Here is a 57,671-nt window from a genome sequence, read left to right as displayed (position 1 = left end):
TGATCAGTTAGATTTAGCAGCGAAAAATGCACCAAATTAGCGATAATAGGGTTAATTAACACAAATTAACTGGTGAAGTTGCTGGCGTTGGCTATGATGTCATCCGCATTTCATAGTTAGGCTTTACGCTTAAAGTCAAAGTGTTAGCGATTAACTCAGGCTACAGGTGTAAGTCGTTTTGGCTTGCTGCTATAATACGGCCACCGATTTCACAGGAGTATGTTGTGCTATTAATTCTCAGATCTCTGATCTTAGCTATTATGCTAGTACTGGCATTTGTGTTTGGTTGCTTGTTCTGTTTAATCAGACCACGCCACCGTAATAACGTACATATGTTCGCCAAAATATTTTCATGGGCCGCGCCAGTTTTAGGGATTAAAGTCATTGTTAGACGCCCTAAGCAAGAAACCAAAGAACCGTGTATTTTTCTGGCAAATCATCAAAATAACTTTGATATGTTTACCCATACCGCTGCAGTACCTAAAGGTACGGTGAGTTTAGGTAAGAAGAGCTTAGCTTGGATACCGTTTTTTGGGCAGATGTATTGGTTATCAGGCAATATCTTAATTGACCGTAAGAACCGTAGTCGTGCATTTGAGACAATGGCGAATACTGCGCGGAAAATTAAAGATAAATGTTTGTCTATCTGGATATTTCCAGAGGGAACACGTTCTCGTGGCAAAGGTTTATTGCCCTTTAAGTCCGGTGCTTTTCATACGGCCATAGAAGCGGGTGTGGCGATGGTGCCAGTTTTGGCATCTAACCAAGAACACATTCGCCTTAACCGTTGGAATAACGGTGTGGTCATCATTGAAATGATGGAGCCGATTGAAACTAAAGGCTTAGCTAAGTCACAGGTTAAAGAGCTGTCGACACGTATTCATGGTTTAATGGCCGATAAATTGGCACAATTAAACCAAGAGGCCCAAGCTTTGATGGCCAAACCGGCGGTTTAATTTACACCTTTTTGTGGAGCAAGTATGTCCGTAGCGCATCTGTTGCAACAGCAACAGCAAGAAAATAAAGAGATTGTTGAAGCGGTATTGGCTGATGGGTCAAACCCTGAAGCGGAGTACACCATTGAACATCACTTTTCTTCAGCGAAATTCGATGCCCTTGAGAAAGCGGCTGTTGAGTTGTTTAAACTGGGTTTCGAAGTCAATGACGCCGAAGAGCTGGAACTTGAAGATGGTAAAGTGATTTATTGCTTTGATGCGATTGCTTATCACAACCTTGAAGTGGCTTTACTTGATAAGGCCTGCGAGGAGCTCATCAATCTAGCGGCTAAATTAAAGGTCGATTACGATGGCTGGGGAACTTATTTCATCGATGAAAATGGTGAAGAGTATCGTGAAGATGAAGACGATGATGACGAGCAAAATCAGTTTCATTAATCGTTAAAAAAGCCCCGTAAGGGGCTTTTTTTATGGCTATTTTTGTTGGTATATCATGCAGCAGTTACGGCCAGCTTCTTTGGCATCATATAAAGCTTGGTCAGCCCGAGATAGCCATTCACCACTGTTATTTAAGCTAGTGCTGAGATCGCAAATCCCCATACTGACGGTGATTTTTATAACGGCGCTTTCATAGCGCATTTCCGACTCGGCAATTTTCTCTCTTAAGCGGTTAGCAAAGGTCAGTGCATCTTTAGCTGAAGTGTTGGCCAGTACCACCGAGAACTCCTCACCGCCATAACGTCCAGCACAATCGGTCTCACGCAGCGACTGTTTGAGGATATGGCTGATATGTTGAATTACTTTATCCCCCGCGATATGACCAAAGGTGTCGTTGATACGTTTAAAATGGTCAATATCAAACATCACCAAGCTGGTATCATCTCCGTAACGGCTATGGCGTTCAAATTCTCGCTGCATGCATAGCTGCCAATAACGGCGGTTATGCAATTGAGTTAGGCCATCGGTTTGGCTGAGGTGTTCTAAGCGCTCGTTGGCTGATTTTAATTGCAGTTTATTGATGGCAACGTCGGTGACATCGTAGACAATCATACTGATGTGAGTGATCTGCCCAGTGAGCGATGACAGCGGCAAAAGAGTGACATTTTGGTACATAAAGTCGGCTCGACCAGTAATGGGTCGATAGTTACCAAACTTAAATACGTAGGGTCGTTGCTCCCAACTAATAAAGGCCCGGTTTTTTAATAGAAAAACCGATTCCATTTTCTGTTTAAGCCATTCATCTGGCAGGTAGTCGAACTGTTCAAACAGGTTTTTACCCTTAATTGAATTAGGTGAAACACCGCTGTGGTTTTCCATAAAACCATTCCACAACTGGATATTATAATTACGATCTAACACCACTAAGCCAACCTCAATGGTTTGCACCATATCGATGAGCCAGTGCAGTTCGTTCATTGCGCTTTGATCATGAGCCATGCGGATATCCAGCCTAATCTAACAAGTAACCTAGCTTAAAGTTCAGCGTAGGTAATGAGTCTTCAGTAAATAGTAGCAACAGGTCGCATTGCACATCATGGTCTTCGATTCGGTAGTTGATCTCCATGGCTAAGGTACGCGCCCATTTTTCCGAATTATCATGAATGAGATCGTTCACAGTGCAATGTCTGCCAATCACTACTGGGTGGCTTTGACTAAATTTCATATGCAACTGTTCAGAAATACCACTGAGAAACGCGCCAATCAGCACATTGCCAGTATCTATCATCACTTCAGTTTCAGTATTGGTATCTTCCGGGTTAGCGAGGCCCATGAGTTTAGCCATATCTTGAAATGATGAATCATGAAATAGCAGTAAGGCTTCGCCAGCAACACCAGCGCCGATAAAGCCCTGACATAGCGCTGATACCGTGCCGCTCTCTTCAGTGGCTTTTAACGTCATTGTTAGCTCACTGACTTCCAATACGTTAACGTTAGGGATGGGCAAGAGCACAAAGACATCAAGTAGTTTTGCGAGTAAGTCGGCAGCCCGTCCCATGGCAACATTGGCAACCTCTTGGCAAGCGTCACGAAGATCGACTTCGATCATTGGGCTTTCGTTGCTGTCTTCGCCTAATGCGATGGTTAATATGCCGTACTCTTGGAGGATATTGCTAATGGCATCGGCACTGACTGGTTTTTGGATGAAATCGAGTGCGCCCATTGCTTTGACGCGCTCATGGGCTTTGATTTGAATATCGCCAGACACCACGATTACCAGTGCAGGCAGATCTTCTTTTTGAATCGTTTCAAGTACTTCGTAGCCGTCCATTACCGGCATATTAAGGTCGAGAAACACCACTTCACCTTTACCAGCGCGGATCGCATCAATCCCTTCTGCACCGTTATTGGCAAAGGTAATATCCACGTCCCACTCTTTAGGCAGGGTTCTGGCCATCTGCTTTCTTGCTAGCGCAGAATCATCACAAATTAGCACTGGGATCGACATTTTCTTATCAACATCCTAATTTACCCATATATTGAAGATAACACTTAAATCAACATTTCGTATGTCGATTTGCTGTGATGGGCAAATATTTTATTTGTTTAACTTTACGACCTAATGCCCGTCAATGGCGCATTGAGGCTCCCTTTTTTGTGCTATATGTTGTCGATTTTTATATCGTAAAGTGTATCGATATAGCGTGAACATAATGTTAATCGCCTGACTATCAGATTGAAACCTCTGCACAAATCCTAGAGACGATATTTTGACGTCAGTCAAATTTATTACGCAATGTTATAACTTTTAGCCAATGAAGCCAAATATGTTAACCTCAAAGAGTGGACAGACCAGTTAAAGGGAAAACAATGACGCAAACACTCGTAACCTTAGATATCCATCAGGGCCTAGCCATGGTGGGGCTTAATCGTACTGACAAATACAACGCGCTGAGCTTTGAAATGTTTACTAGCATAGATCAAACGATCAAGCAGATCAGTCAGCGGCGCGATGTGCAGGCGGTGGTGTTATTTGGCCATGGTGACAACTTTTGCTCCGGTCTGGATGTAAAAAGCGTAATGTCATCGGCGATGCAGGCAGTTAAATTGCTATTTAAATGGTTGCCTGGCAACGCCAATCTAGCGCAACGAGTATCCATTGGTTGGCGCCGTTTACCGGTGCCGGTGATTTGTGCGATTGACGGCATCTGTTACGGCGGCGGGATGCAGATTGCGCTGGGATGTGACTACCGTATTGCCAGCCCTGATAGCCAACTATCGGTTATGGAAGCTAAGTGGGGCTTAGTGCCTGATATGGCGGGGCTAGTTGGTTTGCGCGAGCTGGTTGGTAAAGATCAGGCCATGCTGATGACGATGACAGCTGCAATATACTCTGGCAATGAGGCCAAGGCATTAGGCTTAGTGACTCGAGTAGAAGCGGCACCCATTGAAGCGGCCAAGCAACTGGCGACAGAGTTAATGCGTACTTCACCTGATGCCAATGCGGCGATTAAGCACAGTATTAATCGCAATTGGACTAACAGTATCCGCCGTTTATTAAGCCGTGAGTCACGGTTTCAGATTGGTTTACTTGCAGGCAAAAATCGCGTGGTGGCCGCTCAGCGGCAGGGTAAACATCCCGATAAACCCTATAAGCAGCGCCAGTCTTGGTGGTAAGTCTCAGAGTGCGGCCAAGCGATGTGGCTAAAATTTTGGCTTTGTTGGTTTAGCGCTTAAGCTAAAGTCAAAAATGACGTTGTCACAAGGGATTGCTATTATGCAGCTTAATGTTGAATATCAAGGACTTTAGATAATGCAAAATTTGTTTGAACGGTTTTTATGGGGTAGCCGTTTATCCGTAATGTTAGGGGTATTTGCCTGTATTGCTGGCGCGTTTGTGGTGTTTATCATGGGCGTTAAAGATGTGGTGCACATGGTTGAGCTGCTATGGCACTATCTCATGTCAGGCAGTCATGATGTGCGCAATGAGTTAGTGATGGTGGTGGTAGAGATCCTCGATACTTTCCTATTAGGTTCTGTGTTACTGATATTTGCCTTTGGTTTGTATGAGCTGTTTATCAGTAAGCTCAATGCCGCAGAAGAAAGTGAGACCGGCGGTAAAATATTGCAAATTAGCAGCATTGATTCACTTAAGAGCAAATTAGGCAAAGTGATTTTGATGATGTTAATCATCAAAGTGTTCTCCTACTTTACTGAAATGAAGCCAGAGTCGATGCTAGAGTTACTTTATATGGGCATCATTGTGGTGCTGGTAGCATTAGCACTGATGCTCAGTAAAGATAAGCCGAGCTAACGCACAAAGCCAACAACATTGAAGCTTATGGGTAGGCTTTGTCGATACGACGACCAAAGCCTGCTATCAACCTCATCACATCTGGCCAACTGGCACTTTGATTAATATTTAACGACAAATATTGCTGCTCATAGCGCAGTGGTGCTGCCATCGGCGCTAATGCTTTGCGCTGGGTGGCAGTGGCTTGTGAGGCGCTGTGGCCGTCGTTAGATTGAATGTCTAAAATAGGGATCTCGAGCTGAGCGAGTTGCTCAGGGATGAGCTGGTTTTCCTGATCGCGAAATCGGTAAGGATTTATCACTACTAAGATATCTGGCTTAGGCAACTTGCTCTCGCTGAGCAAGCTAATTACCACTCCTGCGCTGCGATCTAAGGTGATCAGCATGCGCTTGCCCGGATAAGCTGCCCCGACACTGTCGAGCTGATCTAACGTGGCTGTTAGTTGGTTAACTTGGGTGTCGGTGAGTTTTTGCCATTGCTCGTCAGAATATTTTTTTAGTGGTTTATTATTTTGTTCACTGAGCTGCTTTTCGCCAGCTTTGGCGACTTCACTTGCCTCAGTGGCATAGTTTGCCGGCGAAATTGCCGCAGGTGGTGTGATAGCAATGCTGGCCCACCCCTGAGGATTAATGTGGCGACGTATATACTGCACCACACCAGCTTCATCAGCATGGGCGCCAAAATCAGCCACTAGAATTGCCGCGCCAAATTGATGCTTACCACGCCACGACCTCACCAATGCTTGGCCGCTGTCATCATTGCCTAGGCTCACCACTTCTTTGGCATCAAGATAATCATACCGTGAAGATTCAGCGTTTAATGAGTGGCTGAACAGCAAACTGAGCAGCACAAGCGTAGCGGTCAAGAGATGTGGCATAGTCGACAATACTGAATGAATATAGAGCAAGTATAATAGCAATCAACGCCGTTTAGTTGTAGCGCAAAAAATAAAAAGCCCCAGTAGAAACTGAGGCTTAATTGGTTATCAAGCTAGCTAAGGTTAAGCGTGGCTAACCAGTACAAGTCGAATGGCATCAAGTTGCAGTTGGCAGTTATCAATATAGCCGTTTAGCTCAGCCATCTGCTCGGTTAAATGGCTCAACTCTTCATCACGAATATTGGGGTTCACAGCTTTTAATGCTTCCAGTCGCTCCAATTCACCGGTTAACTGCTCGGTCATTTTAGCTCGTGCCCCTTCTGCAAGTAGGGTTAGCTCTTTATCTGCAAACTCGGCCGCGGTGCTGAGCAGTGGATGCAATAAGGCTTGTGAAGCATTGACTAGTTTGCTGGCAATATGACGATTGACCGCACTAAGCTGCTTATCAAAACTGTCATAGCTGACATTGTCCGATAGGTTATTGCCGTTTTTGTCCAGCAAGATACGTACTGGTGTAGGCGGCAAGTAACGATACAGCTGGCTCGATTTAGGTGCAGAGGCATCGGCCATGTAGATCAACTCTAGAAATATGGTGCCTGCGGGTAGCGCTTTGTTTTTCAGCACTGCCACACTCGTGGTGCCGGTTTCAGAAGAAGTAATTAAATCCAGGCCGGTTTGTACTAGCGGATGCTCTTGGGTGATCAAAGCGATATCGTCTCGAGATAGCGCCACATTACGATCGAAAGTCACCGTGATGCCATCTTCTGGCAACCCTGGGTAGGTTGGGAACATCATATGTTCGCTAGGGTGCAGAACGATGGCATTTTCACCGCTATCTTCTTGCTCTACACCAATAATATCCCATAGCCGGATCACTGAGCCAATTAAGTGAGTATCTTCATCTTTAGCTGCTAACTCATTAACCAGTTTATTGGCGCGCTCACCACCGTGAGAATTAATCTCTAGCAGTTTATCGCGGCCTTGTTCCATGGCGAGCTTTAGCTCTTTGTAGCGCGTCTGAGTATGGTTGAGTAGCAAAGTCATATTGTCGCTATCTGGCGCTACGAGTTGACTTAATAGCTCTTCAGCAAACTCACTAAATAAGATGTGGCCACTGGGGCAGGTTTGCTCAAAGGCGTTAAGGCCTTGGTGATACCACTGCATCAATGACTCTTGCGCAGTACCCGCGAGGTAAGGCAAATGAATTTCAACGTCGTTGTTTTGCCCAATTCGGTCTAAGCGACCAATACGCTGCTCAAGCAAATCAGGGTTCAGTGGTAGATCGAACAATACCAAGTGACTGGCAAACTGGAAGTTACGACCTTCAGAGCCAATTTCACTACAGATAAGGGCTTGAGCACCACCAGATTCTTGTGCAAAGTAGGCGCCGGCTTTATCTCGCTCAATAATCGACATGCCTTCGTGGAATACCGTGGTTTGAATCCCTTCACGGGTACGCAGGGCTTCTTCTAAGCTCAATGCTGTTTCTGCTTGGCTAGCGATAATCAGCACTTTCTTGCTGCGATGGTTTTTAAGGAAATCAATCAACCAATCAACTCGCGGATCGAACTTCCACCAACTGGCGCTAGAACTTTCAAATTCTTGGTAAATTTTCTCAGGGCTAAGGGCCTGCTTAACTTTGCCTTGGGTATCTAAGTGGCCATTCATCATTGCGCCGACTTTCGCCGCAGTCACATATTGCTGCGGCATAGCCTGAGGGTGTGGATGGAAATGGCGAACCGGGAAGCCTTTTACTGACGCACGGCTATTACGGAACAACACGCGGCCGGTACCGTGGCGGTCGAGCAATTCTTGTAGCAACTCATCACGGGCGCTGTTGCGCAGGTCGATATCTAAGCTGTCATCTTCAATCAGGCGCAGCGTTGGTGTGATGTCTTTTTCACTCAGTAGTTCTGTGAGGCTGTTGACGGCTTCGTCACTGAGTTGCTTACCGCTGCTGAGCGCATCGGCCGCACTGGCTACTTCTTTGTAGCTTTGCTCTTCATTTAAAAACGCTTGGTAGTCGTAGAAGCGATCAGGATCGAGCAAGCGTAAGCGCGCAAAGTGGCTTTGATGGCCCAATTGATCCGGTGTTGCGGTAAGCAGTAATACTCCAGGTACCACTTCACTTAAGGCTTCAACAACACGATAGGCACGACTTGGTGCCTCTTCGGTCCACTCTAAATGGTGGGCTTCATCAACCACCATTAAGTCCCAGTCTGCATCGAGTGCTTGATCGAGGCGCTTTTTCTTACGCAGCAGCTCAAGTGAGCAGATGACCAGTTGTTCGGTGTAAAATGGGTTGTCGTTATCGGCATAGGCTTCAACGCAGCGATCTTCATCAAACACGGAAAAACGTAAATTGAAGCGGCGAAGCATTTCTACTAGCCATTGATGACGCAAAGTGTCTGGCACAATCACTAAGATGCGTTCAGCACGGCCGGTGAGTAGCTGCTGATGAATAATTAAACCGGCTTCAATGGTTTTACCTAGACCAACTTCATCGGCCAGTAACACCCGCGGAGCAAATCGCTGTCCAACTTCATGGGCAATCCATTGTTGGTGTGGGATCAGTCCAACTCGTGGGCCCTGTAAGCCAAGTAAGTCTGATGTTGCCAATTTATGGCGCAGTAACTGGCATTGGTAACGCACACCGAAACGGTCAAGACGATCGATCTGCCCAGCAAACAGACGGTCTTGCGGCTTATTAAAACGGATGTTGTGGTTAAGCAAGGTCTCTCGCAGACTCACAGCCTCGCCGGTGTCATTGTGGCTACCGTGGTAAATGATTAATTGATCTTTTTCTTCAACTTCACTGACAGTTAAGCTCCAACCTTCGTGGCTCTCAATACTGTCTCCCGGATTGTAGATAACACGGGTTAATGGGGCATCGTTACGTGAGAACATGCGGTTCTCATCCGTGGCAGGAAACATAAGTGTGACCATACGGCCTTCAATTCCAACTACCGTACCTAAACCAAGCTCTGATTCGGTGTCACTTATCCAACGTTGACCTAAAGAAAAGGGCATTAATATTTCTCATTTACTGGGTGAATCACAAGGGGGCGCGTATGTTATACCAATCGCGAGCATTTTGAAAATTGAACCCGCTAATATTAGCGTAATGGCCAACACGATAGATTACAAATTCAGCAATTGATATTTATTGGCTTGCTGCTTTGTCGCTGGCAGGTTTTGGCACTACCTTGGGTGACAGATATTGTGCAACTTGTTGGTTATTTGAGCGGGCATAAGCCCATCAGGGCCGTAGTCATCTGTTTGTCATCTAGGCAGGCTATTTATGATTTGCCTACGAGTGAAAAACTTAATTGGAGCATTGATGAGTTGGAAATATGCTGGCAGTATGAGATTAGGCATAAGTCATTTCCACTTTTCAAAATAGGAGTTCGTTTTATTTCGTTAATTTAAAAATATTGCACAATTTGGAGGCGCCATGGAACAAGACGACAGAAAGTTGTTTGTACTGGATACCAACGTGCTACTGCATGAACCTTTAGCGATTTATTCTTTTAAGGAACATGATGTAGTCGTGCCAATGACGGTTCTAGAAGAACTGGATGTAATTAAAGATAGAAAACGAGATGTAAGCCGAGATGCCCGGGTCGCCATCCGTGCATTAGAAGATATTTTAGGGGGCAAGACCACACCAGAACAAATTGTTCAGGGCGTACCGCTGCCACGCCGTGAAGACCACAGTGATGCCAACGGCACACTTTCTATTTTCCCCGATCACCAAATCGATAATACGCAAGCATCGCTACCCGGTGACAATAACGATAACTGCATCATCAACACAGCCTTACATTTGCAGCTTCAGCACCAACCTCGCAAAGTCGTACTCGTCACTAAAGATATCAACATGCGCCTCAAAGCCAAAGGGGCAGGTATCCAACATGTAGAGGACTACCGAACCGATCAGTTAATTGACGATATTCGTTTTTTAACCAAAGGTTTTCATCAATTTGAAGGCGACTTTTGGGCACGTAAAGAGCATGTATCGACCGAAAGTCATGGCAGACAAACCATTCATACGGTGCCCACTGACGAGGTGGGAGAAGAGCACTTTTATACCAATCAGTATTTAATTGACGAAGAATCTAATTTTTGTGGTCGAGTGATGGCACCGCCGACCGAAGATGTCAAAATTCTCGATTTAGGCAAAGATAGATTGCTTAACCTCGATGCGTGGGGAATTAGGCCAAAAAATATCTACCAAGGCATGGCGCTGCAAGCCTTACTGGATCCAGATATTGATTTGGTCATTTTAACCGGCCCAGCAGGCTGTGGTAAAACCCTGTTAGCGATGGCTGCGGCGTTGGAAATGGTGGTGGAGAGAGGCCTGTATGACAAAGTGATTGTCACTCGAAACACCCCCGAGATTGCAGAGTCGATTGGTTTCTTACCGGGCACCGAAGAGGAGAAAATGGCGCCTTGGTTAGCGGCGATCACCGATACCCTTGAGGTTCTGCATAAAAATGATGTTAACCCGAGTGGCAGTATGAATTACATCATGGATAAGGCCAATATTCAGTTTAAGTCGATTAACTTTATGCGCGGCCGCTCGATTCAAAATTCGGTGGTGATTCTAGATGAGTGTCAAAACCTGACCGCATCGCAAATCAAAACCATGATCACCCGCATGGGCGAGGGCACTAAGCTGATATGCGGCGGTAACTTGGCGCAAATCGATTCTAATTACTTGACGCCAGTGACCTCGGGATTGACCTATATTGTCGAGCGATTTAAAGACTTTGAAGGCAGTGCCAACGTTTACCTAAACGGGGTTGTGCGCTCACGCTTGGCAGAGTTTGCCGAGGAAAACTTATAGCTTTATCCCGCCGTTATTTGAAGCATCTCGCAAAAGACCACATTAATTGTGGTCTTTTTGTATCAATTGTCATCTGCTTGTTATTGTTGATTATTTTCAATGATATACTGAATTTAGTTCACCAGTCAGTCGTTTTTTATTTGCTGTATCTGGTGGTTTTAGCCCGTTTCGTAATCAATAATCAAACATCAAGTCATTATTGAAGTATCGCTATACCGGTGTAATGAGTTGTGAGGGACCAAGTAATGTTTGACAGTTTAAGTATCAAAATAAAATACTCCATTCCATTGTTTATTGCCTTGCTGGCTCTGATTACGGTGATGTTTGCCAATCAGCTTCTGACCAATAAGTTGGAGCAAAGTGCCGAAGTTTTTCCCGACAGCTTTATTCCGGCAATCAGTGCAGTACTCAATGCTGACCGGGATCTATACCAAGCGCGCGTTGCAGAAGTTGAATTGGTCAATAGTGCCGCTAATGCAGGGGACTTAGTGGCTACAATTGAAGAAAATGCTCAGCAGGCGAAACAACGCTTTAATCAGTATCGTGACTTAATGGCCGCCTATCCAGATGTACTAGCTTCGCTACAAGGGTTTGAGCGGGCCTATGATGTTTGGGAACGTAATGTACAGCAAGTTATTTCCTTAGCGGCGAGCGACCGATTACAAGAGGCAAGGTCATTGGCCCAAGGCGCGTCGGTAGAGAGCTTTGCAGAGCTTCGAGATCTTTATGATTTGGCCGGTGAAAGTGCTTTTACCAAAGCTGAGCTGTTAAAAAAACAGATCCGTGATTCGAATGCAGGTTATAAAACGGTGGCACTAATTGTGACCATATCCGTGTTGCTGCTGTCAATAATAACGGCAGTGTACAGTCAGAAACTGTTGTTGCAGCGGCTGCAGGAAATAAAAAATGGTATAAACGAGATCACCTCAGGTGGCGGCGATCTGACCCAAAAAATTGCCATCAAGCAACGGGATGAGATTGGTGAGTTAGGCCAAGCGTTTAATGAATTTATCGAAAGTTTGCACGGGCTTATCTCACAGGTTCGCCAAGAGGTTGTTCAATTATCTTCGAGTCGAGAACAGCTGATGTTATCTGCCAACAGTGGATTGGCAGTCGCCGACAAGCAAAGCAGTGCATCGGATATGATAGTGAGTGCAGTGCATCAAATGAGCATGTCCACCAAAGAGTTGGCCGATATCGCCTCAACCACTGCGGATGAAACCAAAAGTGCTATGGTGAAAGCGCAGCAAGGCAGTGAAAAAATCAAGGAATCGGTATTAGAGATAGATCATTTGTATGGCAGCATAGAAAACGCCGCACAGGGGAGTAAAAAGCTCTCGGAGGATTCAAACAATATATCCGGGGTGTTAGATGTGATTCGTGGCGTGGCCGAGCAAACTAATTTGTTGGCGCTCAACGCTGCCATAGAAGCTGCACGAGCCGGCGAACAGGGCCGCGGTTTTGCGGTAGTGGCTGATGAAGTCAGATCATTAGCGCAGAAAACCCAAGAGAGTACAGATAGCATTCAAGTTATGATTGAGGCATTGCAAGCGGGCGTGGGTGATGTGGTCAATCAGATTGAAGATGGTTTTAATAAAGTCTCTAGTACCGTTAACTTGATTAGAGAAACGGAGCAGTCTTTGGAGCGCATTTTAGCCAGCATCTCAACGGTGAGTGATATGACAACTCAAACTGCTGCCGCGACTGAAGAGCAGACAGCTGTCACCGATGACATTAATAAGAATCTACACAGCCTCAATGAGCAAATTTATCGAACTAAAGAAATCGCTACTGACACCAGTGATGCTTCAACTCAAGTGCACCAGCTTGCCAATGAAATTGAACTGGCTGTGGGGCGCTTTAAAGTAGAAACCAGCTAACTCGCATTTGTTTGATCGCGATTTGCAACAAGGCCACGTTATTCGTGGCCTTTTATTTCCGGTTTTTCAGTTTTTTATACTAATATCTGTCAGGCAGATATTGAACTAATCCCACAGTTTACGTGTCTTTGATATTACAGATTGTCAGTTCCGCTTCGCTAAGTTGATTTTGCTAAGCTGCAATTTTGGCTTGGTGTGCTTGTTTTTGCGGCCTTTGTCGTAGATTGATAATTGTTGTTGTGGGGTAATATAGAGTATTCCATTGATCTATGTTCCTGATACTATATGAGGAATTGATTAAGACATGGCATGGACCAGCCGTGTATTCATAGCTGTTCTCAAGGGTAATTGATGAAATCAACTGAGCCGGATCTTCAACTGAAGTCGCCGATACAGAAAAACTACAATCGCGCCGTGTTCTACACCTATATAGGTGTGATCATTATGGCATTGCTAACCGCATGGTTTTTCTTTGAACGCCAAAAGACCACCATGATGGAGCAGCGTGAGGAGTTGGTCGAGCGCCATGTATTGCAGATCGATCTGTTATTAGAATCCAGCATTCGAGCGGTAAAAAGTCTACGTAATGTGGCGGTAGATCATCTTCGTCTTGGGGAGCTGGTTCGTAGTGAGCGGTTACCGCAATATGAAAAGTTTAATGAAAGCGGCCAGTTTTTTACCCTAGAACCGAGTTATGCCCAAAGTGGTGAGCCGTTTACCAATATGGGACGCATCACAGGCTCAGGATCGCTTAATGGTCGCAGTGATAAGTTTTATCAAGAATTAGAGATGCTATTTGAGTTGTCGCTATCGTTTCCGGTCGCGACCGAAGCCGCACCGAAAGCCTCATCGATCTACTATATCTCTAAGCGCCGCATCATGTCCTATTACCCTTGGCCCTCAGATGAGCAGCGATTTAGAGAAGAATTACTGAATAAAAACCAGTTCCAACTGGCTACCCCAGCAATGAATCCACAGCGCACAGTTTTTTGGAGCCCAGCATATGTGGAGCCAACTGACAAAGGTCTATTAACCACGCTTGGTGTGCCTATTTATCTTGAAGATGAGTTTATCGGCTCTATCAATTTGGATATGACGTTAGCCTCGCTGGCCAAGCAGATGCGCTTGTACTTTAAAATGCCCGGCACGGTTATTTTGCTTGATCAGCGCAACAATATTCTGTCGCACAGCGGCACAGATACCGATGACATTAATCGGGTATATCACATCAGCCAAAAGATCCCATCGGAGCTGCACTCAGTGCCTGAATCTGAGCTGTATTCAGCCCATGAAGGCATTATTCGCAACGGTTACTACATTCACTCAGTGGCGCTACAAAATGCCCCGTGGCGCTTATTGTATCTGCAAAAAGAGAGCGATCTTTTTAGTGAGTCTTGGGACAAGTTGGAGCTGACCTTTATCTTAGTGGTGATTGCCTTATCGGTATTGGTGACCATTGTGCATTGGCAAACTCGCCGCTCTTTTGTAAGCCCGGCATCGAGGTTGCTGACGCACCTAGAAAGTTGCTCACAAACGCCGCGTAAACCACCGGAGAAGATCACTCCAGGTTGGGAGCCGTGGTTCCAGTTGGTGAGTCGGATTTTTGAAGAGAACCAGCAATATACCCGACACCTTGCAGAGCAAAATAGGCGCTTGGATAAGCTGGTTGCCCGCCGTACCGAGCGGCTAAAAGAGACCACGGAACGCCGTGAGCGAGAATACGCTTTGCTGCGATCGTTACTTGACTCTATTCCCGAAGCGATTGTGTTTAAGGACAAAGAAGGTAAGTACTTAGGTTGCAACAAGTCGGCTGAACGTATGCTGGGTTACAGCGAAAGCGAGATGATTGGCCAAGACTCAATCAAGCTGACCAGTGATGAGCAATCGGCACGAATTCGTGCGGAAGATGAACGGGTATTGTTAGAGCGTACGCCGCTGCGCTATCAAGAAAAAGTCGAGCTGGCCGGTAAGCCGGTGTTGCTCGATATTCTCAAGCTGCCATTCTACAACCGTCGTGGTGAGTTGTTGGGTTTGATTGCCGTATGGCGTGATGTCACCCGAGAATATGAGTCGGCTGAGCAGCTGCGTCTTTCAGAAGAGCGCTACCATTTAGCGATGGATGCGGTAGAAGATGGTCTGTGGGATTGGTACTTGGATTCAGAGCAGATCATCTGTAATCCAGCTTATTACTCAATGTTGGGCTATAAGAGCAATGAGTTCCCCGCTTTGGTCTCCACCTTGGACGATCTGATTCACCCAGATGATCGGATTCGTGTTGAAGAGTACCGTGAAGCGTATCTTGCCGACCCCATTGGCGCTTACGATATTGAATTTAGAATGCGCGGCAAAACCGGCCAATACCATTGGTTGCTTTCCCGTGGTCGTGTGGTTGAGTTTACCGCGGAAAAACAACCTAAGCGTATGGTTGGTACCCATAAAGATATTACCCGCCATAAGAGTAACGAGGTGGCGCTGTTAGAAGCTAAGCAAGATGCTGAATCGGCTAACTTATATAAAAGTGAATTCTTGGCTAACATGAGTCATGAAATTCGCACCCCAATGAACGCCATCATTGGGATGTTGCAGCTGGCTCAGCGCACATCGCTGACCCAACAACAGCAAGACTACCTTGATAAAGCCGGTTTCTCGGCGCAGTCACTGCTGCGGATCATTAACGATATTCTCGACTTCTCTAAAATTGAAGCCGGTAAGCTTGAGCTAGAGCGGGTGTCATTCCCGCTGGACAAAGTGCTTGATCATGCGCTCGATCTCAACGCGCTGAAGGCGCAAGAGAAAGGCGTTGAACTGTTATTGTATGCTCCGGTTACCGCGGGTTTGATCCTAGAAGGCGATCCACTGCGTTTAGGGCAAGTCCTGATTAACATGCTGTCTAATGCGGTCAAGTTCACCCAAACCGGTGAGATTGAACTGGGTTGTGAAGATGTCGGTGAGCGCGATCACCGCATTACCTTGAAGTTCTGGGTGCGTGATACCGGTATTGGTATCAGTAAAGAACAGCAAATGAACCTGTTTGATGCCTTTGCCCAGGCCGATGGTTCAACCACACGTAAGTACGGCGGTACAGGGTTAGGCTTGTCGATTAGTAAGCACTTAGTGTCCATGATGGGCGGCACCATGCAGGTGCAAAGTGAGATTGGCGTCGGCAGTACCTTTAGCTTTACCATCAGCTTTGAGATTGCAGAAGAAGCAGAGATTAAACCTTTAGTGGTGCCGGAAGTGCTCGATAACCTCACCACCTTAGTGGTCGATGATAACCCGACAGCGCTGCAGATTTATTCAACGGTTATGCGTGACTTCCATTTTGATGTTGATACTGCAGCCACGGGTGCAGAAGCCCTGTTTAAGCTAAGTAAAAAGCCGGTCGATTTGCTGTTGCTAGACTGGATGATGCCAGAAATGGACGGTATTGAAGTGATTCGCGAGCTTGATGCGATGGTTGCCGATGGTCGTTTAGATAAGCGTCCGGTGATCATCATGATGACCGCGTATGCTTCTGAGCCACTCAAAGAAGATGCCGACAAGGCCAACATCTTTGCCATGTTGCAAAAACCATTTAAAGCATCGGCACTGTTTGATGAAATCATCTCTGCGTTCATTGATAAACCGGCATTGAATCCGGTCAAAGAGCTGCCAAAAGAGAGTGAAACCGAGCAAAGCGGTGATATCTTGCTGGTGGAAGATAACTTTATCAACCAACAGGTTGCCACTGAACTGCTTAAGAGTGCCGGTTATGAAGTCGATGTGGCTGACAATGGTCAAATTGCTATCGATATGATTGCTAAGCGAAAATATGATGCGGTATTGATGGATATTCAAATGCCGGTTATGGATGGTTTAACCGCCACGCAAGAGCTGCGTAAGCAATACAGCGCCACAGAGCTACCGATCATTGCCATGACCGCCCACGCGATGTCGGGTGACCGCGAGAAAAGCTTGGCAGCAGGCATGAACGCTCACATCACCAAACCGATCGTTCTCAATGAGTTGTTCGACACCTTAACCCATTGGATCAACCAAAAAAGCTAGCCCCAGCCTAATGTATGGCCGCCTCAAGCAAAGATGAAACATTTACACTTGAGGCTTGGCCATTAGCTGTTTAAGCTAGTGGTTAAATTTAGCGCAACAACTCTACCTGAAACTGATTGTGTTAAAGCCATTTTGATCAAGCAATTTGCCGTCCCATGTAGTGACAACCACAACAGAAAAAGCTACTCGCAAATTGCCGTGCCCTTACAAGGAGAATAAATGAAGCTCTCAACTGTTGCGCTAGCCGTTGTGCTGGCCACGGCGCCCTGTGTCGATGCCTTTGCGGCAACCTCAAGCAGCAAGATTATCAAGCAAAGCCAAGCGGCTACCGGGTTTATCAACCTCTTTTATGCTAAAGCTGACGGTCAGTTATATCTCGAAGCAAACAAGCTCAATCAACCTTTCCTTATGCTGACCAGCTTGCCACACGGCGTAGGATCCAATGATATCGGCTTAGACCGTGGTCAATTGGGTTATACCCGTCTGGTACAGTTTGAACGCCATGGTCCTTACTTAGTGCTTAAGCAGCTCAATACCCAGTATCGTGCGACCACAGACAATCTGGCTGAACAACGGGCGGTGAAAGAAGCTTTTGCCGAGTCGGTGTTGTGGCGTGGAAAACTGGTAGAAGGTAAACGTGCACTCGTGGCTATCAATGATTTAGTCATTAATGATCTGCACGGCGTAACCCAAATGCTGGCGGCACGTGATCAAGGGCAATATCGTTTAGACACTGAGCGCTCATTGATCCTGCCTGAAGGAGTGAAGTCGTTTGAGAAAAACAGTGATGTAGATGTACTGCTCACATTTAATGCAGACAAATCAGGTAAATATGTTAAGCAAGTGACGCCAGATGGCCAGTTTATGTCTATCCGTATGCGCTACTCCTTCATTGAGTTGCCCGATGATAACTTTACCCCGCGTGCTTATCACCCCATGAGCGGCTATCTGTCCGACAGCTACCTTGACTATGCCACCTTGGTCAACCAAGACATAGTGCAGCGTCATCTGCTACGACATCGTTTGCAAAAAGTTACCCCAGGCGATGCCCCAAGCGAAGTCGTCAAACCGATCACCTATTATTTAGATCCGGGGGTGCCTGAGCCGATAAGAACAGCACTGCTCGATGGTGCGCGCTGGTGGGAGCAAGCTTTCACCGAGGCAGGCTTTATTGATGGTTTTAAGGTCGAGCTGTTACCAGAAGATGCCGATCCGCAAGATATTCGTTATAACATGATTCAATGGGTACACAGGGCAACACGCGGCTGGTCATATGGCAGCGCGATTACCGATCCTCGTACCGGTGAGATCATTAAAGGTCATGTGACTTTAGGTAGCCAACGAGTGCGCCAAGATCATCTTATTGCCCGAGGGCTAACCGCTGGTTGGCAAGACCGTGAAGCGGCAGAGCAAGCCGCGAGCGCGCTAGCCCTAGCACGTATACGTCAACTCTCCGCCCATGAAATTGGCCATACCTTAGGCCTAGATCATAACTTTGCCGCATCCAGTAACAACAATGCATCAGTGATGGATTATCCTCACCCTAAAGTGAGCCTCAATGGCGAGCAAATTGATATCAGTCAGCCCTATGATGAAGGGCTAGGTGCTTGGGATCTTTATACCGTGGCTTACGGCTATAGCGAAATGGCCGATAGCGATGCACAACAAGCGCATTTGGCTGAGCTACGTCAAAGTGCTCAGCGCCAAGGGTTACGTTATATCGGAGAAGCTGATTCACGTGCCTTGGGGGCTAGCCATGCCTATGCCAGCTTGTGGGATAATGGCAGCGATCCCGTTGCCGAACTGCAACGTTTAGGTGAAGTACGCCAGCAAGCTATTAGCAACTTCTCCGATAGCGTGTTACTGCAAGGCCAACCCTATGGTGAACTCAGAGACAGCTTCGTACCGATTTATCTGCTGACCCGCTATCAGATCGCCGCCGCTGCCAAGTTTATTGGTGGTGTCGATTATCAATATGCAGAAGGTGAAGACGGTAAAGAGTGGCATTATTTGGCACCAGAGTTACAACAAGGGGCTGCCGATGCGCTGATTGCCACCTTAAGCCCAGCGCAATTGGTGTTGCCCCAAGGTCTCAGCGAAAGCTTAGTGCCTAAATCGGGTAACTACTACGCTACGCGGGAAAGTTTTGACTCTGGCGTCGGAGTGGTTAACGACCCCATTGGCATGGCGGAAGTATTAAGTCGCCATACATTAACTCAGATGCTGGCGCCGAGCCGTCTTAATCGTGTTAATCAAGGTTATCTGAACGATAAAGAACAGCTGTCAGTGCCTAAGCTCGTTAACCAAGTGCTAGGCGCCACCTTGTATGAAGATATTCCCACAGGCCGCGAGTTGGGCGTATGGATGCGAGTGAACGCTGTGGTGTTAGAGCAGTTATTGGCTAGCTATCATCATGCAGACACGAGTAGCGAGGTAAAAGCACAGCTCTATGACAGACTCAAATACGCGTTAAAACAGCTATCGCGTAAAGTGAAACGTAGCAGTGCTTATGAGGCTGCCCATTTTGCTTGGTTGGAGAAACGGTTAACCAAAGCCTTAGCTGACAGCAAAGTGAAAATGATTGATAAACCGCTGACCTTACCACCGGGTTCACCTATTTAGCGGTTTAGTGTCGTGATGTTAAAGGCTCCATTTTGGGGCCTTTTTTGTACCAATTTGAGCAATAATGGTGCAGTTGTTAACAACAAATAGCCCTTTGACACGTCTGCTTGCATTTCTGTCTAAAAGCTATTCAGTTGGTGTTTTTATCTAAACTATGTGCGCTGACCAGTTTAAGTGATTGCTGTGGTGTCTTTTTTATTACTTTACGCAGTATTTTTGGCTTTGGTGGTTCGCGGTATATTAGCAACAGATGTATCAATTTGCATGATTTGTGCAGAAAATCTTCACAGCGCTTGTCAATTACTTTAAAGTGGTTGTTAATTACTTGTGGTCAATAAGATTGGAGTTGTATATGAAGTTGTTAACCAGCGCGACCCTAGCAGTAACACTCGCCGTGATCTCTAGCCCTACATTGGCGGATATTCCTGATTTTTCTAAAACCTCAGCGGCGAAATCAAGCTACCAATTTAGTCAAAATGCGGCAGCGAAGCAGAATTTTGTTAAGCAAGCTTCAACCCGTCATGACTTTTCTAAAACGACAGCGGCAAATCAGCAGTATCAGTTTGAGCAAAACGATGCCGCGCCTATGGTGAACACAATCACCACCATTGAACATGACTTTTCTAAAACAGCAGCACATAAAAAACAAAGTTAATTCAGTATCATTGCCAACAAATCTAAAAAAGCATGCCTAGGCATGCTTTTTTGATCGTGGTAACAACAAGCTGGTTTTTCGGGGCTACACCGATGATAGTGATTGCTCATCTTTACGGCCGATGCGGTAGGCATCTACAATGCCGTATAGCCACGCGCCCGCAAACATAACGGTGGCGACATTAACCCACATATCGTTGGTGACGTTGCTCGATTGCGACACTAGAGCATATATTTCACTGAGATCTAGCTTGATATTACCTTTGGTAAATTCGCTGATAATGTTTCTTGCTTGGTGTACGGCCTGCACTAACAAAAAGCCTAAGCCTAACAAGGCGCAGCAAGAGATCAGCGTTCCTCTGTTGTAACGCCTTAAATAGAAGTGCCCTGAGCCTGGGCAGATAAAAGCGGATAAAAGTGCAGCTTTAGCAGCGCGGTGCATAGGTTCCTTCCCACTAGACAAAACAAAATACCATCGATCCGGCTTATTTTACGATAAGCTGAAAGTAAATTATATCACTTCAGTGAACATATGTTCACTGAAGTGTTTCATAGTGTGTTTAAGCACTGATGTGATCACTGGTAGCTTAAGCTGCCCAACCCAATGAGAACATTGGGACTGGGCTTGCCGGGAAGCAACGGGTTACGCCTTAGAATAAGGGATCCTAAAGGCTAAGGTGTAGGTCACAGGTAGCACAATCAGTGTCAGTACTGACGCGAAACCTAAACCAAATATGATAGTAATGGCCATTGAACCAAAGAAGGCATCCGACAGTAGGGGGATCATGCCCAGCATAGTGGTGATGGCTGCCATCAATACCGGCCTAACACGGCTCACTGACGAGTCAACCACAGCCTGATAAGGCGCTTTCCCTTCACTGAGTTCAAGGTTAATTTGATCCACCAATACAATGCCATTTTTAATGATCATTCCGGTTAAGCTAAGCATGCCGAGCATGGCCATAAAGCTAAACGGTGCATCAAATAACAGTAGGCCTGCAACAACACCAATGACCGCCAGCGGAACCGTAAACCAAATGACCAAAGGTTGTCTGACTGAGTTAAATAGCAGTACCGTGATGATAAACATCGCCAGGTAACCCATAGGAATCGAGCTAAACACAGATTCTTGTGCTTCAAGGGATGTTTGGTATTCGCCACCCCATTCCAGCTCATAACCTGCTGGCAGTGCTATCGCCTCAATATCGGCTCTGACTTTTCTAAACACCGAATCAGCGGTCTCGTTGGTGCCATTGACCGGATCGGCCAACACTGAAATCACGCGTTTACGATCGCGGCGCATAATCAGTGGATCTTCCCACTCGGTAGTAAAGTCAGTGACTACTTGTGTCACAGGCACAAAGGTATTGTTATCTGAACTCCACACTTGCAGCTTCCAAATACTCTCAGCGTCAAGTCGTTCACTGGCAGGTGCACGGGCAATAATCGGCAACAGATGGCTGTTTTCACGATAAGTGCCAATTTGTTTACCGCTAAAGTTAACTAACAATGAGTTATCCAGATCGGTCTTACTGATGCCGGTTTCTCTGGCCTGGGCCAATGCTAGCTGCGGTCTTATTAGATTGACCTGATTGCGCCAGTTGTGACGCACACTCACTGCGGTCGGTTCATCATTGAGCACTGCGGTCGCTTGGGCGGCAAGTTGACGCAGCACCTGTGGATCTTCGCCATAAAAGCGTGCTTCAATTTTAGCTGCGGGGCTAGGGCCGTTCTCCATATATTTGAAGCGGTATTCAGCTTCTGGATAGCGACGGCTAAGCTCCACTTCCAGCTTACGCATATATTGATTAAGGGTGGCTAAATCTCGCATCTCAATCAGTAACTGACCGTAGGCGCTGTAGCCCTTTTCTGGGACATAAGACAACACAAATCGCTGTGCACCTTGGCCGACGACTGTGGTTAAGTTAGTCAGGCCAATATCATGGTCCACTTGCTGCTGCATTATGTCTGCTTCAATTCGTGATAGCAGTTTTTCGGTTGCTTTAATGTCAGACCCTTCTGGCATCCATACATCCACGAAGAACATTGGCGTATTTGAGGCTGGGAAGAACACATTCTTCACTTGACCAAAACCAATGATGGCAGTGACTAGCGCCGCGATGATCAGTAGCAGCGTGACCGAACGAAAACGCATTGCCAAGTTTAACGTGTGGCGATAAAGGGTAAATAGCCAACCTTGATAAGGATCTTTCTCATCTTCATCCGCAGTCACTTCGCCATCTTTAAACATCAGGTTGCAGAAAAACGGCGTGAGCGTCATTGCGGTGATCCAACTGATAAACAGTGAAATCAGCAACACCTGAAACAGTGACACACAGAACTCACCCGTGGAGTCGCCAGATAAGCCAATGGGCGCAAAAGCGATAATGGCGATAATGGTGGCGCCAAGGAGTGGCCATTGGGTTTGTGACACCACGCTTTTAGCGGTTTCTAAGCGGGTTTTACCCCGTTTAATGCCAATCAAAATACCTTCGGTGACCACAATGGCGTTATCGACTAGCATCCCCAATGCAATGATCAGTGCCCCAAGTGAGATAATTTGCAGCTCGATGTTGAGCACATTCATCACGATAAAAGTGCCAAGAATGGTCAGCAGTAACACCAGTCCCATTAACAAGCCTGAGCGCACGCCCATGAAAATCAACAGCACGCCAATGACGATCGCGATAGATTCGGCCAAGTTAACCAAAAAGCCACTGACCGTATCATCAACCATTTGGCTTTGATCATAAACGGTGTCTAATGACATGCCGATTGGCAGCTCGCTATGTAGCTCATCCATGCGGGCATTTACCGCCGCACCCACGTTAACCACATTTACGCCGCTGGCAAATGCAATCCCAATAGACAGCGCTGACTTACCATCTGCGTGGTAAATACTCTCTGGGGTTTCTTCAACGTCTTTGTAGATGGTAGCAATATCACCTAGGTAGATTAATTTAGCACTGCCCGGTGGGCTAATAAGCAAGCGCTCCATCTGCTCAACTTTGTTGAACTCACCCGTTGGGTGAATGCGAATACGATTGTCACCCACGAGAATGCTGCCGGCATTAGATACCACGTTTTGGCTCTGGATCAGGCTATAGATATAGTCTTGGTCGAGCCCTAGCGCGTTGAGCTTTTGCTGAGACATTTCCACCACGACTTGATCCATCACTTTGCCAGCAATGGTGACCTTTTTAATACCATCAACTAACACTAATTCGCGGCGTAAAAAGTCGGCGTAGTTTTGCAGCTCACGGTCGCTATAACCATCGCCACTGACATTAAGCAAAATACCGTACACATCACCAAAGTCATCAATCACTTTGGGGGTTAATACCCCGGGTGGCAGCTCGATGGTTTTGTCGCTGACTTTACGGCGCACCTCATCCCATACCTGCGGTAACTGCTCACCGTCAAAGGTGTCATCCATCTCGATTTCAATTTGCGACAAACCCGCACTGTTAACGGACGTGATATGTTTAATGCCCTCAAGTTGTTGTAAGGCATCCTCTAAGGGCAGGGTGACCTCTTCTTCAACTTGCTCTGGCGATGCCCCAGGGTAGGCGGTAACGACCAACGCCTGTTTGATGGTAAATTCAGGAAACTCCAGTTGTCCTAAATTGAAAAATGACACTGAACCGCCTACCAGTAAAAGCAGGGCAAACATCCAGCTGATCACTTTGTGAGTGATAGAATATTCTGCAAAATTCATTGAAAAAATCTCTTAGTCAAAACGCCAACTTGGCTGGCAGCACCCACGCCTTATCTGGCTGCGATTGTACTAGCAACAGCAGCAGATAAAGTGTGAGTCACGGGGAGTTAAAAAGTGGGGTTGAGTCCTAGACCCCTCGCTGCCAACGAAGTGGCTTAACTTTCTGCTCTTCTGCAAGGTATTGCACGCCAGCCACCACGACTTGATCGCCAGCTTTTACACCTTGAGTGATTTCAATGCCTTGGGTAGTCACCTTACCTAAGGTCACTATTTGAGCGTGAACCTTGCCGCTATCTGCGTTGTAGGTCCAAACAATGTTTTCGCCGTCAGTGTCGCGTTTAATAATCGCACTGGCCGGTAATACCGAGGTCATGCCATTCGCATTGCGGTTAGAGACATCTAAGCTAAGCTCAGCGCTCATTCCCGGTAAGATGTTAATGTCAGTCGGTTGTGGCAGGGTAAATACCACTTCGTAGCTTTGCGTCCCTGGGGTGACCTGGGTGGCATGCTCTTTAAGCTTTACCGGGAATGATAACTCAGGCTTGGTAGCAAAGCGCACGGTAGGTTGACTACTCGCGTTAGGGTTAAAGCGGGTAATCGTGCTCGCCAGTGACTCAGGCACTTGAATCACTACGTCAATGTTGCGGTCTTTTTGCAGGACCAAAATAGTCTGATTAGCTTGTACCATCTGATAGTTATCAATGGATATTTTAGCAATCGTGCCATCAAACGGTGCCTTGAGTTCGGTATAGCTAAGCTGATCTTGCGCGCTAGCAAGGTTAGCTTGTGACGATTTTAATTGTGCTTGCGCGGTATCGTATTCAGCTTGAGATATTAGCTCACGGCGCAATAACTCTCCTTTACGCTCAAAGTCGGCGGCGGCTAGTTCATAATCAGCCTCACGGTTAAGCAAAGTGTTGCTGGCATCACGGCTGTCCAATCTGGCCAATACCGTGCCTTTTTTAACATGTTGGCCTTCAAGGTAGGCAAATTCCACTAAATGACCCGATAACCTAAAAGCCAGATCCGCTTGCTTTGTCGCGGCGACTTTAGCGGGAAACTGTCTGATAGCACCCGCATGGGCATCGGCTATTTCAACCAGTTTAACTGGCCGCACTGTCGGCGCTGGAGTTTCAATAGATTCGGCGCTACAACCCGCTAATACTGAGGCAAGAACGATAAGTGATAGGGTAGTGGGCAAGTGCTTCATAAGTTGAATCCCGTGTTAGGTGTAACAGTGTGTATTAATTAGGCGCTACAATAACAGTAACCAGAGTTGTATAAAATGGAATTATGTGGAATCATGAATTCCAAATAATGAAACTATAATCCCTTGATCTCATCGGCGTATCGTGTGCAATGTGTATAATGAAGGTTGAGGATTTGTTCGAAATAGGTAGTGGATTGTTATGAAAACCGAAGATGTCGCACTGTTTCACCGTATCGTTGAAACCGGCAGTTTAGTTGAGGCTGCTGATATCCTTAATTTGCCTAAGTCAACGCTTAGCCGCCGGTTGCATGCCCTGGAAGAAGAGCTGGGGGTAAAGCTATTTCATCGACAAAGTCGAGCGATGACATTAACCGCATCAGGTAGCCACTTCTATGACAAAACCACAGTGATGCTGGCGGAACTAGAGCGCACCATGTCTGAATTGACTGGTGAGCAAACAGAGGTGTCTGGCCATTTACGCATTTTAATTTTCCCAATCCCAGAACTGCTGATGATCACCCAGGCCATTTTTGAATTTATGGATCTGCATCCCGAGCTCACGGTGGAGATTATTGTCAGTGGTGAGCCAAAAGATATGATCCGCAACAATATCGATTTGGCATTTATGCTCGAAGACTCGTTTAACGAAAATGAGATGGTGGCGCGGCACCTATTTAGCGAAACCGTGCATTTCTATGCCAGCCCAGCGTATCTTGCACGGGCAGGCAGACCGCAAAGTCCCGACGACTTGCCAGAACACAACAGTATTTTATTTCGTTACCCCAATGGCCAAATTTTTAATGAAGTGCCTTTTGGCAAAGATCGCATTATCAGTGTTAAGGGCAACCTGTGCGTTAATATTCTTGAAACTTGCCTTGAAGCCACCATTGCTGGGCGCGGTATTGCCATGATGCCACTGCCTTTTGCCCAACCTTTTGTGGATGATGGTCAAATAGAAATGCTGTTCCCTGACGTCGAACCCTATGAAGGTAAATGCTTTTTAGTTTATCCATCTCGGCGCTTTATCAGCATGGCCAGCCAGCGCTTTATTGACCATGTGATGAACGCCATTGAAGAGTGTGAGAAAACCCAGCTGTGCCAGGAAGATGCGTATCTTGGTGGCTCCATTAAAGCCTGGAGATCAAAAACACTTTTTTAAAATCTCCACCAATAAATCCCGTGTCGATACTGTCAATTTGTTAAGCTGGCTGGCGAGTGTTTAGCCGTAATAAAAACAAAGGGATATTGATGAAACTACTGAGTCAAGGACATGTAATTGCAACACATTTAGTTGCAGTTACAGCGACAAAGATAAGCCAATTGGCTAAGAGTACACTGCTATTATTAGCGTTGCTTGCACCCGCAGGACATACGCTGGCTGACACTCAGTCAACCGATGCTACCTCCCCAGCATTGCATGCCCACAAGCAACGCGTCTATCTACGTGACTCTGTTACGGGTGTGGCCGTCAATCAGAGTGAGCTGACCCGTCAAGCCAATCAATTTGTGGATGTGTATTTTGTTGAAGGCTGGGGTCAGCAGCGACAAATTGCACTTACCTTTGACGATGGGCCGTCACAGTACACCCGCGCTATTTTAGATATTTTGGACCGACATCAAGCCAAAGCCAGCTTCTTTTGGATGGGTAATAAAATTGCTGCTAACCAAGCTATTGTCACCCGTGCACTGCAAGCCGGGCATACGGTGGCCAATCATAGCTGGTCGCATCCCCATGGTGCCACATTGAGCGCTAAACAATTGTGGCAGCAACAAATCGCCCCCACCAACCAAGCCTTAGCAAAAGTCACTGGCGAGCAGCCAGCATTTTACCGGCCACCCTTTGGTGAAATCAGCGATGAGCAGGTGTTAATGCTGGCGCAAAAGGGGATGCGAACGGTGCTGTGGTCGGTAGATACCCGCGACTGGGATGAACAAGCCATCACCGCGAAGCACATCAGTCAGACGGTGATAAGCCAAGCGCATCCAGAAATGATTGCCTTGATGCATGATGATGGCGGCAATCGCAGTGCCACGGTGCAAGCACTACCGGTGATTATTGAACACTATCAAGCGCTGGGTTATCAATTGGTCAGCCTAGATACGCTGTTAAAAGCGCCGCAGCCAACGGGCAGCGCGGTAGCCAGTGATTAGGGTAACCCCTTTAGGCTTTGGTAGGTTATTTGGCTGATTGCAAACTTGGCTGATCATAAGTTTAGCTAACCACAATACCAAAGCTGGCCAGCAGTTGTGGTTGTTGCCAAGCTTGAATCATCACGCCTTCTAAGTCGACTTTACGTGGGTCAAGGCCGGTTAAGTCGACATCGGCGAGATTAGCATAACGCAGGGTAAAACTGCCCCATTGCTCGGCACTAAATTGCCCACTACTGAGATCGGCACCGCTCATATCCGCCGCCACCAAATTAGCCCCCTGCCAATTGTTGTGACTGAGATGGCATTGATTCAAGCGGACATCTTCAAAGTTGGCATAACGCAAGTTGCAGTGTTCGATACGGGCGCTACAAACATAGGTGTCGATACCCAATTGATTGCCAAAGCTGCAGCGATCAAAGTCCGCACCTTGTAAATTACAATGACTTAAATGGATGTCATTGCACTGGGCACCCACAAAGCGGCTCATCGCCAAATGGCAGTGTTCGAAACGGACGTTTTCTAGCTGGGCATAGTCGAATTGGCAGCCACTATTGTCACCAGTCTCGCTAAAGCGGCAGTGGCTAAATTGTGCGTCAGTTAAGTCGCAACGACTAAAGCGGCAACGATAAAAGTGGCAATGCTCGAAGCGTGCTCCTTGTAGATCTTCGCTGCTAAAATCATGGTCAACATAGGTGTGTTGCCTAACTAACATCGCCGCTCCTGTGGCTATTATGAGTCGATTTTATTCCCGCAGTTGAGCCACAATTGAGCTCTTTTCGGGTTCAGAAATTCGCATGGCGAGCAGATAGCACGCCAAGCCCATCAGTGCATTGCTGATGGGTAAAGCGAGCAGTAAGCCTTCTACGCCGCCAAGTTTTGAGCCCAGTGCGGCCAGTGGCAACATGACCAAAAACAGTCGGCATACGTTTAATGTCAGTGATGCCATAGGGCGGTGGTAAGCGTTGAGGCTGGTGGCGACTAAAATGATGATCCCAAGCGGGCCATAAGCCACCGGTAGCACCCAAATGTAAAAGCTTAGCCAATCAATTACTTGGGCATCATTGCTAAACAACTCTGCAATGGGCTGCGCCGCAAAAAATAGTGGTAAATACAGTAAGCTTTGGAATACAAATACAAACTTGAGCGAAAGCATCAGCGCTTGGTGAGCCCGCTGGGTTTGGCCTGCACCTAGGTTTTGCGCCACAAAAGGCACTAAGCTTGATGACAACGCCATCACCGGTATTAGTAGGACCGACTCTAAGCGAATTCCGGCACCAAACGCGGCCACTGCGCTATGGTCAATGCGCGCCAGCATCGCCATTATCATGGCATTCGCTAACGGGTTAAGTAGGTTCATTAATGCCGCAGGCTGGGCAATATGTGCCAGTTGTTTCCAATTGCAAATTAACCGCTTACGACAAATACCGGCAAATTCCACCAAATGGCGTTTGAAAATGAGCAAATAACTCGACAACGACAGCGCCACTAACCAAGAGATCACGCTGGCAATGGCAGCGCCTTGGATCTCTAAGCGTGGAAACGGGCCGATACCAAAAATCAGTAACGGATCGAGGATCACATTGATGATCGCCGCCAAGGCCATAATTTTAGCCGGCGAGCGGGTGTCACCAGTGGCTCGTAATCCCTGATTTCCCACCATCAACAGCACTAATATGGGCGCGCCTAAATACCAAATCAACATGTAGTCGCTGATCAGCGGCAAGCTGCCTGCATTGGCGCCCAGCAAGCTAAACAGTGGGTTGATAAACAAGCTGCCCAAGATGGCCAGTAGGGCAATGAGTAAAAAGGTCAGTAGCAAAGCATCGTGTAAAAATACTTTGGCTTTGGGGGCGTTGCCGCCACCAATTAAGCGGCCTAAATTGGTTGATACGCCGGCGCCAATGCCAATTGCCACGCTAGAAATAATTAAGGTAACCGGAAAGGTAAAACTGATTGCAGCTAAGGCTTCTGTACCTAGCTGACTGATAAAAAAAGTGTCAACGAGACTGAACCCGAGAATGGTCAAAATACCAATCAGGTTGGGTAGGCTCATATTTAGCAGTACACGACCAATTGGCTGGGTAAGCAGCCCGTGTCTGTCTTTCATGGGAATGTGTTGCCTAGTCTACTGCGGGACGGCAATTCTATCAGGATTCCCGACATATTTTTAAAGCCCAGCTAAAATTTTTGAGATTTTTTTTGTAAAGCCCTTGGATCTGCATGGTATGACCCCCATATATCGAACATCTTGCGGCGATTATTGGCTGAAAAAGCTGGCCGCATTCATTGATAAACCCGCCAACGTTTGTTGGACCAAAAAATCATTAGGAGAATCCATAGATGAATATTCGTCCATTACATGACCGCGTCATCGTTAAGCGTTCAGAAGTTGAGTCAAAATCTGCCGGTGGCATCGTACTAACAGGTAGTGCGGCAGAGCAGTCAACTCGCGGTGAAGTACTTGCTGTAGGCAATGGCCGAATTCTTGAAAATGGCAGCGTACAACCACTGGACGTTAAAGTGGGTGATACCGTTATTTTTAACGAAGGTTACGGCGTAAAGAAAGAGAAGATTGACGGCGAAGAAGTACTGATCTTGTCTGAGTCAGATTTGATGGCTGTCGTGGAATAATTATCCACTGCAATTCATTTTCTCATTTTAATTTTTAAAGGATAAAAGAACATGTCAGCTAAAGAAGTCCTATTTGGTAACGACGCACGCGTAAAAATGCTTGCTGGTGTAAACGTATTGGCTAACGCAGTTAAAGTAACGCTTGGCCCTAAAGGTCGTAACGTTGTTTTAGATAAAAGCTTCGGCGCACCACTTATCACTAAAGATGGTGTTTCAGTAGCCAAAGAGATCGAACTTGAAGATAAGTTCGAAAACATGGGCGCGCAAATGGTGAAAGAAGTTGCTTCTAAAGCCAATGACGCAGCCGGTGACGGTACCACTACTGCAACCGTACTTGCTCAAGCTATCGTAAATGAAGGCCTAAAAGCCGTCGCCGCTGGCATGAACCCAATGGATCTTAAGCGTGGTATCGACAAAGCGGTTATCGCTGCTGTTGCCGAGCTTAAAACCCTATCTCAAGAGTGTAGCGACACTAAAGCGATTGCTCAGGTCGGTACTATCTCTGCTAACTCTGACGAGTCAATCGGTGAAATCATTGCCACTGCAATGGAGCGCGTTGGTAAAGAAGGCGTTATCACTGTTGAAGAAGGCCAAGCGCTAGAAAACGAATTAGACGTGGTTGAAGGTATGCAGTTTGACCGCGGTTACCTATCTCCATACTTCATCAACAAGCCAGAAACTGGCAGCGTTGAGCTAGAAAGCCCATTCATCCTACTTGTTGACAAGAAAGTGTCTAACATCCGTGAATTGCTACCTATCCTTGAAGGTCTAGCAAAAACCGGTAAGCCACTACTTATCATCGCTGAAGATGTTGAAGGTGAAGCACTTGCAACACTTGTTGTGAACAACATGCGCGGCATCGTTAAAGTTGCTGCTGTTAAAGCACCTGGTTTTGGTGACCGTCGTAAAGCAATGCTGCAAGATATCGCTATCCTAACTGGCGGTACTGTGATTGCTGAAGAGATTGGTCTAGAGCTTGAAAAAGCCACGTTAGAAGACCTAGGTACGGCTAAGCGCGTTGTTATCACTAAAGATGACACTACCATCATCGACGGTACTGGCGAGCAAGCACAGATTGAAGCACGCGTTGCACAAATCAAGATTCAAGCTGAAGAGTCAACCTCTGACTACGATAAAGAGAAACTACAAGAGCGTATGGCAAAATTGGCCGGCGGTGTTGCAGTGATCAAAGTAGGTGCAGCGACTGAAGTTGAAATGAAAGAGAAAAAAGCGCGCGTAGAAGATGCACTACACGCAACTCGCGCAGCGGTAGAAGAAGGTGTGGTTGCCGGTGGTGGTGTTGCACTGGTTCGCGTAGCTAGCAAAATCAGCGACGTTGAAGTGATCAACGAAGACCAAAAGCACGGTGTAGTTATCGCACTACGTGCCATGGAAGCGCCACTACGTCAAATCTCAACTAACGCCGGTGAAGAAGCGTCAGTTGTGGCTAACAACGTCAAGAACGGTTCTGGTAACTACGGTTACAACGCCGGTAACGACACCTACGGTGACATGCTAGAGATGGGTATCCTAGACCCAACTAAAGTGACCCGTAGCGCACTACAGTTTGCCGCATCAGTAGCTGGTCTAATGATCACTACCGAAGCAATGGTTGGCGAGATTCCACAAGAAGCTGCTGCAGGCGCACCTGATATGGGTGGCATGGGTGGTATGGGTGGAATGGGCGGTATGGGCGGTATGATGTAATCTTAGCTGGTTAAAATTCTTTATAGCGGTGTTGCTGCTCGCTCGTGTAGGCGTACTACACGTCGCTCGCAGCGCCTTGCTCTAAAGGAATTTTTCCTGCGCTATGTACAGATGCTGGTCTTAGCTAAAAAGCTTAGAACCTGTTAAATAGTAAAAGCCCCGATACTTAACGGTATCGGGGCTTTTTGTTTTCTGACAATCAACGGGACAAAATACAACGTCATTTCGGCAATGCCTTTAGCCGGAATATAACTTTGTAAGTTTACTCTGACCCCATTTATTTTTGAATTAAGTGGAGAAAGTGGATTTAAACAAACTATAACTAGAAACAATTTTAAGACAGTTGCTGAAGAAGTACTTGGGGGTCCTTTAAAACGCTAGATTCTCAGGCCCTATAATTATTGTATGCGAGCTAACTCCCCGTTTATGGCATACTGGTTTCATGCTTTGGATAATTCTAATTCTCGTTATTGCTTGCTGTGTATTCCTGCCTAGTTGGTGGGTTAACCACGTTATGAGCAAGTATCACCAGCCTACGGATCGTTATCGTGGTCAAGGTAGCGGTAGTGAGCTTGCGCGTCACCTTCTGGATCGTTGTGAGCTGAAAGACGTTAAGGTTGAAGAGACTAACGGCGGTGATCATTATGACCCTGCCGCTAAGGCTGTTCGCCTCTCGCCGGATAACTTTTCAGGTTACTCGCTAACGGCAGTGACGGTAGCCGCCCATGAAGTTGGGCATGCGTTACAGGACTCTCGCGGTGAGTCTTTATTTATCGCGCGGCAGAAGCTTGCTAGAGCTGCAATGGCAGGTGAGCGTATAGCTGGAATTATGATGGTCGCGGCGCCAGTAGTGCTAATGCTGACACGCATACCACAGGCTGGCGTGTTGATCATTTTGATCGGTGTGCTGTCGATGGGGCTTAGCACCCTAGTGCACCTGGTGACATTGCCAGTAGAGTTCGATGCAAGTTATGGCAAGGCGTTGCCTATGCTTAAAGAGGGTCATTACCTGCACGACGGCGACCTTAAACACGCAGAAAAGATCCTTAAGGCAGCTGCGTTAACCTACGTAGCGGGTTCGCTTGCAAGCTTGCTCAACCTTGGGCGCTGGATAGCGGTGCTGCGTCGTTAATCAGCTTTTGCTGATAAAAAATGGGGGCAGAGTTAACTTTCTTTTCTGTCCTTACGTTAGCTATTGCCCACACCCACACTCCAAACAATTCAGTGTGTAGGTTTCCTTTCGTTTTTGTATTTTGGCTTGCGGCTTGCGGCTTGCGGCTTGCGGCTTGCGGCTTGCGGTGTGAGCGCAGTTTGTGCCTGCTGATTTTTGCGGAATTTAGTCTTGAGAATCATCTATCAGTCGCATCCATTCGCTGCTAGTTGGGCTATTTTTCCAAGTTAGCAGTTTGATAAAAGTCTTAGTAATCATAATGGTTAAATACTGCTCAGCTAAAGCAATGTAGCAATTAAGGTTATTCAACATAAGTTGATACCTGCCAATCAACCAAGAGAGTTATTCATGGTTGAAAACTACTCTTATAGATAATATACAAATGCGTTTGGATCGGTAAAATAAACTGCTTACTTCAATGGAATGAATATATAAAAGGATTTTATTATGTCAGCCTATGCCCGCGATTGCCGAGCGGCAACGTCAGCATCAGATCAAAAGCCTGTTATCAGGCAATAATCACACTCTAATTCAAATGAGCTCAGCGGAGTTTGTCGATTACATCATCTCAGTGAAAATGAAGCAGGGGATGACACGGGCTGAGGCCGTCGACTCAATTGATAGGTTACTACTGGCGCATGACTCCCACCCAGATGGCAGGGCCCAGCATAAAGAATCCCTTAAAACTGCGGGTGTCTGGTTTCCAGTGTTGGGTGACCTGAAGGTACTGACGTTATTGGCCGTAGAAATGCAGCGACAGGGCAATGTGTTTGGTAAGTTTAAAGTCGAAGTATATGGCAATGCTCCTGCGGTGATTATTAACAGTTATCCAGGCTTAAAGGCTCACCTGAGCGGCACACGTTATCTCGCCAGCAATCCCAAACTGTTTACCATTGGTGTCGGCAAACTTAGCGCCAATAAAGCCATGAAAGGCGGTTTTGTCGTTAGCATTATGATTTCCGTTGCGTTTCATTTTACTGAGCAGCTGCTTAACGATGATACTACTTGGCATCATTTTGTTGCTGGTATAGCTGTGGATGCAACTGTTGCCATTAGTGCAGTATTAACCAGTAGTTTGGTTATGAAAGGAGTGGTTTTAGTTGGTGGAACTGCAGTTGCCGCAAGTTCAATAGCCCCTTTGATTGTTTACGTTTGGGTTGGTGTGTTATTTGGGTTTTTGAATTATTTTTATTCAAGCAAAGGAATAGAAAATGCGTTGGTTGAAGACCTTAGGCAACTTGAAGAAAAACTTCAGCAAGGCACGTTAAAACTCAACAATGATACTCGTACGCTTAAAGAGGAGCTTTATAAAGATCCTTATGAGTTTTTGTCTAGGTTGTTTGGTGTTCCCTTCATAAAGTTTGGACATTAGTATGGATATAGACAAATGTACGCCTTCGCTGGACAAGCAAGTAGAACGATTAAGTTTGTCGGATTCACTTATTGTTCTTATCGTAGCTATAGCATGCCTAGCCGTTAGCTTTGCATTTACCTATGGATTCTTTTTTGAAGTTAACTTTTATTTGAGTTCTTTTTCTTCATTCACTTACATCAAAAAAAGCGCCGTTTTAGTCGCTGGAATCGCATTGGTACCAGTTTTTTTCTGGTTTGCTGTTGCTTCGATTCAAAAATTGTTAGGTGTTGATAATCAAAAGTGTGTTGTCCAATGTATTAGATTGGGGCTGTGGGGGCTGACTTTTTATTTCTGCCTTGTTTTTGTTGCTAATCAATTTATTGTGTCTACCTTGAAACTTAATGGTTACAGCTATTGCTACTGGTACACCGGCCCTTCATTTCGTGCTCCTGATGTATGGCTTAAAAATGAGAACTTATGTTTGCAGTCAGGCTCATTAATACGCAGTGATATTGAAGATTTTTTTGAAGGCTACAATCAACAAGGTACTGAACCCACTCTAGCTGAACTTGAACGTTTTATTACTGAGACCAAACAAGTGGGTGAGGATGCTATTAAGGGTCTTTGACGCATGGTAAATGGAGCAGTGGCTATATGGATTATATATTATGAATTGGCGGATTACTGGCTGGACTTTTCGTTCTAACGGGGCTTTTAGCACAGTGGTTTGTAGATTATAGCGAATACCATACGGCACAGTTCATTTATGCATGAGGTAATATTTCACCTTATAAATAAGCTATAAATTTAACTTGTTCGGCAATAGAATCCCATGCTAACAACCAAATTAGTAAGATTGCGTTCTTACAGTATTTACGTAGTGGTAATAGCCCAAAACAGCGAGCGTTTTGGGGGGCCATTTATAACGGATGTAAGGTAGGTCAGTAATGAAACTCTTAATATTTTCAACTTTTCTGTTGGTAGCCTCAAACGTGGTTGCAGGTAGCAACTCAACTATCTTAGATTTTGGATATGAGCTATTACAGCAGCGATATAGTCAATTCTCGAATAAAATGACGCAGTGTGATGACTTAGCTCGTAGTACTGCTTTGGCGGAAGATACCGTACAGCAATTAAAGACACTTCCATCAGAGGCTGCGTTGGTTTTAGCTGCGGTCAGTCATAAGTCGCTGCAGCGCTGCGCGCTTTATGAGTACAGTGAAGTGTTAAGAACATTGGTGTCGATAGAAAGTCATTCTGAATTAGGCACTAATAGTCGGTTGCGAGATGAGATTGACCGCATTCGCCCGTTGTTGGTGGCAGATATGAATTTATTTATCGAAAAAGAGGTGAGTGAGCTACCTGAAGAGTATTTGTCACAGTTACAGTCAATAGACGAATTAAAGTCGCCATTTAATCTGCTCGATGCTGTAGACAGAACATGGGGGTTGTAGCGCTCGCTTAGAGAGACTTGATTCAGTTGACTAGTTTTTATATTGGGCATCAAGCAATGTGCTTTTTTAGCTTAGGTATCGCAGGTTTACTTACCTTTGCCAAGCCTATAATGGTTAACCATTTCGGTTTTATTATGGAGTCTAGCTTGCGAAGCAGATGCTTAAGTCTAGAAGAGAGTATATAAAGTGGTGTTTAGGAATTGGCAAAAGTCAGAGTTAAGCTTTAGAGAGATTTCTGGTGAGGAGCAGTTCTATACGGTCATTGGGTTAGGATTGTTTTTATGTATGTCACTGGCAGTGCTCTATGGTGCCTATTTTGGGTTGACTAATTTTGTATTGTTTAGCGAGCGGGATATCTATATTAAAGAAAGTGGCTTTTTGGCACCTATCATTGCGCTAATTCCTATTCCTGCCCTATTGGCATTAGCAGCAATTCAAAAGCTATTTGGTTATAGTAATATTAAAACGATAAAGGAAATCGGTAGAAGTGGTTTATTAGGAATACTACTGTTTTTTTCGTTGTATTTTGTGGTTACATTTTACATCGAGTCAACTCTCAAAACCAAAGGTTACAGCTATTGCTACTGGTACACCGGCCCTTCTTTTCGTGCTCCTGATGTATGGCTTAAAGATGAGAGTTTATGTTTGCAGTCAGGCTCATTAATACGCAGTGATATTGATAACTTTTTTGAGCAGCACAATCAGTCAGGCACTGCGCCAACGCTAACCGAGTTACAAACCTTCATTGTTGACGCTAAACAGGCAAGGGAAGACTATATAAATGGCAAGCGGTGGTAGCATCATCAGATGAAAATTGTTGAATGGAAGCATGCTGATAAAAAACTCTCAGAGCTTAAGCTGAAAGAACTAGCTGTATGTGTTTTGGCTCCTTTGTTACCTGCATCTTTTTGCGTTGCTATTGTCTACGTTTTTCTAAATGAGCTAGGTGTATTTAAGAGTATTGGTGAGGTTGTTTATATTAAGGAGAACAGCGGAAGAATCCCGTTGATTTTTCTTTTTTTCCCTTTCAGTTTTTTCTTACTGGCATCGATTCAAAGGTTAATTAATTTCTGCCCTAAACTTGCTACAGAGTACTTTATCAAAGGGGCAGCTTTGATGTTGCCGCTGTTCTTTCTAGGCATTTTTATCACGAATTTTTATGTTGAGCATAAACTAAAACAAACAGGCTATAGCCATTGTTATTGGTACACGGGGGCGTCGTTTAGGGCTCCAGATGTATGGTTAAAGAATGATTCGCTGTGTTTGCAATCCGGTTCACTGATGCAGAGTGATATTGCTAATTTTTTTGAGCCTTTTAACCAACAAGGTACAGAGCCTTCACTGGAAGAGCTTGAAACCTTTATTACTGAAACCAAACAAGCTTGGGAAGATCATATCAATGGTCGCTAAAGGGCAAGGATTGCGTGATAGGCCAGTAAAAAGTGAGCATGGCAAGTTAGACTTTGGGGAGTCCATTCCCCTTGAAATTCGCGATTAAACCTTGAAGCTTGCGGCCATGGTATTGAGCTGCTCAGCCATATCATTGACTTGAGCGCTGGCTTCTTGGGCTTGCTGAGTAGCTACATTGGTGTAGGGATACCCAGATTACAGGTAGAAATAAGATGACCTCTATATTTAGAAAGTGGAATCGAGCAGAGAAAAGTATTAAAGACTTTTCAATTAAAGAGGTTGCGACAATTGTACTTTGCTTTTTAATGGGTATAGCTTTTTCTTACCTATCGTTCTACTTCTTCCTTGAAGAGTTTTACTTACTTTTTTTTGAGGTAGGCGACTTTATTTATATTAAAGAAAATAGCGGACGGCTATTTTCAGTTCTCTTTGTGTTTGGTTGGGGGTATTTCTCACTGGCTTTTTTCCAACGTTTAGTTGGTTATGAGTCAGACTTATCCATAAAAAAAATGACAAAGAGTTTAATCATTGCTGCTGTGATCTTTGTTGTCGGTGTAATTCCTGTTAATTTGGCTGTTCAGTCAAATTTAGAACTCAAAGGTTATAGCTATTGTAACTGGTACACCGGCCCTTCATTTCGTGCTCCTGATGTATGGCTTAAAGATGAGAGCTTATGTTTGCAGTCAGGCTCATTAATACGCAGTGATATTGATAACTTTTTTAAGCAGCACAACCAGTCAGGCACTGTGCCAACGCTAACCGAGTTACAAACCTTCATTGTTGACACTAAACAGGTAAGGGAAGACGATATAAATGGCAAGCGGCAGTAGCATCATTAGATGAAAATTGTTGAATGGAAACAAGCTGATAAAAAACTTTCAGAGCTACTACCTAAAGAAATTGCTTTGTGTATTGGGCTTCCGTTTTTAGTGGCTTTCATTTGCATTGCTATAGCTAACGTTTTTGTTAGTGAAATTAAAATAGCCTCAAGTATTGGCGAGGCTGTTTATATTAAGGAGAACAGCGGAAGAATCCCGTTGATTTTTCTTTTTTTCCCTTTCAGCTTTTTCTTACTGGCATCGATTCAAAGGTTAATTAATTTCTGCCCTAAACTTGCTACAGAGTACTTTATCAAAGGGGCAGCTTTGATGTTGCCGCTGTTCTTTCTAGGCATTTTTATCGCGAATTTTTATGTTGAGCATAAACTAAAACAAGCAGGCTATAACCATTGTTATTGGTACACAGGGGCGTCGTTTAGGGCTCCAGATGTATGGTTAAAGAATGATTCGCTGTGTTTGCAATCCGGTTCACTGATGCAGAGTGATATTGCTAATTTTTTTGAGCCTTTTAACCAACAAGGCACGGAGCCATCACTGGAAGAGCTTGAAACCTTTATTTCTGAAACCAAACAAGCTCGGGAAGATTATATCAATGGTCGTTAAAGGGCATGAGGCCGTGATAGCCCTGTAAAAAGTGAGCATGGAAAGTTAGATTTTGGGGAGTCCATTCCCCTTGAAATTCGCGATTAAACCTTGAAGCTTGCGGCCATGGTATTGAGCTGCTCAGCCATATCATTGACTTGCGCGCTGGCTTCTTGAGCTTGCTGAGTGGCTGCGGTGGTGGTTTCTAATCTCTCCTGAATCGATGACATATTGGCGGTAATTTCAGATGCCACACTCGCTTGCTCCTCTAGTGCTGAAGCGACCTGCATGTTCATTGATGATATCTCATTGATGACGCCATGAATGTTGGCAAGCACCGAGTCCGTTTCAGTTGATTGCTCAACGGTGGCATTGGCTTTGAGGGTGCTTCTTTCCATCACAGAGACCGTTTTGGCTGTGCCTTGTTGCAGGTTGTTGATGATAGATTGAATCTCAGTGGTGGAATCTTGTGTTCGCTGCGCCAGTGTTCTTACTTCGTCTGCAACTACCGCAAATCCGCGTCCTTGCTCACCAGCTCTGGCAGCTTCAATGGCGGCATTTAATGCCAGTAGGTTGGTTTGCTCTGAGATTCCTTGAATAACTTCAATGACTGAACCTATCTTTTCACTGTGTTGCTCTAGCTCTTTGATGACTAACATTGAGTTACTTAACTCATCGGCCAACTCGTTGACTGACTCGACTGTAGACTCTACCGCACTGCGACCTTTGTTTGCTTCTTCAAGGCCGATTTCAGATTTTTCGGCAGAATCGGCGGCGTAACGCACTACTTCTTGAATACTTATCGACATCTCCTCTATAGCAACGACCACCATATCGGTCATCTCTTTTTGTTCCATAATAGAAGCGGTATTTTGTAAGGCGATTTCTGAGCTGTTATTTGCCGAATCTATTAGGTTGGTACTGGTTTCTTTGATTGAACGGATCAGTTGGCTCAGTTTTTGAGACATTTCAGCCACAGAGCGATAGATACCGCTGTCTTCTTCGCTGATTGTTAACTCTGTACTCAAATCCCCTTCTGCAATCCGGTTGGATATCTTTGCTATCTCTGCGGGCTCACCGCCGATAGGTTTGCGAATTATTTTAGCCATAAAGACTGAGATGATGATGCCTAATAGCAAGGATATGAGCGAGATGATTGCCACAGAGGTTTTGGCGCTGTTGGCATGGGTTTGTACTTGTGGACCTAGCAAGTCTTGGTCATCTTTTACTGAAAGTTTGACCTGTTCAATTTTGCCCGCAACCGATGGCCCACGGGTATTTAAGTTGTTTTTTATTAGAGTATTACGCTCAGTAATAGTGCTTTGCACATTGTTGAAAGCGGCGAGGTATTGCGTAAGGTTACTTTTAACCTGTGTTAGCAATGATTGTTGATTTGCATTGGTAATATGGCTATCGAGATCCGCTAGCGCTATTGATATCTTCTCGCCGAGTTCTTCTTTTGCTCGCTGCGCATCAGATTCGGCATTGGTCACTAAGTACTTGGTGACATAAAGTCTGCCCAGTAACAAGTGCTCTTGAACTTGCGCGGCATAATAAGCCGTATCAGGGTCACCGTCATTGTAGGCGCCATTGATGATCGCTGTCGTTGCTTCGCGCATGGCTAACCCTGAGGGATCTAACTCTGTTGATACAATTTGGTTGCGCTTAGCAAATAGCGACACAACCTGTTTGAACCCCGCTATATAATCGCCGACTTCGGTATTTACTTCATTGATTAAGGCTGCTCGCTGCGGGGCTTGAATTTCTACTTTCGCTTCAGCGAGAAAAGTCTCCATCTTGTCTTTACGCTCATTAAATTGTTCAACTGCGGTATTGGAGCGAGTATTTAAAAAACTTAAGACAGATAGCCGCATCATTAACATGTTAGCTTGCACACGGCCCGCCAAATTGGTATCTCGTGCTAGGCCACGATAATCAACAAATCCACTGTAAGTGCTGGATAAGCCTTGGTAGGCGATCAACGATGAGATGAGAAGTAATGTTAGAATTAGGCCAAAAGAAACATACAGCTGCATATTGAGTTTTAGTTTTTGTAACATACTGGTATACCTAGTTTTTATATTAAATTTGGCTATGGCTACAGTGACTTTTGGTTAACTGTATGGAGGTAAGCCGAGCTAATACTTAGTGGTAGGAAAAATCTGGTCGTAATACTCAGTATAGTAGAACTTTAATTTTTGCCGCTTTATTGGATAAGTCGCTGTAGTGCGTAGCGAAACCGCTTTTGAAGTCCCCAACTAATTTTCTATATCAAACCCGAGACAGCTCGCAGTTTCGGGTTTCTTAATGGCTATTGCTAAGGCAGGTGTGCGTCATATAGCTAAGGTTTAGTTCGATATAAGTAGCTGTTTGACATAATATGTCGTATGGCTGTTTTAGCGATAATTTATAAATGGCGACGTTTTTCAGGTTAAGGAGAGCCGATGAGAGTAGTGAGTCTATTTGTACATGCATTACAGTGGCTAGCGGTTGCCGCATCACCTACGCTGTTAGGTATCTTTATTGGGGCGATGTTGAGTTTGCAATCTGGTCAGCTAAATTCGCTTAGCATTGCAGCTTGGGGAGTAGTGGGTTTTATTATTGGCGGTTTTTGGGCAGAACGTATTAGGCAGGGGATTGGGCTTAGCCAATTTTTTGGTAGGCTTGCTGGTGCAAGGGATATCCCTAACAACCGCAGATAATGGCAGCCTGAACGAGTCAACATTTTAGGGGCCAGATTTGGCCCCTAGTTGCTTATAGCGCTTTAGCTATAAGCGCCGCTGGCATATTGGAGTTCATAGCTGTGGCTATAAATTTCAAGGATGTTGCCAAATGGGTCTTCCATATAGATCATACGGAATGGCTTCTCACCAGGGAAGTAATAACGCGGTGCTTTCATACGCTTTTTACCACCTGCAGCAACAATTTTCTCTGCTAGCTCTTCAACATTTGGGTCTTGAACGCAGAAGTGGAATATTCCGGTTTTCCAGTACTCAAAGTTATCTTTCGGATTTTGTTGATTTTTAAATTGAAATAACTCAATCCCAATACGGTCACCCGTTGATAAGTGGGCGATTTTAAACCGTTCCCAACCCGGGCCAAATACATCAGTGCACATCACGCCAATTGGGCTGTCATCTTCAATGACCTCAGTCGGCTCCATAATCACATACCAACCAAGCACTTCTGTATAGAACTTCACGGCTTTTTCTAAATCAGGTACCGAAATACCAATATGTGAGAAAGTACGTGGGTAAGGGGTGTTGGTGTTGAATCGCTCAACATCCACATTATTGGCGTTATCTGCTGGTGCGCGAGTGGCGCCCATTACTGCCGGCGCAGTCGATGCCGCCACCGCGGCCGCAACGCCCATACCAACAGTCTTAAGTACATTTCTACGCTCTACGTTTAAATCGATATTTTGTTCAATCTTGCTCATGACACTCTCCAACTCAAGCTTTCATCATTTGATGGAGCGAAGTTTATAGCGAGTGTGTGTAAATAAAAAATTATCAATATTTATTGTTTTTATAATGAAAATTTATAAGGGTTGGCGATATGAGATAACCCATTTGGGGTCAATGGTAGCTATGTGCGTGACCTTGCCCGACGCCACCTAGCCTAAGTGTCGGCCATTTTATAGTTTGCTAGGTAACAGCCTCGATACGTCGCTATATCGAGGCTTTTTTGTTGATGTTTGAATTAGCTTTTAGCATCTCAGCTAATGCTGTCAGTTATTGGCCCGGCAATTTAAGATCTGTGTTTGGCTGCTTATTCAATCCAACATGGGAAAGCGCGGCTTGCAGTGCCTCAAAGCGGAACAAGAAGGTGTTTTCTTGTGGCAGTGAGTCAATCACATGAAACTTTTTCAGCTGCTCTTTAGTTTGCTGATTAGGGCAGAGTAAAAATACTTCACAGTGTGCATCTTGCGCATCTTTAATGGCATTTTCTAACGCTAAGCCCACGGTGACATCAATCATAGGCACGTCGGTTAAATCCAAAATCATCGCTTCGTAATCGTTAATACTATTATGCTGGCGTGAGATTGCTTTTGATACGCTGAAGATCATTGGCCCTGATAAGTAGAAAAACAGCACTTTACCTTTGGCTTGATCCAGCAGGTCACTTTCGCTTTGGGTCAGCGGTACCGTATTTTGGTCAGCATCACTAATGGCTTTTACTTGGCGAGCTTGCTCGCGGCTAAGGCGCTCAATAATAATGATGTTAGAGATAAATACCCCTAAACCAACGGCAACAATCAGATCAACAAATACCGTGAGCAGCATGACGCCGTACATAATGGCCATGCCAGATACACTGACTTTGTGGGCGCGTTGAATAAAACTCCAATCTAAAATGTTAAAACCAACATATACTGCAATACCGGCAAGTACCGCCATAGGAATAGGTTCGGTTAAGCCGCCTGCGACCAATACCACTAGCGCTAATACTAGGGCGCGGGTCATGCCTGATACGGGTGAGCGTGCACCGACTTGAATGTTGGTCACTGTGCCCATGGTGGCACCTGCACCAGGTAGTGCGCCGAACAAGCCAGAGATCATATTTGCTAGGCCTTGGCCACGCAGCTCCTTGTCGGAGTCGTGCTCTTTTCGGGTTAACGAGTCACCAATTACCGCGGTGAGTAAGGTATCAATACAACCTAATGTGCCCAGTACCAAGGCATCAATAATCATGGTGGTAAAGATTTCGGCATTGATATGCGGGATAACCAATGAAGGCAAACCAGCCGGGATCTCGCCAATGCGACGGATGCTATCAGTATCGAACACGATGACCGATAACAAGGTAACGGCAATAAGCGCGACGAGCTGTGCGGGCACGTATTTGCGGTATTTTTGTGGGAACAAAAATAGCGTGACTAAGGTTAGTATGCCTAAAAACAGCTCTTTAAAATCGATATTGGCTAAAGTGTCGGGTATGGCACCTAGGGTGCCCATTACCCCACCTGCGGGTGCAGCGTGACCCAACAAGGGCGAGAGTTGCAAAATAATTAAGATAATCCCGATACCTGACATAAAGCCAGATACAACGCTATAGGGCATTAGCGTAACGTATTTACCGAGTTTGAGCATACCCAGCAAAAACTGGAACGCTCCAGCCATCATCACAATGGTGAAGGAAATCGCGACCCCAGATTCTGGGTATTTGGCCACCATGGTGGTTAAGATGGCGGTCATGATCACCGTCATCGGACCGGTGGGTTCTGAAATTAGTGTTGAAGAACCGCCAAATAATGCGGCAAAAAAACCAACTAAAATAGCGCCCCATAAACCCGCTTCTGCACCGGCTCCGGATGCCACACCAAAGGCGAGGGCCAGTGGCAATGAAATAATGGCAGTGGTGACACCACCAAATATATCTCCCTTAAGACTGACATCTTGAAAGCGTTGTTTAAACAAAGCGATTACCACCTTAAAACGTTTGCAACACAAAATTTGCAGCATTGTATAGCGCTTATACGGGTGGGATCAATGTCACAAATGCAGTTGTGTTTGTTAAGTGTGTATTTAAGTGCGATGCCAGTGAATAGCGAGCTAAATTGATTATTTGGTTTTCTTCGCTTGTTCGATGAAATCGTTCAAATAGTCAATTTGCTGCTCGCCGCGGCGAATACCAATAAATATTTGTTTATTAATCCCTTGTTGTCCAAATCTAATGCTCTTAATCGGCATGGTTTTAGCGTACTCATCCACAAGCCAACCGGGCAGGGCACAGACTCCACGGCCTGCGGCGACCATCTGCAGCATGATTTCGGTGGTTTCAATAATTTTGTGTTTCTTGACGGCGCATTTTGCAGGGTTAAGAAATTGGCTGAAAATATCCAGCCTCATCGGCTCAACCGGATAACTAAATAGCACTTCTTCACTGAGCTGCTCGGGTAGCACAAACCCTTGTTCGGCTAGTTTGTGCGAGGTTGAAACCACCAGTCGGTGCTCATAGTCAAACACTGGGATGTAGTCGATTTTAGGTTTAAACAGCGGATCTGGGGTAATGAGAACGTCAATCTCATAGCTCAGCAACGCGCCTAAAGCGCCAAACTGAAACTCTTGCTTTACGTCGATATCAATGTCGGCCCACTGGTCGAGATAAGGGGCGATAACCCTAAGCAGCCACTGATAGCAGGGATGGCACTCCATGCCAATGCGCAGCGAACCTAGTTCACCTTGGGCTATCTGATTGAGTAGCAGTTCGGTGTGCAAAAACTGCGGTAATACCCGATTAGCTAGCGTTTGAATACGCTCACCTGCTGTGGTCAAACGCAGAGTTCGACCCTCTTTTTTCCATATCGGCGTATCAAATTGGCCCTCTAACTTTTTAATGCTGTGACTGAGTGCAGATTGAGATAAATGCAATGAATCAGCGGCTTTAGTTAGCGTTCCATGTTCTTTAATGGCTGTGAGTATTTCTAAATGAATCCTTTCTAACACCCGTTAACTCCCGTCGTGTTTGTTACTGATGAATGACGTTCATTGAATAATGAAATTATATCATTTTTATTCATGGAATAAGATTCATTACAATACCATTTGGGAATCTGTAGGGTTAAAAAGTTATATAAATTAGCTGATTAGATAATCCATTACAGACTGGATTTATGCCAGCATCAATAGCTTAGAAGCCGCTGTTGCGTTTTATGGGTCAACATGCGCTAGTTGTAACCTTCGCCGGGTCGAGACGGCCTTAATATTTTACACATAGAAGTCACCATCAATGAACATCATCGAATTTGTAATCAATAACTTGCTCACCATTATGGTATTGGCAAGCTCGGGCGTACTGGCTGGCATTTTAGCGGGCTTACTGGGAGTGGGAGGCGGCATTGTCATTGTGCCCGTGTTGTTTTTCTTGTTTCAGGGGTTTGGCGTTTCAGCGCAATCAGCCATGCTGGTGGCGACGGCCACTTCATTGGCCACTATAGTACCGACATCAATCAGCTCGATCCGTGCCCATAAACAAAAAGGTAATGTGGATGTTGAGCTATTAAAGCGTTGGTGGGTATTTATTCTGGTGGGGGTATTGGTCGGTAGCTGGTTAGTGACCCGCATTAACGGCAATATACTCACCACACTATTTGGCGTGATCGCTAGCTTATCGGCATTAAACATGTTGTTTAGAACGGGTAAGTCAGCGCTGTTTAACCAGTTACCTGGGCGTACGGGACAAAGCGTGATGGGCACATCAATAGGCTTTTTTAGTGCCATGGTCGGCATTGGTGGTGGCACGATTTCGGTGCCTTTGTTGACCTTGTACAACTATCCTGCCCATAAAGCGGTTGGCACTGCTGCGGCAATCGGTTTAATTATCTCATTGCCCGGTGCATTAACTATGTTGATGCTGGGGAGCACACCATTGGACGCGCCAGCGGGGACATTTGGGCTGGTGAATTTGCTTGGCTTTGTCTGTATTGTGCCGTTAACGGTGCTGTTCGCCCCTGTGGGTGCGGCTTTGGCGGCAAGACTGGATGCGGCTATGCTCAAAAAGGTATTTGCGCTGGTGCTATTAGTGACTGGGCTGCGTATGTTGGGGCAAGTTTTCTTTTAGATAGTGTTAGGTCTGCGACGGCGTAATACATAAAAAGGTTGCCGCGGATAATGACATTGTCGCGTTAAGGCTAAGGTGAAGGTTGAAGGTGACTGACTTATCAATATCAGTCACCTTAGGGCTATCAGCCTTAGCTGCACAGCTCCTTTCTGACGATTTGCGCGCCCGCACTCAAGGCGTTTAATTTACCTCTGGCAATGTGACGCGGCAGTGGTGCCATGCCGCAGTTGGTGCAAGGGTAGAGCTTGTCGGCATCAACAAACTGCAATGCCTGCCTGAGGGTTTGTGCCACTTCTTCAGGGGTCTCGATTGTTTCGCTAGCCACATCAATGGCGCCTACCATCACTTTTTTACCGCGGATCAGCTCAAGCAATTCAATTGGCACCTGAGAGTTATGGCACTCTAGCGAAATAATATCGATGTTAGATTGCTGCAGTTTAGGAAAGACCTCTTCGTATTGCCGCCACTCTGAGCCTAAGGTTTTTTTCCAATCGGTATTGGCTTTAATGCCATAGCCGTAACAAATATGTACTGCGGTCTCACATTTGAGCCCCTCAATGGCCCGCTCTAAGCAGGCGATGCCCCAATCATTTACGTCGTCAAAAAACACGTTAAATGCGGGCTCATCAAACTGGATAATATCCACGCCAGCCGCTTCTAATTCTTTGGCTTCTTGATTAAGAATTTTGGCAAACTCCCAAGCCAGTTTTTCTCGACTCTGGTAATGATCATCATAGAGGGTGTCTATCATGGTCATGGGCCCGGGCAGTGCCCACTTAATGGGTTGATTGGTTTGCTGGCGCAGGAATTTCACATCGTCGACAAATACCGGCTTTTGACGGCTAACGGGCCCCACCACCGTGGGGACGCTGGCATCGTAGCGATTGCGGATGCGAACAGTTTTACGTTTTTCAAAATCAACACCGCTAAGGTGCTCAATAAAGGTGGTGACAAAATGTTGGCGTGTTTGCTCGCCATCGCTGACGATATCAATGCCGGTTTGCTGTTGTTCTTGCAGTGCAATACGTAGGGCATCTTGTTTACCTGCAATCAGCTCATCATCTTGTAATTTCCAAGGCGACCATAGGGTTTCTGGCTGTGCCAGCCAAGAGGGCTTAGGCAAGCTACCGGCGGTCGATGTGGGTAATAATCTCTTTTGTGCTGGGGTTGTCATTTGCTGTGCTACCTATACTTAATATGTTTTCGCTAAACTTAATGTTTGGTTAGGCGTAATTGGCTGCCCATTGATCAAGCACAGTTTGGTAAGGTTTAATAAAATGCTCTTCGGCAAATTTACCTTGCTCAACCGCTAGTTTGCTGCGCTCTTCGCGGTCATAGACAATTTGTGTCAGCGAATGATCGAGGTTTTTCAAGTTTGGCTGATAACATTTACCTGCCGCCGCATTGGCATTGTAGATCTCGGGTCGATAGATTTTTTGGAAGGTCTCCATAGTACTGATGGTACCGATCAGCTCTAGGTTGGTGTAATCACAAAGTAAATCGCCAAAGAAGTAAAAAGCTAACGGCGCCACACTGTTAGGCGGCATAAAATAACGTACCTGTAAGCCCATTTTCTTAAAATACTGCTCAGTGAGTGAAGATTCGTTTGGCAGGTATTCGGTGCCCAAAACTGGGTGCTGGTTTTCAGTACGGTGATAGGTCTTGTTATCTGACACACTGAGGCAGATAACGGGTAGCTTTTTGAAGTGCTGCTTATAAGTATCTGAATTAACAAAATACTTAAATAGCTTGCCGTGCAGATCGCCAAAATCTTCAGGAATAGTGAATTTGGCTTGGCCTTTGTTGTGACCCAGTAAGCGCACACTAAAATCGTAATCTCGCACGTAAGAAGAGAAATTATTGCCCACTATGCCTTCGATACGCTTATCAGTTTTATGGTCGACAATATTGGTTTTGAGTATTTCAATTGATGGGAATGATTGACCACCGGCTTGGATATCCATATCCACAGAGATAATTTCTAGCTCAACCGAGTAACGATCGCCATTCGGGTTATCCCAATGGGCTAATGCATTAAAGCTGTTATCAATCATTTTTAATGCATTGCGCAAGTTTTGCTGACGGCTGTTACCTCTGGCCAAGTTTGCAAAATTGGTGGTTGCTCGTGTGTTGTCAGATGGATGATAGTTCTCATCGAAACTGATGTTTTTGATGGTAAATGTGAATTCGTTTTGCATAGTGATCTCGTATCCAATTCCGTTAGATAAACCTTAAGTGATGATTGACGCTTTCAAGGCGAGTGATCATTCCAATCACCTGCTGCGGTGTTTTCGATTTACCTAGTGGTTAAATCAAAAGCTCACTGCGTTAATGCCCAAAGTGAATGCCTAGAATGATTTATACTTGGATCGTTTCATGAAAAAAATTGATATTACTTCATCAATAGATGAACAATGCTCATGAGTTAGATTTCAAGTGGGCATATAGAGGCTTGAGAATGGTCACGATAGGCTGAGCTTAAAGGCGCCGCTATCGCTGATAACGGCGTTGGTAGTGATGCTAGTTGTTAGTTATTCGGTAGGGGCAGGCAAATCAACTTATCGCTAACACTGCTTATCGTTAGCACTGCTTATTGCAACGTTAGCTCAACCACATCTTTTCTGGCGGCAACGCGCATGGTCATTAACAGGGTATGTTGATTGGCATCGGTAATATCATCAACCGTGTCGGGAAGTTGAGCCATAAGCGTAAATTGCTGGCTTTCAATCCCATAGGACCAGAGCTGAAAATCATCATTGATGCCGTAAATGATGTTGTTATTGATAACGAAGCGTTTGTCGCTGCCTTGGCCGATTAACGGCGTGATCAGCTGATCTTCGATTCCTTTGGGCTGCCAAATTCTATCCATATGATCCATATAGATTAACTGACCATTGTCACTGTAACGTGCCCAAGTCACTCGTTTGTGGTTAAGGATGCGTATATCGGCGCTGGTAAGATTGATTTCGGCAAACTTCTCTACTCCGTTAATCATCACCATGGCCAAAACAGCGTGTTGATTGCTATGCCAATGAAATAGCTTAGTGACCGGATAGCTAAGGTTCACATCCTCGCTGTGCCCATCGAGATAGATCTGCTTTAGTTCGGAAGACACATTAACCAGTAGACTATTGCCATCTTCTGCCCAAGCGAAATTATAAATATAACTGCCTGGAGTGAAATCACTCAGCCTTGTGGTGGCATTATCCGTTAACCAAAGCTGCGAATTGCCAGAACGTTTAGAGCTAAACGCTATTGCGGCGTCTGAGGCAGCGGGCGAGTTATCAGTTACAGACGGGCGAAATTTGGGTTGATTTTCGCCAAATGTTGACCGAGCAATGACTTGATAGTTAAGGCTTGTAGGCTGGTATTTTTCAGCAGAATTGGCGCCAAACTGCGATAGCGGCATGGCAATAATGTCGCTGTCATAGTGACCTTTAATCGCTAGCATGCGGGTACCATCGGGATGAAATACTGGCGAGCCAATCGCATCAACCAATGGCAGGCTGACAGGTTGAATCTCGCCTTGGTAGGACAGGGTGTAAAGCTGTTTACCTGTACTGAAAATCAACTGATTGTCTACTGAGGAAAAGTTGGCATAAATAGGGCGATATTTAGGGATGCCATCGGGGTAGGTAATTGGGTAGCTGCCAAGTAATTTCCCTTGGGGAGTGAGGGTTTCGATGTAGCGTTCGCCATCACTGTGAATACTGGTGAGTGCGATAAGATTTTGGCTCGGTGAGTAGTCATAGGCAAAAATGTTACCGTCGGCTAGGGAGAAAATCGTCTCGCTGCTGTTCTGAGTTATCGAGTAGCGGATCAGTTGCCACCGCTGCTCATGCTTCTGCATTAAGGTGATGTCATCGTTGTTAAGCCACTTTACTGAGCGGATCTCTGAGTTATTACACTCCATGACGATATTGGCTGTTTGCGGTGATTTGAGCGCTTGTTGGAAGTCGATACTTTGTAATTTAAAGCATGATTTTTGTGTCACCGGTTGTCCGCAGCTGTTTTGCTGAACATAGGCCAAGGTGTTGCCATCGGCCGAGAAAGCAAGGTTGCCATAAGCACCTAATTGATCACTCAATTGGAACTCTTGTTGTGTGTTGAGGTTTTTAGCCCAAAGATTGCTGGTGCAAAGTACTTCTGGAAAGCGTTGGAAGATGACGTATTGGCCATCGGGCGAGTAGATACTGGCCAGCTCCCTATTATCTGTTGAGGTCAGTGGTTTAATTGCTTTGATAACCAGTGGCTTTTGCCCGGCTGAGTCACTTTGTTGGTAGCCCATAACAGCAACAACAAACAGTAATACGACAATGGCGGCGATGCCTAGGTATTGGCGCTGTTTTACGTTGGCCAGTTGTGCTTTGTCGGCAACCGATGCATGGGTGTCCGTATCAGTACTATTGCTTGTATCGGTATCAGTGTGAATGTCAGAGTGAGCAGCTGTTTTAGCTTCTGTTTTCGTTACCGCGTCTGTCAGCTTGGTGTGGCTATCGGTTTGCGCTAGTGCTTGCCCGGCGCTGTGCTCTGGTGACGCTTGCCACTGTACATCAGCTTCAAGACTATAGCCTTGTTTAGCATGAGTTTTGATATAGTGCTGCACTTTGCCATCATCGCCGAGGGCTTTTCTTAGTTGAGCGATACAGCGCTGCAATGTGTTTGGCGATACCACCGTATTGGGCCAGACATTTGCCAGCAGCTCATCTTGACTGACGACTTTGCCTTTACTTTTTGCTAAACAGGTCAGCACCGCAAGGGCCTTTGGTGGCAGCGTTTGGCTTTGTTGTTTTTGGGTGAGTTGGTTGCGGGTTAAATCAATAAAAAAATCGCCAACCCAATATTGCTCTTCCATTAACTTCTCACCCACCCCCTGTCGATAACTATCTCTATTAAAACCTAAAAAAGCCGAGTTACCAATTGCTAATTAATGACTCGCTAAAGATTCAGTGAGAAATCAGCAAAAAATCAGCATGACTTCATGTGTTTTACCCCAAGCGAGATAACCTTGAACTCGACTACGAGGAGTTATTGCAGCGAGGATCTCTCGCAACAGCATGGAGAATAACAATGGGTTTAAATACACAATTAAAGAGACTACTTTTTACCACGACGCTTGGCGCGATTGTTAGTTTACCGATAGCAAATGCCGGAACCATTGAAAACAGCGCGCCCAAGGCCACCGCAGCGGAAGCGAAGATAAAACACTGGCGGGTGCCCAATAGCGAGCTTAGATTCACTGATATCAGTGAATTAAAAAGTGCTTATATTGATACATCGCCTTCTGCACATGACGATGGCATTGATGTGGGTCAGCTAGGCGTTGATGCTGGTAATGATAAGTTGATTGTTGCATTGGCAAAAGAGATCGCCGCGGGACAACATGGCGAGTTTGATAGTCTATTGATTGCCCATAAAGACAAGTTGCTTTTCGAGTCCTATTTCTCTCGGGGCCGTATTGATTTACCTCACCCACAATCGTCAGCCAGTAAAGTTTACGTGAGTACCGTACTTGGCCGAGCGATTCAATTGGGCCACCTTACTATGGCCGATCTGGATAAGCCGTTAGTTAGCTTTCTCAACGAGTTAGACCCGAGTCGTTTCACCAAAGGAGCGGAGAAAATTACTCTGCGCAAAGCAATGATGATGCGCTCAGGCATTCGGATTAGCGAAGAGGATGCACAAGGGTTCGAGCAAAGCTCACCCGCATTAAAAGGGCAAGGGTTAGTACAAGCCTACCTTGAAGCGAGTGCGCCAATAACGGCTGAGTCGCAAGCATTCAAGTACCAAAATGATCCTATGTTGGTGATGCAAGTGATAGAGGCCGTGGTGCCAGGTTCAGCACAAGCGTTCATTAAGCAAGAGCTGCTCGATAAGCTGGAGATCAGTAATTATGGCTGGAAAACCCATAAAGTCACCGGGCTACCGGGCTCTGCCAGCATGACATCGAGGGCGATGCTCAAGTTTGGCAAGCTGGCGATGAATAACGGCAAATGGAATGGCGAGCAGTTGGTGCCCGTCGACTTTATTACCCAAGCAACCGACAGGCTGATTTACCCTGACGCTGAGATTTTTGGTGGCGGTGATGCGGTATCTAATCAGGGCTATGGCTACTATTGGTGGGGGACCGATTTAACTTATAACGGTAAAAGTTATGCGACTACCTCTGCTCAAGGTGGTGGCGGCATGTATATCTTGTTGATTAAGGAGCTAGATTTGATGGTCGTAGTGACCGCCCATGATAGAGAAAACACTACACAACAGCTTATTGCTGAGCGAATTCTCCCCGCTTTTGTTGGGCAAGCTAACAGGTTAGCGAGCAACCAATAAGTTACCTATTACATTATGAACTGCCGGCATAAGTTGCCGGCTTTGTTACCATAAATCTTCCTGAGCTATCGCAACACTTAAGCACGTCGCCGTTCACGTAGCGTCTATAAAGGTTGTTTAGAGCTACAGCGCCAGTTGGATTGGTGTCAGTAGCCTAAAGCAAATTTGAATATCTCTAATTCATCGGCTTGCTTAGTCGCTTCCTATAGTATTTCAGTCATTAATTATGATGGTTTTTTTTTGCTGATGTGAATTGGTGAGCTTAAATGAGGTGGCAGCAAGCGATGGTAGAGACTGCAGCGGCACTAGATGTAGTGGAATGGGTGTATTATGGGGTTAAATGGTTAAGCTTAATCGGGCTATATTTAGCCTTGGTCTATGTCGTTATTCATAAATATGGCCGCTGAACTGATGAGAAGGTTAAGTTGCTTTGGCGAGTTCAATTGCGATAATAGGCGCACTGTAATCGCTCTGGAACGTCATGCGCCTAGATAAATTCATCTGTAAGAGTACGGACTTAACTCGCGATCAAGCCATAGCTGAAATTGGTAGTGCACAAGTTACTGTTAATGGCGTAGTAATTTTGGAGCCTGCAACTCAAGTCCATGAAGACAATAGCATCTTGTTAGCTGGCAGCCCATTATCGCTAAGGCCATCTCGTTACATGATGCTGCACAAACCATTGCACACTTTGAGCTCAAATGTGGATGGTGACTACCCATCAGTGATGAATATTCTTATTCAGGCGGGGTTTGATAAAGTGTGTGACCTACACATTACCGGTCGTTTAGATGCTGATACGACTGGGTTAATGCTGATCACCGACGATGGGCGCTGGTCATTTAATATCATCAACCCTAAATATCTTTGCAGCAAACGTTACCGAGTGACATTGCGTGATGCGATAGCCCCATCGCAATTTGAGCAACTTGTTGAACGTTTTGCCAAAGGGATTGCTTTACCAGGGGAAGCTAAGCTGACTTTACCGGCCAAACTGGAGGCCGTTTCTTGTGGTGCTGGTGGCATTAATGAAGTGCATCTGACCATACAAGAAGGACGCTACCATCAAGTAAAGCGGATGTTTGCCGCCATAGGCAATCGGGTCAATGGGCTGCATCGAGAATCAATTGGTGCGGTGACTTTAGATATACCGGTTGGTGAGTGGCGCTATTTGAGTGCCGATGAAGTGAATTCGTTTACCGTGGAACAGCTCAGCCTAGACTAGCTCAATACGGCAGACTAATCGATATTGGCAGGGGTATAGCCAACATCCCGCTATTAATTGGTGTGCTAAAGCACAGCTTAATTGATTTGTCCTTATGAACCCCTGCTTAATATATTTAATATGCTCTATAAGATTAATTGTCTTTAATTATTAATGATAACTTAGTATTAATGTAATACTATGGGTTTTAGCCATTGATGCCTTCTGAATACTGTAGATAGGCTTTGTCTGGCTGCTATTTTTCTGTGTTTTTTATTTTGATGTTCTGTTTTGTTTCTGTTCTTTTGCATAGCGCTCGATGTTTGCTGAAAGTTGCCAAAACTTAGCGGTTAAGTAAAGTTGAATATAGTTTTTAGGCTTGACTGGCCTTGTATCGCGCGTGGTTTTTCATCAAAGTTGAAAGTGAGTGACATGAGAGGTTTTTGCTGTCTAATGCAGATTAATAATGCAGTATTTTGATTGTGATTAAGTTTATTATGCTGTTTTAGGTGTTTTTTATGGTTTTGCGTTTTAGTGTTTGTTCTGTGTTACCGCTTTGATTTTTAATTGTTTTTGCAGGTGTTGGTCACCCTTGTTCTTTTTGTAAAATTTAGAGCAATAGCTTTAATGGTTTTTTGTCCTTTCTACTCGCATGTTCTTAGATTAATGTTCAGTTAGCTTTTACTCAATTCAATTTATCTTTCCTGTTAAATATCTTCGCCTTTCATATTCTCGTCATATTTTTATGGTTTTTAATTGCTCATTTATAAGTCGGTTAAGTTGTTTTGTTTCACTGTCTATTAATTCAATTACGTAAGTTTTATTTATTTGCATTTGTTAATTGTGTTTTTTTGTCTTCTTGCTGCCTTTACTTATTGATTGCTTTTAATTAATTTGGCGTCGCCTCTTAGGTGATGAAACTTAATTAAATACTTTACTGCTTTCAGGGTGAGCCTTTAGTGAGCGGTATTGATGCAAGTGATTGCAATAACACTATCCATTTGGAGTAAGAATGAAATTTAATGCTAAAAAGCTGCTGCTGGTATCGAGCATTGCGGCGGCACTGGCTGGGTGCAGTAACTCATCAGACGACAAAAATGATTCAATTAGTATTGATCTTCGTTTAATGGAAACGACTGATATTCACACCAATGTAATGCCTTACAATTACTTCGAAAGTGCTGAGCACAATGAAGTTAATCTACCTGATTGGGGGCTAGCACGTACCTCTTTAGTTATTGCACAAACGCGTAAAGAAGTAGCCAACAGTATGCTGTTTGATAATGGCGACCTGATTCAAGGCAGTCCAATGGGAGACTATATGGCTGCGCTAGGTGCTGAGCACTTAAGAGGCGATACTCACCCTGTATATAAAGCCATGAACTACCTTGAATATGATGCTGCCAACTTAGGTAACCATGAGTTCAATTATGGGCTTGAGTATCTAGATGAAGCCTTGAAAGGTTCTGAATTTCCTTATGTTGGCGCCAATGTTTGGAAAGCCGACGACTCTTTGGAAAAAGTGAGCGATGCGGTCGAAGAGTGTGAAGTGCGTATCACAGAAGATTTCTACGACACCGCTGAGCATATGTATGACCCATATGTGATTCTAGAGAGAGAGTTTATCGGTGATGACGGCAAAGCTCACACTGTAAAAGTAGGTGTGATTGGATTTACACCACCCGATATCATGGGCTGGGATGCTGCGCACTTAGTGTGTAATGTGGTTGTGTCGGATATTAAGAAAACAGCTGAGCATTATGTACCTATTATGAAAGCAGAAGGTGCCGATGTCGTTGTGGCTATTCCACATTCTGGCCTAAACAACAATGATGATGAGTTTGCAGAAAATGCCTCACTCCATCTAGGTTATGTTGACGGTATCGATGCCATTATGTTTGGTCATGACCACCGTGATTTCCCTAACTCGACCGGTGAGTATGGCGATATTCCTAATGTTGATGCCGAAAAAGGGCTTATCAATGGTATTCCTGCGGTGATGCCTGGCTACTGGGGCGCCAAACTCGGGGTTATCGATTTAAAACTTAACTCTAGTGATGGCGGTAAAACTTGGACCGTTGACCACACTCAATCAACCGCAGAATTACGTTCATTGGTTGAAGGTTCTGATGCTGCAGTTGAAGATTTAGTTGAGACCGAGCACGTCGGTACGGTTGAATATATGGCTGATTCTATTGCTGATATCGACGTCAACATGAACAGCTTTTTCCCACAAGTGGTGCCAGATTTATCAATCCAAGTGGTGAATGAAGCGCAGTTGCACCAACTTAATAAATGGAAAGCTGAAGGTGAGTTTGCTGACGCATCAGACGATGCTATTTTCTTGTCAGTATCGGCGCCATTTAAATCGGGTCGTAACGGTGGTCAAGACTACACCAACATTCAAGAAGGTGAGCTAACTAACGCATCGGTTGCTGATATCTATGTATTTGATAACAACACCCCAGCAGTATTGAAGATGACCGGTACTGATATGAAGCGTTGGATTGAGTGGGTCAATTCAAATGCCTATCGCAGTCTGCCGCTTTCAGCAGGTGAAACTTTCTTAGTTGAAGAGTTCCCTGGTTATAACTTCGATGCTTTCTTCGGTGGGTTTAGCGATAACGGTGAAGGTCTACTGAAGTACAAGGTCAATGTTGAAAATGACTCTAGATTTACCGACATTGATGGCTTCCGTTATACCGAAACAGACAATGAGCAGTTAGTTGAGCTGACTTATAACGGTGTTGAGATTGCTGACGATGCTGAAATCTATGTCATTACCAACAACTACCGCGCTTCAAATTCGGGTATGCCTGGTGTCGATAATGCGGTTATGGTTAAAGAAGAGTTTGCATTTAACAACCGTGAATTAGTGCAGTTTTATTTGGCTGACCGCCTAGCTGAACAGGAAGGAACCACATTGAGTTTCCCGAATGCTAAAGTGTTTGAGCTAGAAGCGCCAAATACCGCTAGCGTGGCTTTTGCATCGGCAACCCTTGAAGAAGGCTTCCGCTGTGCAACTAATCAAATCACTGGCCTGTCTACTGAAGGCGAAGAAACCACCAAAGAAGGCACTCAAGGATTCACTGAGTACCACTTCAACTTTGATTACAGTGGTGAATTCAACTGTGAAGCTAAATAAGCGACCACAGTGCACTAACTGATAAGTAAGCCGAGTGTTATAAAGCCGACTTGATTTGATCAAGTCGGCTTTTTTCTATCTGCCGTTAGCCTATCAAGATCGATACCTACTGCTTGAACCAATGCGCTTAATAATTTTTAAGCTAATCCTCAGACTTTACGATTACAATGCGATACATATTCGTGCTGTTTAACTGTTACTAAGAGGGATTTGTCACCATGGGGACACCTGATTCAACTTCAACTCGTCGTAAGCCTTGGGTTACATTAGCTGTTATCGCTTCAATTGTGTTGTTTTTAACCATTTTAATGAATGTGATGCCAAAAGGTTTTAAGGCAACCCATGAGCAGATAGGTACGGGTAAACCGGCACTGGTGTTTGTGTATGATCCGGCGTTGACTATTAGTAACAGTCAGACCGAACAGATGAACGAGGCTAGAGCCCATTTGGGCGATAATGTGCACTTCTTGTTGGCACGTATTGGCACACCAGAAGGGCAGGAGCTAATGGCGAAACATCGCGCTGGTTCGGCGGAGTTGTTGCTATTTGACCCACAGGGCAACCTGGTTGAGCGTAAATTCGCAGTAAGAAGTGCTAACGAGCTGATTCAGTGGGTTAGACAGTAAAATCATTTAGTCCATTACTCTCTACCGTTAAATAGATCAAAGCCCTGATAACAATAAGTTAGCAGGGCTTTTTTATTTGACGACAATATCAGTCGTTACTATTTAATTGTCTCTTATACTGGCGACTAACGATTGTCTGACATGTCGTAACTGCAAGGTTCACTTGCACGCAGCACTTTATTTGAGGTGACTTGGCCAGTGGTATATACCGAGCCAGTACACTGGTTAACAACTTGCTCACCTACAACGTTACCGCCTGACATATAGGTATATTCTAAAATCCAACCGTTTTGCTTTCCCGCTAGTGCTGAAGTTGCGACCGTTAAAACGCCTGCTGCTGCCAATAAGGTGATGGCTGTTTTCTTTATTGTTGTCATGGGTTAACTATTCCTTGAGTTATCTTATAAGGTTATTAAGGGTAAAAGCGCACGCCTGCTTA

General features: G+C 45.3%; 46 protein-coding genes (1 of these 46 only partly in view). 29 read left to right on the top strand and 17 right to left on the bottom strand.

Translation table 11 applies throughout. The features are described 5' to 3' along the window. The 3 genes from FLM48_RS19190 to rraB all read left to right on the top strand — a co-directional run. Positions 1-40 carry the 3' end of a metal ABC transporter permease gene (locus tag FLM48_RS19190; RefSeq protein ID WP_179025770.1) on the top strand. It extends 752 nt beyond the left edge of the window, so 40 of the gene's 792 nt are visible here — the last part of the coding sequence; its start codon lies off the left edge, out of view; its stop codon occupies positions 38-40. Positions 41-224: 184 nt separating this feature from the next. Continuing rightward, positions 225-956 carry a 1-acylglycerol-3-phosphate O-acyltransferase gene (locus FLM48_RS19185; protein ID WP_028775005.1) on the top strand — a complete coding sequence of 244 codons (732 nt, stop codon included), beginning with the start codon at positions 225-227 and terminating at the stop codon, positions 954-956. A 24-nt stretch (positions 957-980) separates the two neighbouring features. After that, positions 981-1,394: a ribonuclease E inhibitor RraB gene (gene rraB, locus FLM48_RS19180; RefSeq protein ID WP_028775004.1), complete on the top strand. Its 414-nt coding sequence runs from the start codon at positions 981-983 to the stop codon at positions 1,392-1,394. Between the two features lie 36 nt (positions 1,395-1,430). Here the strand turns inward: rraB and FLM48_RS19175 are convergent, their stop codons facing one another. Both FLM48_RS19175 and FLM48_RS19170 read right to left on the bottom strand, forming a co-directional pair. Further along, positions 1,431-2,393: a sensor domain-containing diguanylate cyclase gene (locus FLM48_RS19175; RefSeq protein ID WP_179025769.1), complete on the bottom strand. Its 963-nt coding sequence runs from the start codon at positions 2,391-2,393 to the stop codon at positions 1,431-1,433. Between the two features lie 13 nt (positions 2,394-2,406). Next, positions 2,407-3,402, bottom strand: coding sequence for a response regulator (locus tag FLM48_RS19170; protein WP_028775002.1), 996 nt, complete (start codon positions 3,400-3,402; stop codon positions 2,407-2,409). 362 nt (positions 3,403-3,764) lie between these two features. Here FLM48_RS19170 and FLM48_RS19165 point away from each other — a divergent pair, with 362 nt between their 5' ends. Together FLM48_RS19165 and FLM48_RS19160 are read left to right on the top strand one after the other, a co-directional pair. Then, positions 3,765-4,571: a crotonase/enoyl-CoA hydratase family protein gene (locus FLM48_RS19165; protein WP_179025768.1), complete on the top strand. Its 807-nt coding sequence runs from the start codon at positions 3,765-3,767 to the stop codon at positions 4,569-4,571. A gap of 136 nt (positions 4,572-4,707) precedes the next feature. Beyond that, positions 4,708-5,208, top strand: a complete 501-nt coding sequence (locus FLM48_RS19160) for a YqhA family protein (RefSeq protein ID WP_028775000.1) — start codon at positions 4,708-4,710, stop codon at positions 5,206-5,208. 25 nt (positions 5,209-5,233) lie between these two features. Here the strand turns inward: FLM48_RS19160 and FLM48_RS19155 are convergent, their stop codons facing one another. Both FLM48_RS19155 and rapA read right to left on the bottom strand, forming a co-directional pair. After that, positions 5,234-6,085: a DUF3530 family protein gene (locus FLM48_RS19155; RefSeq protein WP_179025767.1), complete on the bottom strand. Its 852-nt coding sequence runs from the start codon at positions 6,083-6,085 to the stop codon at positions 5,234-5,236. Between the two features lie 123 nt (positions 6,086-6,208). Beyond that, positions 6,209-9,115 (bottom strand): RNA polymerase-associated protein RapA, encoded by a 2,907-nt coding sequence (gene rapA, locus FLM48_RS19150; protein WP_179025766.1) that lies wholly within the window; start codon positions 9,113-9,115, stop codon positions 6,209-6,211. A 424-nt stretch (positions 9,116-9,539) separates the two neighbouring features. On the opposite strand from rapA, the gene FLM48_RS19145 reads away from it, so the two are divergent. The 5 genes from FLM48_RS19145 to FLM48_RS19125 all read left to right on the top strand — a co-directional run bounded on the left by FLM48_RS19145 (position 9,540) and on the right by FLM48_RS19125 (position 20,138). Next, entirely contained in the window at positions 9,540-10,934 is a 1,395-nt protein-coding gene (locus FLM48_RS19145) for a PhoH family protein (protein ID WP_028774997.1), read from the top strand. 245 nt (positions 10,935-11,179) lie between these two features. Then, positions 11,180-12,814, top strand: a complete 1,635-nt coding sequence (locus FLM48_RS19140; RefSeq protein ID WP_179025765.1) for a methyl-accepting chemotaxis protein — start codon at positions 11,180-11,182, stop codon at positions 12,812-12,814. A 351-nt stretch (positions 12,815-13,165) separates the two neighbouring features. Further along, positions 13,166-16,861 carry a response regulator gene (locus FLM48_RS19135; protein WP_179025764.1) on the top strand — a complete coding sequence of 1,232 codons (3,696 nt, stop codon included), beginning with the start codon at positions 13,166-13,168 and terminating at the stop codon, positions 16,859-16,861. Between the two features lie 219 nt (positions 16,862-17,080). Next, positions 17,081-19,483: a zinc-dependent metalloprotease gene (locus FLM48_RS19130; protein WP_179025763.1), complete on the top strand. Its 2,403-nt coding sequence runs from the start codon at positions 17,081-17,083 to the stop codon at positions 19,481-19,483. A gap of 352 nt (positions 19,484-19,835) precedes the next feature. Next, positions 19,836-20,138: a hypothetical protein gene (locus FLM48_RS19125; protein ID WP_179025762.1), complete on the top strand. Its 303-nt coding sequence runs from the start codon at positions 19,836-19,838 to the stop codon at positions 20,136-20,138. An 84-nt stretch (positions 20,139-20,222) separates the two neighbouring features. Here the strand turns inward: FLM48_RS19125 and FLM48_RS19120 are convergent, their stop codons facing one another. From FLM48_RS19120 to FLM48_RS19110, 3 genes are all read right to left on the bottom strand, one after another. Further along, positions 20,223-20,579, bottom strand: coding sequence for a DUF6677 family protein (locus tag FLM48_RS19120; RefSeq protein WP_179025761.1), 357 nt, complete (start codon positions 20,577-20,579; stop codon positions 20,223-20,225). 201 nt (positions 20,580-20,780) lie between these two features. Further along, entirely contained in the window at positions 20,781-23,855 is a 3,075-nt protein-coding gene (locus FLM48_RS19115; RefSeq protein ID WP_028774992.1) for an efflux RND transporter permease subunit, read from the bottom strand. A gap of 127 nt (positions 23,856-23,982) precedes the next feature. Next, a complete protein-coding gene (locus FLM48_RS19110) occupies positions 23,983-25,065 on the bottom strand; it encodes an efflux RND transporter periplasmic adaptor subunit (protein WP_028774991.1) in 1,083 nt (360 codons plus the stop codon). A 199-nt stretch (positions 25,066-25,264) separates the two neighbouring features. Between FLM48_RS19110 and FLM48_RS19105 the strand changes: the two genes are divergently transcribed. Both FLM48_RS19105 and FLM48_RS19100 read left to right on the top strand, forming a co-directional pair. Next, positions 25,265-26,224, top strand: a complete 960-nt coding sequence (locus tag FLM48_RS19105; protein ID WP_179025760.1) for a LysR family transcriptional regulator — start codon at positions 25,265-25,267, stop codon at positions 26,222-26,224. An 89-nt stretch (positions 26,225-26,313) separates the two neighbouring features. Next, positions 26,314-27,216, top strand: coding sequence for a polysaccharide deacetylase family protein (locus FLM48_RS19100; protein ID WP_179025759.1), 903 nt, complete (start codon positions 26,314-26,316; stop codon positions 27,214-27,216). A 61-nt stretch (positions 27,217-27,277) separates the two neighbouring features. Here FLM48_RS19100 and FLM48_RS19095 read toward each other — a convergent pair whose 3' ends face one another. After that, the gene (locus FLM48_RS19095; protein ID WP_179025758.1) at positions 27,278-27,928 is read right to left on the bottom strand and encodes a Qnr family pentapeptide repeat protein; all 651 of its coding nucleotides are present in this window, start codon (positions 27,926-27,928) and stop codon (positions 27,278-27,280) included. A gap of 30 nt (positions 27,929-27,958) precedes the next feature. Then, on the bottom strand, positions 27,959-29,323 hold the full coding sequence (locus FLM48_RS19090; RefSeq protein WP_179025757.1) for an MATE family efflux transporter: 1,365 nt from the start codon (positions 29,321-29,323) through the stop codon (positions 27,959-27,961). A 233-nt stretch (positions 29,324-29,556) separates the two neighbouring features. On the opposite strand from FLM48_RS19090, the gene FLM48_RS19085 reads away from it, so the two are divergent. From FLM48_RS19085 to FLM48_RS19040, 10 genes are all read left to right on the top strand, one after another. Next, complete coding sequence (locus FLM48_RS19085; protein ID WP_028774987.1) at positions 29,557-29,847, top strand: co-chaperone GroES; 291 nt, start codon at positions 29,557-29,559, stop codon at positions 29,845-29,847. A gap of 51 nt (positions 29,848-29,898) precedes the next feature. Further along, the gene (gene groL / locus FLM48_RS19080; protein ID WP_179025756.1) at positions 29,899-31,554 is read left to right on the top strand and encodes a chaperonin GroEL; all 1,656 of its coding nucleotides are present in this window, start codon (positions 29,899-29,901) and stop codon (positions 31,552-31,554) included. A gap of 442 nt (positions 31,555-31,996) precedes the next feature. After that, the gene (locus FLM48_RS19075) at positions 31,997-32,686 is read left to right on the top strand and encodes a zinc metallopeptidase (protein WP_179025755.1); all 690 of its coding nucleotides are present in this window, start codon (positions 31,997-31,999) and stop codon (positions 32,684-32,686) included. 616 nt (positions 32,687-33,302) lie between these two features. Beyond that, positions 33,303-34,097 (top strand): hypothetical protein, encoded by a 795-nt coding sequence (locus FLM48_RS19070; RefSeq protein WP_256871148.1) that lies wholly within the window; start codon positions 33,303-33,305, stop codon positions 34,095-34,097. A 1-nt stretch (position 34,098) separates the two neighbouring features. Then, positions 34,099-34,707 (top strand): hypothetical protein, encoded by a 609-nt coding sequence (locus FLM48_RS22810; RefSeq protein ID WP_256870982.1) that lies wholly within the window; start codon positions 34,099-34,101, stop codon positions 34,705-34,707. 319 nt (positions 34,708-35,026) lie between these two features. After that, positions 35,027-35,533, top strand: a complete 507-nt coding sequence (locus FLM48_RS19060; RefSeq protein ID WP_179025753.1) for a hypothetical protein — start codon at positions 35,027-35,029, stop codon at positions 35,531-35,533. A gap of 186 nt (positions 35,534-35,719) precedes the next feature. After that, a complete protein-coding gene (locus tag FLM48_RS19055; RefSeq protein WP_256870981.1) occupies positions 35,720-36,331 on the top strand; it encodes a hypothetical protein in 612 nt (203 codons plus the stop codon). Between the two features lie 9 nt (positions 36,332-36,340). Continuing rightward, on the top strand, positions 36,341-36,943 hold the full coding sequence (locus FLM48_RS19050) for a DUF1240 domain-containing protein (protein ID WP_179025752.1): 603 nt from the start codon (positions 36,341-36,343) through the stop codon (positions 36,941-36,943). 212 nt (positions 36,944-37,155) lie between these two features. After that, a complete protein-coding gene (locus FLM48_RS19045) occupies positions 37,156-37,773 on the top strand; it encodes a hypothetical protein (RefSeq protein WP_256870980.1) in 618 nt (205 codons plus the stop codon). 9 nt (positions 37,774-37,782) lie between these two features. Continuing rightward, the gene (locus FLM48_RS19040; protein WP_179025751.1) at positions 37,783-38,385 is read left to right on the top strand and encodes a DUF1240 domain-containing protein; all 603 of its coding nucleotides are present in this window, start codon (positions 37,783-37,785) and stop codon (positions 38,383-38,385) included. 83 nt (positions 38,386-38,468) lie between these two features. Here FLM48_RS19040 and FLM48_RS19035 read toward each other — a convergent pair whose 3' ends face one another. Continuing rightward, complete coding sequence (locus FLM48_RS19035) at positions 38,469-40,424, bottom strand: methyl-accepting chemotaxis protein (protein WP_179025750.1); 1,956 nt, start codon at positions 40,422-40,424, stop codon at positions 38,469-38,471. Between the two features lie 384 nt (positions 40,425-40,808). On the opposite strand from FLM48_RS19035, the gene FLM48_RS19030 reads away from it, so the two are divergent. Next, positions 40,809-41,066, top strand: coding sequence for a hypothetical protein (locus FLM48_RS19030; protein WP_028774979.1), 258 nt, complete (start codon positions 40,809-40,811; stop codon positions 41,064-41,066). Positions 41,067-41,128: 62 nt separating this feature from the next. On the opposite strand, the gene FLM48_RS19025 is transcribed toward FLM48_RS19030, so the two are convergent. The 3 genes from FLM48_RS19025 to FLM48_RS19015 form a co-directional block, all read right to left on the bottom strand. Continuing rightward, entirely contained in the window at positions 41,129-41,692 is a 564-nt protein-coding gene (locus FLM48_RS19025; protein ID WP_211237715.1) for a lactoylglutathione lyase family protein, read from the bottom strand. A gap of 406 nt (positions 41,693-42,098) precedes the next feature. Next, a complete protein-coding gene (locus FLM48_RS19020; protein ID WP_179025749.1) occupies positions 42,099-43,784 on the bottom strand; it encodes a SulP family inorganic anion transporter in 1,686 nt (561 codons plus the stop codon). A 144-nt stretch (positions 43,785-43,928) separates the two neighbouring features. Continuing rightward, positions 43,929-44,813, bottom strand: coding sequence for a LysR family transcriptional regulator (locus tag FLM48_RS19015; RefSeq protein ID WP_179025748.1), 885 nt, complete (start codon positions 44,811-44,813; stop codon positions 43,929-43,931). Between the two features lie 283 nt (positions 44,814-45,096). On the opposite strand from FLM48_RS19015, the gene FLM48_RS19010 reads away from it, so the two are divergent. Then, entirely contained in the window at positions 45,097-45,927 is an 831-nt protein-coding gene (locus tag FLM48_RS19010; RefSeq protein WP_179025747.1) for a sulfite exporter TauE/SafE family protein, read from the top strand. A gap of 130 nt (positions 45,928-46,057) precedes the next feature. On the opposite strand, the gene FLM48_RS19005 is transcribed toward FLM48_RS19010, so the two are convergent. From FLM48_RS19005 to FLM48_RS18995, 3 genes are all read right to left on the bottom strand, one after another. Then, positions 46,058-47,101, bottom strand: a complete 1,044-nt coding sequence (locus FLM48_RS19005) for a methionine synthase (RefSeq protein ID WP_179025746.1) — start codon at positions 47,099-47,101, stop codon at positions 46,058-46,060. 49 nt (positions 47,102-47,150) lie between these two features. Further along, positions 47,151-48,125: a DUF1852 domain-containing protein gene (locus FLM48_RS19000; protein WP_179025745.1), complete on the bottom strand. Its 975-nt coding sequence runs from the start codon at positions 48,123-48,125 to the stop codon at positions 47,151-47,153. Positions 48,126-48,517: 392 nt separating this feature from the next. After that, the gene (locus FLM48_RS18995) at positions 48,518-50,782 is read right to left on the bottom strand and encodes a winged helix-turn-helix domain-containing protein (RefSeq protein ID WP_179025744.1); all 2,265 of its coding nucleotides are present in this window, start codon (positions 50,780-50,782) and stop codon (positions 48,518-48,520) included. Between the two features lie 215 nt (positions 50,783-50,997). On the opposite strand from FLM48_RS18995, the gene FLM48_RS18990 reads away from it, so the two are divergent. The 5 genes from FLM48_RS18990 to FLM48_RS18970 all read left to right on the top strand — a co-directional run bounded on the left by FLM48_RS18990 (position 50,998) and on the right by FLM48_RS18970 (position 57,232). Continuing rightward, complete coding sequence (locus FLM48_RS18990) at positions 50,998-52,257, top strand: serine hydrolase (protein WP_179025743.1); 1,260 nt, start codon at positions 50,998-51,000, stop codon at positions 52,255-52,257. A gap of 266 nt (positions 52,258-52,523) precedes the next feature. Then, positions 52,524-52,664: a hypothetical protein gene (locus FLM48_RS18985; RefSeq protein WP_157577690.1), complete on the top strand. Its 141-nt coding sequence runs from the start codon at positions 52,524-52,526 to the stop codon at positions 52,662-52,664. Positions 52,665-52,738: 74 nt separating this feature from the next. After that, positions 52,739-53,482, top strand: a complete 744-nt coding sequence (locus FLM48_RS18980; protein WP_179025742.1) for a pseudouridine synthase — start codon at positions 52,739-52,741, stop codon at positions 53,480-53,482. A 991-nt stretch (positions 53,483-54,473) separates the two neighbouring features. Continuing rightward, positions 54,474-56,606, top strand: a complete 2,133-nt coding sequence (locus FLM48_RS18975) for a bifunctional 2',3'-cyclic-nucleotide 2'-phosphodiesterase/3'-nucleotidase (protein WP_179025741.1) — start codon at positions 54,474-54,476, stop codon at positions 56,604-56,606. Between the two features lie 218 nt (positions 56,607-56,824). Then, positions 56,825-57,232: a hypothetical protein gene (locus FLM48_RS18970; protein ID WP_179025740.1), complete on the top strand. Its 408-nt coding sequence runs from the start codon at positions 56,825-56,827 to the stop codon at positions 57,230-57,232. A 125-nt stretch (positions 57,233-57,357) separates the two neighbouring features. Here FLM48_RS18970 and FLM48_RS18965 read toward each other — a convergent pair whose 3' ends face one another. Next, complete coding sequence (locus FLM48_RS18965; RefSeq protein WP_179025739.1) at positions 57,358-57,609, bottom strand: hypothetical protein; 252 nt, start codon at positions 57,607-57,609, stop codon at positions 57,358-57,360. Positions 57,610-57,671 lie beyond the last annotated feature (62 nt).

The sequence above is a fragment of the Shewanella sp. Scap07 genome (assembly GCF_013394145.1).
Lineage (GTDB): Bacteria > Pseudomonadota > Gammaproteobacteria > Enterobacterales > Shewanellaceae > Shewanella > Shewanella waksmanii.
The sequence above is the reverse complement of the archived record's forward strand: the minus strand, read 5'-3'. Positions and strand labels throughout refer to the sequence as shown.

What these genes read in the sequence shown, in the direction of transcription:
- rraB (WP_028775004.1), top strand. Translation starts at nt 981, where the DNA reads ATGTCCGTAGCGCATCTGTTGCAACAGCAACAGCAAGAAAATAAAGAG.
- FLM48_RS19175 (WP_179025769.1), bottom strand. Translation starts at nt 2,393, where the DNA reads ATGGCTCATGATCAAAGCGCAATGAACGAACTGCACTGGCTCATCGAT.
- FLM48_RS19170 (WP_028775002.1), bottom strand. Translation starts at nt 3,402, where the DNA reads ATGTCGATCCCAGTGCTAATTTGTGATGATTCTGCGCTAGCAAGAAAG.
- FLM48_RS19165 (WP_179025768.1), top strand. Translation starts at nt 3,765, where the DNA reads ATGACGCAAACACTCGTAACCTTAGATATCCATCAGGGCCTAGCCATG.
- FLM48_RS19160 (WP_028775000.1), top strand. Translation starts at nt 4,708, where the DNA reads ATGCAAAATTTGTTTGAACGGTTTTTATGGGGTAGCCGTTTATCCGTA.
- FLM48_RS19155 (WP_179025767.1), bottom strand. Translation starts at nt 6,085, where the DNA reads ATGCCACATCTCTTGACCGCTACGCTTGTGCTGCTCAGTTTGCTGTTC.
- rapA (WP_179025766.1), bottom strand. Translation starts at nt 9,115, where the DNA reads ATGCCCTTTTCTTTAGGTCAACGTTGGATAAGTGACACCGAATCAGAG.
- FLM48_RS19145 (WP_028774997.1), top strand. Translation starts at nt 9,540, where the DNA reads ATGGAACAAGACGACAGAAAGTTGTTTGTACTGGATACCAACGTGCTA.
- FLM48_RS19140 (WP_179025765.1), top strand. Translation starts at nt 11,180, where the DNA reads ATGTTTGACAGTTTAAGTATCAAAATAAAATACTCCATTCCATTGTTT.
- FLM48_RS19135 (WP_179025764.1), top strand. Translation starts at nt 13,166, where the DNA reads ATGAAATCAACTGAGCCGGATCTTCAACTGAAGTCGCCGATACAGAAA.
- FLM48_RS19130 (WP_179025763.1), top strand. Translation starts at nt 17,081, where the DNA reads ATGAAGCTCTCAACTGTTGCGCTAGCCGTTGTGCTGGCCACGGCGCCC.
- FLM48_RS19125 (WP_179025762.1), top strand. Translation starts at nt 19,836, where the DNA reads ATGAAGTTGTTAACCAGCGCGACCCTAGCAGTAACACTCGCCGTGATC.
- FLM48_RS19120 (WP_179025761.1), bottom strand. Translation starts at nt 20,579, where the DNA reads ATGCACCGCGCTGCTAAAGCTGCACTTTTATCCGCTTTTATCTGCCCA.
- FLM48_RS19115 (WP_028774992.1), bottom strand. Translation starts at nt 23,855, where the DNA reads ATGAATTTTGCAGAATATTCTATCACTCACAAAGTGATCAGCTGGATG.
- FLM48_RS19110 (WP_028774991.1), bottom strand. Translation starts at nt 25,065, where the DNA reads ATGAAGCACTTGCCCACTACCCTATCACTTATCGTTCTTGCCTCAGTA.
- FLM48_RS19105 (WP_179025760.1), top strand. Translation starts at nt 25,265, where the DNA reads ATGAAAACCGAAGATGTCGCACTGTTTCACCGTATCGTTGAAACCGGC.
- FLM48_RS19100 (WP_179025759.1), top strand. Translation starts at nt 26,314, where the DNA reads ATGAAACTACTGAGTCAAGGACATGTAATTGCAACACATTTAGTTGCA.
- FLM48_RS19095 (WP_179025758.1), bottom strand. Translation starts at nt 27,928, where the DNA reads ATGTTAGTTAGGCAACACACCTATGTTGACCATGATTTTAGCAGCGAA.
- FLM48_RS19090 (WP_179025757.1), bottom strand. Translation starts at nt 29,323, where the DNA reads ATGAAAGACAGACACGGGCTGCTTACCCAGCCAATTGGTCGTGTACTG.
- FLM48_RS19085 (WP_028774987.1), top strand. Translation starts at nt 29,557, where the DNA reads ATGAATATTCGTCCATTACATGACCGCGTCATCGTTAAGCGTTCAGAA.
- groL (WP_179025756.1), top strand. Translation starts at nt 29,899, where the DNA reads ATGTCAGCTAAAGAAGTCCTATTTGGTAACGACGCACGCGTAAAAATG.
- FLM48_RS19075 (WP_179025755.1), top strand. Translation starts at nt 31,997, where the DNA reads ATGCTTTGGATAATTCTAATTCTCGTTATTGCTTGCTGTGTATTCCTG.
- FLM48_RS19070 (WP_256871148.1), top strand. Translation starts at nt 33,303, where the DNA reads ATGAAGCAGGGGATGACACGGGCTGAGGCCGTCGACTCAATTGATAGG.
- FLM48_RS22810 (WP_256870982.1), top strand. Translation starts at nt 34,099, where the DNA reads ATGGATATAGACAAATGTACGCCTTCGCTGGACAAGCAAGTAGAACGA.
- FLM48_RS19060 (WP_179025753.1), top strand. Translation starts at nt 35,027, where the DNA reads ATGAAACTCTTAATATTTTCAACTTTTCTGTTGGTAGCCTCAAACGTG.
- FLM48_RS19050 (WP_179025752.1), top strand. Translation starts at nt 36,341, where the DNA reads ATGAAAATTGTTGAATGGAAGCATGCTGATAAAAAACTCTCAGAGCTT.
- FLM48_RS19045 (WP_256870980.1), top strand. Translation starts at nt 37,156, where the DNA reads ATGACCTCTATATTTAGAAAGTGGAATCGAGCAGAGAAAAGTATTAAA.
- FLM48_RS19040 (WP_179025751.1), top strand. Translation starts at nt 37,783, where the DNA reads ATGAAAATTGTTGAATGGAAACAAGCTGATAAAAAACTTTCAGAGCTA.
- FLM48_RS19035 (WP_179025750.1), bottom strand. Translation starts at nt 40,424, where the DNA reads ATGTTACAAAAACTAAAACTCAATATGCAGCTGTATGTTTCTTTTGGC.
- FLM48_RS19030 (WP_028774979.1), top strand. Translation starts at nt 40,809, where the DNA reads ATGAGAGTAGTGAGTCTATTTGTACATGCATTACAGTGGCTAGCGGTT.
- FLM48_RS19025 (WP_211237715.1), bottom strand. Translation starts at nt 41,692, where the DNA reads ATGGGCGCCACTCGCGCACCAGCAGATAACGCCAATAATGTGGATGTT.
- FLM48_RS19010 (WP_179025747.1), top strand. Translation starts at nt 45,097, where the DNA reads ATGAACATCATCGAATTTGTAATCAATAACTTGCTCACCATTATGGTA.
- FLM48_RS19005 (WP_179025746.1), bottom strand. Translation starts at nt 47,101, where the DNA reads ATGACAACCCCAGCACAAAAGAGATTATTACCCACATCGACCGCCGGT.
- FLM48_RS19000 (WP_179025745.1), bottom strand. Translation starts at nt 48,125, where the DNA reads ATGCAAAACGAATTCACATTTACCATCAAAAACATCAGTTTCGATGAG.
- FLM48_RS18995 (WP_179025744.1), bottom strand. Translation starts at nt 50,782, where the DNA reads ATGGAAGAGCAATATTGGGTTGGCGATTTTTTTATTGATTTAACCCGC.
- FLM48_RS18990 (WP_179025743.1), top strand. Translation starts at nt 50,998, where the DNA reads ATGGGTTTAAATACACAATTAAAGAGACTACTTTTTACCACGACGCTT.
- FLM48_RS18985 (WP_157577690.1), top strand. Translation starts at nt 52,524, where the DNA reads ATGAGGTGGCAGCAAGCGATGGTAGAGACTGCAGCGGCACTAGATGTA.
- FLM48_RS18980 (WP_179025742.1), top strand. Translation starts at nt 52,739, where the DNA reads ATGCGCCTAGATAAATTCATCTGTAAGAGTACGGACTTAACTCGCGAT.
- FLM48_RS18975 (WP_179025741.1), top strand. Translation starts at nt 54,474, where the DNA reads ATGAAATTTAATGCTAAAAAGCTGCTGCTGGTATCGAGCATTGCGGCG.
- FLM48_RS18970 (WP_179025740.1), top strand. Translation starts at nt 56,825, where the DNA reads ATGGGGACACCTGATTCAACTTCAACTCGTCGTAAGCCTTGGGTTACA.
- FLM48_RS18965 (WP_179025739.1), bottom strand. Translation starts at nt 57,609, where the DNA reads ATGACAACAATAAAGAAAACAGCCATCACCTTATTGGCAGCAGCAGGC.